The sequence below is a fragment of the Phreatobacter sp. genome (assembly GCF_030691135.1).
Classification (GTDB): Bacteria; Pseudomonadota; Alphaproteobacteria; order Rhizobiales; family Phreatobacteraceae; genus Phreatobacter.
The window spans coordinates 1-56132 of sequence record NZ_JAUYFA010000011.1; the positions used below are offsets into that span (position 1 = coordinate 1).

Here is a 56132-nt window from a genome sequence, read left to right on the forward strand (position 1 = left end):
GGAGCGGCCGGTGAGGAAGTCCGGCCAGTCCAGCGCGCCGCGCCAGAGCATGATGCCGTTCCAGGCCGGTGGGCCTTCGTTGGGGAAGAGCGAGCGGCGCACGGTGGAATGGATGCCGTCGGCGCCGATCAGGACGTCGCCGCGCGCAGTGCGGACATGCCGCCCCTCGCGGTCGAAGAACCAGGCGGTGACGCCGCTGTCGTCCTGTTTCCAGGCGCCGAGGCGGTGGCCGGTGAAGATGCGGCTCTCGCCGAGCCGCGCCCTGACCGCCTGGTAGATGACGGTCTGCAGGCGGCCGCGGTGGATGGAGAATTGCGGCACGTCGAAGCCGGCCTCGATCCCGCGCGGCTCGCGCCAGATCTCCTGGCCGAAGCGGTTGGTGTAGATGAGCTCGTGGGTGCGGATGGCGACGTCGTCGAGGCGCGGCAGCAGGCCGAGCCCGGCCAGTTCCTTGATCGCATGCGGCAGGGTATTGATGCCGACACCGAGCTCGCGGACCTCGGAGGCCTGTTCATAGACCTCGCAGCCGATGCCGCGCGCGGCGAGCATGAGGGCGGTGGTCAGTCCGCCAACACCGCCGCCGACAATGATGGCCTTCATGGAACACTCCCCGACGCGAAGGCGAAAAGACGAGCCGGGATCATGGCTTGGGCCGGTCGGCGAGGCAAGGCCGCAGGTCCGCGCGGAGGGCGCGCGGCGCCCCTGCGGCGATGCGACCTCGCGGTAAGGTTACGCCTGCGCCGCCGTCTGCCTTCCGCCGCGTCCCGGCCGCGTGTAGAGACGCGTCATGACCCGTTCAGACGCCCTCGCCGAAGCCGACGCCCTTTCGCAGGCCCCCGACCTGTGGCGTGACCACGAGGGGCGGCCGACCTTCCGCCATCGGCCGAAGCTGATCGGTCCGGAGATCAGCTTCACCATCGAGGAGCGCGATCTCGCCTGGTCCGACGGGCGATCGACGGGGCGATTGCCGCTGCACCAGATCGAGAGCGTGAGGATCGTCTTCCGCCCCGCCAATCTCTACACCCGGCGCTACCGGGTCGAGGTCCGCCAGCGACTGGGCAAGAAGAACTGGTTCTCCAACGTGTCCTGGCGCGGCATGGTCGAGATCGAAGCCCATGACGCGCCTTTCACCGCCTTCGTGCGGGCCCTCTGCGCCAGGATCGGCCAGACCTCGCCGAATGCCCGGTTCATCGCCGGCGAGCCGGCCTGGCGCTACATGATCATTGCGGCGACGACGGCCGGGCTCACCATCTCCCTCGCCTATCTGGCGTTCCAGGCGATCAGCGCCGTCAACTGGGGCCTGATGGGCCTCGTCGCCTTCATCGGCGGCTATACCGTCTGGCAGATGTCGCTGTGGCTGACCAAGAACCGGCCGGCCACCTTTGACCCGCTGGACCCGCCGGCCATCCTCCTCCCCGACGTCAAGCCGCCTCGGGCCTCAGCGCCATGACCGAGCAGGTCGCATGCCGCACCACATGGGCGGCGTTGGAGCCGAGCAGATAGGTCGCCAGCCGCGGCCGGTGCGAGGCCATGACGATGAGATCGGCATGGGAAGCCTGCGCCTCCTCCAGGATCTCGTGATAGGGGCGGCCGATGCGGACCTTGGTCCTGACGCGCTCCTTCGGCAGGCCCGATGCCGTGGCGATGTCCTCAAGCACCCGGCGGAATTCGCTCATCTGAGTCTTGTGGAAGTCGGCGGGCAGATACTCGGCCGCCATCACCGGCATGTCGGGCACGACGGCCAGCAGCGTGATGGACGCGCCGTTGGCCTCGGCCAGCAGCTTGGCGACGGACAGGGCCTTTTGCTCGAGCCCCGGCTCGGAGGTGTCGACGGGGCAGAGAATGGACTGGAACATGGCTGTTCTCCCGGTGATGCCGGGACAATGACAGCCGGGGCGGGCGTAGTCCTTGACGTCGGTCAAGCATCGGTCGCGCGCTGTTCCGGCTTACGGGTCGCCTCGCAGGCTGATCGCATCGCCGACGAGGTCGCGAACGTCCGGGCGCGGCGCGCCGATATAGGGCAGCGGCCGCGAGATCGCGATGGCAGTGATGCCGAGGCGCGCGGTGAGAAGCCCGTTCAACACCCCCTCCCCGAGCTTGGCGGAAAGCCTGGCTGCCAGGCCGTGGCCGACGATCTGGTCGAGGACCGTGTCGCCAGCCGCCATGCCGCCCGTCACGGCCATGTGGGCGAGGACGTGGCGGACCAGCTTGAACATGCCGAGCGTTCCGGGCCGGCCACCATAGACCTCGGCGATCCGCCGGATGAGCCGCACGGCGGTGGCGAAGACCATGGCGAGATCGACAGCCGCCCGCGGACTGACCGCCGTGACGACCGAGACCCGGCGCGCGGCTTCCGCCACCAGCCGGGTCGCCTCGCGGTCGAGCGGTTCGAGAAGCTCGCGCTCGACGATGCGCAGGCGCTGCGCGCCGTCGACGACGCCCTCCGCGAAGGCCGCCTGGACGGCGATGCGGCCGCGCGCCGTGCGGGCATTACCGGCCATGGCGGCGAGGAGATCGCCGGCGACGCGGGCGGCGGCGCGGTCGTCCTTGTCGAGAAGCGCCTGCACCGCGCGTTCGCGCAGGGTATCGAGCCGGGCGAGGCTGCGCAGGGCGAAGATCTCGCGCCCGAGCAGGGCGAGCCCCCCCACCAGGAACAGGACGAGCGCGGCGACGCCGGCCCAGCCGAGCCAGGCGGCGCGGGTGAAGAGGTCGTCGATGAGCGTCGAGACCGCGATGCCGAAGGCGAGCGAGACGAGGCCGCCGAGCCCCACCCAGAACAGCCGCGTCCACAGGCTCGCGCCCGCGGGCGGCGCCGCGGCTTCTGCGGCGATCACGGCTTCGGGGCGGCGGTCCTCGACCGGCGCGTCGCTCGGCGGAGCGATCTCCACCGCGTCGGAATCGAGCCGGAACACCTGCGGCTTCGGGGTCGGAGCCTTGCTCATGCCAGGCGGTCTCCGATGAGGAACTCGACTGCCCGGTCGAGGCGGATATGCGGCAGGGCCTGGCTGGGATCGGCCTTTGGTGGCAGGAAGCGCACGAAGCGGTAATCCTCACCGCGGAAGGCCTCGGGGCCGGCAAAAAGCCCCGTCGGATCGAGCGGCAACTCGCCGGGAAACACCGCCACCTCCCGCAACCCGTCGAAGATCTCGCCGCCGGCCTGTTCGCCGGGCATGGGCGTTCCGACGATGCAGGCGAGGCTCTGTCCGCGCTGGGTGACGGTGGTCTCGCGCGTCGCGCGCAAAGAGGCGAGCGCGATCGGCTCGACGCGCGCGCCGGCGAATTCGGCGCGGCGGATGGCCCGGTCTGTCAGGCGTCGGAGCAGCCCCTCAAGCCGGTCATGGCTCGTCTGGTGCAGGTGGTCGGCCTTTGTGGCGGCGAAGAGAATGCGGTCGATGCGCCGCGCCAGCAACGAGGACAAGATGGAATTGGCGCCGGGACGGAAGGCGGTCAGCACGTCGGAGAGCGCCAGTTCGAGGTCGGACAGCGCCGCCGGACCGGCATTCAGCGCGGCGAGAGCGTCGACCAGCACCACCTGGCGGTCGAGGGTGGCGAAATGGTTGGCGTAGAAGGGCATCACCACCAGGCGCTTGTAGCTCTCGAAGCGCTTGTCCATCAGCGCGGCGAGGCTGTCGCCGGCCGGCTCCCGGCTACCGAGGTCGAGGGGGGCGAAGGTGAGTGCGGGCGAGCCTTCCATTTCTCCCGGCAGCAGGAAGCGCCCCGGCGGCAGGGTGGACAAGGACACGCGCTCGTCCCGGCAGGATTTCAGGTAGCGCGTGAACTTGTCAGCGAGGCGCCGGGCTTCGGTCTCGTCGGCCTTGCCGAAGGGATCGATCTCCGCAGTCGCGGCGAGCCATTCCTGCGCCAGGGCCGCGCGCGGCGGCCGCCGCGCCGCCTCGACGCTGCGCCGAGACCATTCCGCATAGGACTGGGCGAGCAGCGGCAGGTCGAGCAGCCATTCGCCGGGATAGTCGACGATGTCGAGGGTCAGCGTCTTTTCGGTACCGCGCATGAAGCCTGTATTCGATGCGAAATCAATAGCTAGCCGGATTTCGCTAATGCGCTTTGTTCCCTCCGGCCAATCTCGCGGACCGGTCAGCGTCGCCAGGTGATCCTCATAGGGAAAGCGCGGAATGCCATCGTCGGGCTGCGGCTCGAGACGCACACGGGCGATCCGCCCCTGCGCCTGCGGCTCGAAGACCGGCCAGCGCGAGGCCGTCAGCAGGCCGTGGACGAGGGCGGTGATGAACACGGTCTTGCCCGAGCGCGACAGGCCGGTGACGCCGAGCCGCAGCGTCGGATTGACCCAGTCGGTCGCATAGGCCGCGATGGAGCGCGCCGCGAGCCGCGTCTCGTTGACCCAGCCTGTCCAGACCATCTACTCGGCCTCGCTGTCGAGGTCGCGGGGCACCGTGAACGAGACGAGCGTGCCGCAGCCGGGGCCGAGATCGCGCCAGTGATCGATGGCGCAGTCGATCACCGCGAGGCCTCCGGTCGGATATTTGCGCGACAGGCGGCGGCGCTGGTCCTCGGGGCCGTCGGCGACGAGGTCGTCGCAGAGGGTTTCGATACCGGGATTGTGGCCGACGAGAAGCAGCGTAGCGACGACGTCGGCGGTCTCGCGGATGACGTTGGCCAGCATGAAGGCCGGCGCCTCGTAGATGCGGCCGTCCCGTTCGCCCGGCAGCAGTTGCGCGAGACCGGCGCTCGCCAGCGCCCAGGTCTCGACCGTGCGCGCGGCCGGCGAGACGACCACGCGGTCGGGGACGAGCCCGCGTTCGACAATGAGGCGGCCTATCAGCGGGGCGGCGCGTCGCCCGCGCGCGGCGAGCGGGCGTTCGAAGTCGCGCATGCCCGCCGGCCAGTCCGACTTGGTGTGCCTGAACAGGATCAGCCGGCGCATCGCACCCCCCTCAACGCCTCCCATGTGCCCCCTCGCCGGTGCAGGGGCAAGGGCTCACCCTCAACCGGGGGACCGCGGCCGGCGTTCCGACCAGATGAGATAGAGGCCGCTGAAGACGATGATGGCGGCGCCGACGAAGACATGGGGGCCGGGCATGACCGAGAAGATGAACCAGCCGGCAGCGACCGACCAGAGGAGCTGGGTGTATTGCACCGGCGCCGAGACCGAGGCGGAAGCGAACCTGAAGGCCATCAGCATGAAAGACTGGGCGACAAGTTGAATGACCGCGTTGAGCCCGATCACCCCCAGCAGCCAGAGCGGGACGGGCTGCCAGCCCGGAATCGCGAAGACCAGCGCGATGAGACAGATGAAGAGGTTGAAGTAGAAGAGGATCGCCAGCGTGCCCTCGGTCTTGCCGAGCGCCCTGATGGCGACCATCGCGGCGCCCCATGTGGCGGCGGAGAGCACGGCGAGCAGGGCGGCGATGGACACGCCCTCGGGCCCGGGGCGGATGATCACCAGCGCCCCCAGGAAGCCGATCGCAACCGCGATCCAGCGGTTGAGGCCGACAGGTTCACGCAGAACGAGGCCGGAGAGCGCCACGACGAAAAACGGCGTGATGAAGAGGATGGCGGTGGCGACAGGCAGATCGAGTTCGCGCAGGGCCTCGAAATAGGCGAAGACCGACACGGCCGAGAGGCTCGCCCTGAACAGATGCGCCCCGGGACGGCGGGTGACGATGGTGCCGCGACCGCGCAGCATCTGCACGAGGATGATCGGGGTCAGGATGGCGAGGCCCGAGGCGCTGCGAATCGCCATGATCTGCCAGCTCGGCAGTTCGGACACGATGATCTTCAGGATCGTGTCGGCCACCGATATCAGCATGAAGCAGACGAACTGGGCGGCAATGGCGGCGAGCGGGCGCTCCGCCGGCTGAGGAGGCATGGCGCTTGTCTCCGCGCATCGGCCTGCCATCAAGCCGGATAGGGGCGTCTTGCCAAGGCGGATAGACACATGAGGCCCCTGCAGGGGCTAGCGTCCCTGCAGGCATGGCGGGATCGGGATAGGCGGAGCCCGGCCGGATCAGCCCTGGCGCTCGGGGGTGTGGATGATCAGCCCGTTCATGGCATCCGTGACCTTGATCTGGCATGACAGGCGCGACGTCGGCTTCACGTCGAAGGCGAAATCGAGCATGTCCTCCTCCATGTGGGAGGGCTCGCCGGTCGCCGCCTTCCAGGCATCGTCGACATAGACGTGGCAGGTGGCGCAGGCGCAGGCGCCGCCGCATTCGGCGACGATGCCGGGAATGCCGTTCTTGATGGCGGCTTCCATGACGGTGGCGCCGCTGGCGGCTTCAACCGGTCGCTTCTCGCCGCTGTGGTCGATGAAGATGATCTGAGGCATCGGCTCCCTGCCCTTCGCGTGACGTCAACGGGCGCCCGCAGGGCCCGACACGAAGAAACCGCCGCTTGACCACGCGGCGGTTCCCGTCGGGATTGACATAGCGAAAGGTGTGCCAGTTCGCCAGAGGCCGGCGGGCATGATCGCTGCCCGCACCGTCTTCGAGCCGCTCAGGCGGCGCGCAGCAGCGTCGAGATGAAGCCGTTGGCCTCGTTCACCGCGTTTTCGAGGCGCGCCAGATCGTCCCAGGCGCGGGAGGAGAGATGGTCGACCTGATCGCATTCGACCGCCTCGGCGGCCTGGGCCACTCCGAAGGCGCCGATGCCCAGCGCCGAGCCCTTCAGCGTATGGGCCGCTTCCGCCCAGGTCTTGGCGTTGGTGGCGTTGCGCAGCCGCTCCAGCATGGTGCGCGACTGGCGCTCGAAGAGCACCAGAACCTCGCGCTCCAGATCGTGGTCGCCGAATGTCTGCCGCGACAGATGAGTGAGATCGACGGGCAGGCTGCTGCCCAGAAATTCGTCCGACATGATACGTGCCATTGTCTTGGTGTCCCCTGCTTGACCGATCGCCCGTCCCGGGGCGTGTTTGTCGTTGGAGGAGGTTTGTCCTCCCGTCTTCCCTGCAGGAGCACCATGGCGGCGCGACGGCGAAAGCGGAGTTAAAGCGCGGCGGAAGCGGCACGCGTTCTGGCTTTGAGGTTGATCGGTGGTAAATCGATCCCGGACCGCATCGCACCGGAGAAGCACGGCATGGTGTTCGAACGATCACGTGGGATCGCCCTGCGCGCCACGCTCATCCGGCTGGCTGTCGAGCTGGCGCTATGCTCAACGGCAGCGCTGGCGATCGGCAGGGGCGGCTTCATCACGACGGTGGCGGCGCTGATGATGGTGATCTACGTCGCCCGTGCGGTGCTCTGGTTCATCACCGCGGCGTCCAACGCGCTCATCTGGCGCTGGGGGCGTCAAGAGCGGATCGACCGCTTCGCCGAGGCGCTGCAGGCCGTGCGGCTGCCGGTGGAGCCGGCGATGCGCGGATCCCGCGACGTATCGCAAAGCCTGGCCCGCGCCCTCCTGTCGCCCGATATCAGCCGCGAGGCCGCAGCCTTCGCCTATTCGACGCAGGGTTTCGTCGAGGCCGTCCACGTCCATACCGATCCGCTGACGGCGGCGATGATCGCGTACGACATGGCGCGCGGCATGGATCTTCACATCGACCGGATGAAAAGCGCCGGAGCGTCGCCGCTTTCCGATCCCGGATCGCGCTAAGGGCCGTCGGCACCCTGACCGACGACCCGCCGCCCCGCAGCCGTCAGCTTGCAGACGAGCCAGTCGGGCTTGACGGGATTGGCGAACCAGGGCTCGACCCAGCCGGCCGCGAGGCAGGCCCGGATCGTCGCGCGCGGCACTTCCCGCCCTTCGGCGTCGAAGAGGGGGAGTTTTCCACCGGGCTGAGCCGCGCCCCGCAGCAGCCAGCGGCGCTGCACCGGGGTGGGTTTCGGCGAGGCGGACGCGAGGGCACCCTGTCCCTTCCGCGCTTTCGCAAGATGCCCATCATCGGTCATGGTTACCCATCCGTTAACGATGAATCGGAAACTGCGGCTCCGACAGGTTTCAATCCTTAGGACCCCCCGGTAGATTACATGCTGCGGCGGACTGTTGTCTGCCATCCGTGTTCGATGCGGCCAAGAGGCACTTGGGGCGCATCGTTGCGGGTGGATGCAGGACGGTCGGCAGTCAAAGGATGCGGGCGACACCATGGCGAACACTCCCAAGAAGGCGCAGGATCCGGCCGAAGCGGCCCTTGCAGCCATCCAGGACGCACTGAATCTGGCCAGCGAGGACCAGACCAAGGCGTCGGTGCGGACGACTGGACGCGATGCGGGATCGCGCCAGTCGAGCGAGGCGATGCGGGTCGACGAGGATCTCTTCGCCGATACGCGCCGCTCCGACCAGGTGATCTCGCCCTCGCAGCCACCGGCCAACGACGACCGCCGCGATCTCGCCCAGATGCTCGAGCGCCTGTCGCGCCGCCCCTCGGCAGCCCCGCTGTGGACCGCCGCGCTGCTGTCCATCGGCTGGCTCGGCGCGGGCCTCGTCATCGCCTCGCGGCTCTACGACAACACCCTGCCGGATCCCTATTCCCCGCAGACGCTGACGCTCGCGGCGGTGCTGCTGCTCCCCGTCATGTTCTTCTTCGTCATGGGCGCCCTGATCCGCCGCTCCCAGGAAATGCGCATTGTCGCCCAGGGCATGAGCGAGGTCGCGCTGCGGCTCGCCGAGCCCGAGACGGTGGCGCGCGAGGCCGTGGTCTCGGTCGGCCAGGCCATCCGCCGCGAGGTCGCCGCCATGGGTGACGGCGTCGAGCGGGCGCTGGCGCGGGCCGGCGAGCTCGAGACGCTCGTCCACAATGAGGTCGCCTCGCTCGAGCGCGCCTACAGCGACAACGAACTGCGCGTGCGCTCGCTCATCGAGGAACTGGTCACCCAGCGCGAGGCCATCGTTTCCAATGCCGAGCGCGTGCGCGCCTCGATGACCGGCGTTCACGAGCAGGTCGCCAACCAGATCGCCGATGCCGGCGATCAGCTCGCGCGACGCATCGACGAATCCGGCATGCGCGTCACCTCCTCGCTCGGCGAGAAGGCCGAAGCCATCACCATGGCGCTCGGCCGGGCCGGCGACACCATGATCGACCAGATCCAGCTGCGCGGTTCCGACATCGTCGACCGCCTCGCCTCCACCAGCGACGAGGTCACCCGCGCCCTGTCGACGACCGGCGACCGCGTCACCTCGGTTCTGACCGATACCGGCAACATCGTCACCGTGACCATGGCCGAGACCGGCACCAGTATGGCGGCGAAGCTGTCCGAGACCGGCACGGCGATGACCCACCACCTGGCCCTGACCAGCACCGAGATCACCCAGGCCATCGCCTCGCGGTCGGACGACGTGTCGGCCCGCCTGAAGGAGACCGGCGAAAGCCTGGTGGCCGAGCTCACCGCCCGCACCGGCGAAGTGTCGGAGACGCTGCGCTCGACCGGCGAGACGCTGATCTCCGAACTCGCCGCCCGCAGCGGTGAGGTGTCCTCGACCCTGCGCGAGACGGGCGATGCGCTGATCGCCGAAATGTCGGACCGCGGCGGCTTCGTCACCTCGACTCTCAAGGAGACCGGCGAGAGCATCATCACGGAACTGTCGACGCGCGGCGACTATGTTGCCTCGACCCTGCGCGACACCGGCGAGAACCTCATCGTCGAGCTGTCGACCCGCGGTGGAGAGGTCACCACCACCCTGCGCGAGACCGGCGAGGCCTTCGTCTCCGAACTGACGCTGCGCGGCAACGAGGTCACCAGCCGCCTGAAGGATACCGGCGAGAGCCTCGTCTATGAACTGTCCAGCCGCGGCGGCGAGGTCAATTCGGTGCTGAAGTCGACGGCCGAGACCCTGGTCTACGAGCTGGCGACCCGCGGCGGCGAGGTCACCACCACCCTGCGCGAAACCGGCGAGGCGTTCGTCTCCGAACTGTCGCTTCGCGGCAACGAGGTCACGACGCGCCTGCGCGACACCGGCGAGCGCCTGGTCGGCGAACTCACCGAGCGCGGCTCGGAGGTCGTCAACAAGCTCGACTCCACCGGCAGCTACGTCGCCGAGACCATCACCGTGCGCGGCGGCGCCCTCGCCGACCGCATCGCCGAGACCGGCGACAAGCTCCACCAGACCGTCACCACCCATGGCGACGAGCTCGACAAGCGCCTGGCCGTTACCGGCCAGCTCATCGCCGAGGCCATCACCCAGCGCACCGCGGAAGCCAAGAACGCCATCGGCGACGTCGGCATCCAGGTCGTCGAAAGCCTCACCGAGAAGGCCCAGGACGTGCAGCTCGCCCTGCGTCGGGCGAGCGAGACCGTCACCACCGCCATTTCCGAGCGCACCGCCAGTCTGCGCGAGGAGATCGAGCTCGCCGGCACCGACGTGCTGTCGACCTTCGCCACCCAGGGCACAGACCTCACCCAGCGCATCGGCGACATCGGCGCGCAGGTCACCAACGCCCTCGCCGCCCGCGGCGACGAGGTCACCAGCCAGTTGCAGCGCGTCGCCGGAGAGATCACCGAGACCGCCACCGCGCACGGCGAGGCCGTGGTCACCCGTATCGCCCAGAACGTCGTGGCACTCGACGACGCCATCAACCGGCACACGTCCGGCTTCGAGACCAGCGTCGCCTCCCATGCGACGCATCTCGAGGACGCCATCGGCCGCTACACCAGCCACTTCGAGAGCCGCGTCGCCGCCCATACATCGGGCCTCGAGGACGCGTTCGGCCGCTATACCAACGGCTTCGAGACACGGATGGGCGAACAGGCCGCCCATCTCGAGGATGCGTTCATCCGCTACACCTCCGGCTTCGACACGCGCATCAACCAGCATGCCGTGAACCTGGAGGACGTCATCGTCCGCCACACCTCGCATTTCGAGGGCCGCGTCGGCCATTACGCGACGACGCTCGACGAGACGATGGGCCGCCACACCGCGCAGTTCGAGGGCCGCGTCGGCCATTACGCTACGACGCTCGACGAGACGATGGGCCGCCACACCGCGCAATTCGAGGGCCGCGTGTCACAGCACGCCAGCGGTCTCGACGAGGCCATATTGCGCCACACCGCCTCGTTCGAGGGCCGGGTCGCGCATTATGCGACGACGCTGGAAGATTCGGTCGGCCGCCATGCCGTCAATCTCGAGGATGCGGTGAGCCGCCTCACCGGCGATTTCGAGAGCCGCGTCGGCTCACATGCCTCGATGCTGACCGAGCAGGTCGCCAACCATACTGCCCTCCTCGACCACAAGCTGTCCGGCCACATTTCCGCTCTCGACGAGACGATCTCCGGCAAGGGTATCGCCCTCGCCGACCGGATCGCCGGAGATGCACGGGAATTCGCCGAGCGGGTGGCCCAGCAGTCGGGCCAGATCACCGACGCCCTCGACGGGCGCCTCGCCCGCATCGACCAGGCGCTCGACACCCGTGCCCAGGCGTTCAACGAGACGCTCGCCAGCCGCACGCTCGAACTCGCCAAGGTTCTCGGCGAGGGTGGCAAGGCGGTGACCGAAGCGCTGGAGAACAAGTCGGCGGAGATCACCTTCAACCTGACGTCGAAGTCGGACGAAATCACCCATACGCTGACCTCGAAGTCCGACGAGATCGCCTCGAACCTCACCTCCAAGTCGGACGAACTGGCCCGCCTCCTGAACGACAAGTCGGACCAGATCGTCTTCAACCTGACCTCGCGTTCCGAGGAGATGGCGCGCAACCTCGCCTCGACCTCCGAGGACATCGCACAGAACCTCGCGGCCCGCTCCGAGGACATCACCCGCATCCTCTCCGACAAGTCGGCGGACGTGACCTACACGCTCGCTTCGAAGTCGGGCGAGATCACGCGCCTCCTCACCGACAAGTCGGAGGAAGTGGCCTATTCGCTGACAGCCAAGTCCGAGGAGATCACCCGCCTCCTCAGCGAGAAGTCGGACGAGGTCACCTACACGCTCACCGCCAAGTCCGACCTCATCACCGCGACGCTGTCGGACAAGGTAGACCAGATCAACCGCACGCTCGGCGGTCGGGCGCTTGAAGTGGCCGAGACGCTCGACACCCGCGTCGCCCGCTTCGAGGAGGTCGTCGTCGGCCGGCTCGAATCGGTCTCGCAGACCCTCGATGCCCGCGGCTCGCACATCGCCGAAACGCTCACCGAGAAGGTCGAGACGGTCACCCAGACGCTGCGCACCAATGTCGACGATGTGGAGCGCACGCTGTCGACGATCTCGAACGACATCACTCAGGGCCTGTCCATACGCGTCGCCGAGATCAACGCCGTCCTCGGCGCCCGCTCGGCCGAGCTCGCCTCGCTCCTCGACGATCGCGGCAGCAATCTCATTACCCGCCTCGGCGACAACGGTATGCAGATCACCAACGAGGTCAGCCGCGTCGGCGACATCGTGGTGCGTGCGCTGGAGAACCGCGGCGGCGCCATCACCGAGGTCATCGGCCAGAAGGGTGCGGAGATCACCCGCGTCCTGTCGCAGACCGGTATCGACGTGACGCGCGGCATCTCCGATTCAAGCGAACAGGCTGCCCGCATCCTGTCGGAAAGCTCGGAACTGCTGCGCAACCGGATCGAAACGGACACCCGCGAATCGGTGCTCGCCCTTACCTCGACCAACGATCAGCTGAGGGGCGAGATCGCCTCGGTCCTCGCCCGCCTCGGCGAGACCAACGGCTCGATCCGGGACGTCGCGGCCCAGACCGAGCAGTCGCTGGCGGCGATCAACAATCAGCTCGGCGAACGGATCGGCCAGTTCGCATCCTCGGCCGAGACGGCGTCCACCGCGGCCGAAACCTCGACCCGGATGCTCAACGGCCAGATCGGCCAGCTGACCAATGTCGCCGGCACGGTGCTGCGCGACGTCTCGTCGCTGACCGAGCGCTTCGACAACCAGGCGCGGCTCCTCGGGGCGGCGGCGGAGCAGGTCGAGGAGATGCAGCAGCGTCTCGACGCCTCCTTCGATACGCGCCGCGAGGTCATCGAGGCGCTGGTCCACCACCTCGCCTCCAAGACCGAGGACATGGACAATCTGGTGAAGAGCTTCACCGGCCTTCTCGACGACAATCTCGGCGCCGCCGAGGGCCGCGCCCGCGAAATTGGCCGCGTCCTGGTCGAGTCGACCAACCAGACGACGCAGGCGATCGGCGAGCAGGCGGAGACGCTGCGCCTCGCCACGGGCAAGGAGCGCGAGCGCACCACCCACGCCATGCGCTCGGCCTACGAGCAGGCGACGCACGAAATGCACGCTCTGTTCCGCGAAGCCGCCGAGCGTTTCGAGACCCTGACCTCGGGCATGAAGGCGATGAGCAGCGAGATCCAGCGGGAACTCGCCGAAACGCGGGACCAGCTGTCGCGCGGCATGATCGAGATCCCGAAGGAGACGCAGGAAAACGCCGCCGCGATGCGGCGCGTCGTGGCCGACCAGATCAAGGCTCTGGCCGAACTGAACGACATCGTCGCCAAGTCCGGACGCGCCTTCGACGTCACCGAGCCCTCCCCGGCAGCGCCCCGTCGCGTCGTCCGCGAGGAAACACCGCTGCCGCTGCGTGGTGCCGTCGCCGACCTGCCGCGGCCGGAAGAGCGCCCTGAGCCGGTGCGCGAGGCCCCCAAGGCCCGCATCGCCGAGCCGCGGACGCCTGAGCCGCGCTCCGTCGAACCGCGACGCGAGGCCCCGGCCCGCGCCGAGGCGCCGAAGGCCGCCGACCGCTCCGGCGGCTGGCTGTCGGACCTTCTCGCCAGAGCCTCCACCGAGGACCAGGCCGGGCAGCCGATGCGTCCGGCGCAGCGCCGCACCCCTGCCCCGGCCGCACTCGACAATCTCGATGCGCTGTCGTCCGACATCGCGCGGATGGTGGATCATGATGCCGTCGCCGACCTCTGGGACCGCTGGCGCCGGGGCGAGAGGAACGTCTTCTCGCGCCGCCTCTACACGACCCAGGGCCAGCAAACCTTCGACGAGTTGCGTCGCCGCTATCGCCGCGACGCGGATTTCCGCGAGACCGTCGACCGCTATGTCGACGAGTTCCAGCGGCTCCTCGCCGACGTGGACCGCAACGACCGCGACGGGTCGCTGGCCAAGTCCTACCTGACCTCGGAGACCGGCAAGGTGTTCACCCTCCTCGCCCATGCGAGCGGCCGTTTCGACTGAGGCGGCTCACCCGGCAGACAAGGCAAAGGGCGCCGGGAGGCGCCCTTTTTCGTCGGTAGGAGGCAGGAGGCAGCCGCAGGGTTCGCGTCGGGGCCGATCTAGAGACGTCAGACCTGGCCGGTCGACCAGAGCACGATCTCGCGCAACAGGCTCTGCACGGCGCCGTTGAAGGCGGCGGAGACGCTGATCGCGTCGGTGCCGGCAGCCGGCGCGCGTGCCGAGAACACCCGGCCGGAAAGGATGCGTCCCGAGCGGTCGTTGACGATCTTTACGGACATCTCGACCACCACTTCGCTGGCGCCGGTGACGACGACTTCGAAGGCGCGGACTTCCGCCAGCAACTGCCAGTCGGATGCCAGCCGGTCGCCGGGGCGACCGACCGAACGCAGGCGGTTTGCGTTCTCGAAGGACTGGATGAGCCGCGCCTGCAGGAGCTTGGGCAGACGGTCGGCCCAGGCGCCGTCGGTCAGGTAGGAATAGGCGCCGCCGGGACCGCGCACCGCGATGCGCTCGGTGTCGAGGCTGGCGATGGCCTTGGGCTCGACGACGAGCAACTGGCCGCGGACGGCGCCGGCCAGTGTCGGGAAGGTCGACGGGGCGGAAATGTCGAAGCTGCGGGGAACGCTGGACGATGACGCACAACCGGCGAGGGCAAGGGCTACCGCCAAGGTCGCGGCAAGCGCCGCCGACCGCCCTGCCCGCCTCGATCCCGTCACGTCGTCGTTGTGCTGCACGCCCGAACCTTCAGTTTCGCCCTAGCGGCGATTGTATTCGGGCACGCCCGACCCGCCGAAGATGAACCGCTGCGGGTTGCGCTCCAGCGAGCGCAGGGTCCGTTCGAGTTCCGTCAGCGTCCGCCGACCATCGGTCGACAGAGATTGAATATCGCGGATCGTCCGATCCGTGAAGCCGGAGATCGACGTCGTCAGTTGCGCCGTCCGGGTATCGAGCCGTTCGGCGAGCGTGCGCACCGATCGCGCGGTCGCAGTGAATTCGGCGAACATATTGTTGGTTCCATCGCCGGCGAAGCTCTTCAGCAGCCCGTCGATCCGGTCGGCCATGGCGTTGAGCTTGCCGGAGACCTCGCCGGCATTTTTCAGGAGCAGGTCGACATTGGCGGAATTGTCGCCGAGCGTCTGGGTGAAGCGATCGATATTGGCCATGGCCCGGCCGATGCGTTCGCTGTCGAGGGACTCGATCACGCGATCGGCGCCGACGAGCGTACGGTTCAGGGCGCGCACGTCGAAGGTGGTCGCGACCTCGTTGACGGTTCCGAGCGTCTGGGTCAGCGAACTGGCGGCCTGGCGCGCGTCACGCAGGAGATCGGCGAAGCTCTGGCTCTGCGCGTTCAGGCCGGCGGTCAACTCGTCGACATTGCGCAGGATCGAGGTGATCCGGCCCGGCTGGGCGCCCTCCATCATGCCTTCGATCTGCGTCGTGACCCTGTCGAGCCGCTGGGCGAGGGCTGCGATCTGCCGGGCCGCCTCGCCGGTCTGGCTGAGGAAGTTGCGGACATTGTCGGTGTTGTCGCCGAGCGCCGCGGTGAACCTCTCGACATTCTCGAGGCTGCGCTGGAACGAACCCTGGCCGCTGGCGATGACGCCGTCGAGGCGGTTCACGAGCCCGTTCAGCGTGTTCATCGTCTGCTGGGCGCCGGACATGATGTCGGAGCCGCCCGGCACGTCGGGGCCGATCTGCGGCGGCGGCGCGCCCGCCGCGCGGGTCAGCGGCTGGGCGACGTCGGGTCCGTTAGCGAGGCCGACCGAGGCGATCCCCGACAGCAGCTGGACGTTGAGGGTGGCGCGGGTGGCCGAGGAGACCGGCGTCCCCGGCTGGAGGGCGACGACGGCGACCACCTTGCGCGGATCGTCACGGTCGATGTCGATGCGCCGGACCTCGCCCCTGCGGATGCCGTTGAAGAAGACCGCCGAACCGGTGCGCAGGCCGCCGACCGGCCCGGTGAAGACAATGCGGAAATCCTCGCGGTTGCTGCTGTCGCCGACGCGCAGGAACCACCACAGGAACAGGCCGAATGCCGCCAGCATGCCCAGCGTGAACAGGCCGATCAGCGTCGTGTTGGCCTTTGTTTCCATGCGCCTGGGCTCACATCCTTCACGCCTTGACCCGGGCGGCACGGGCGCGTTCGCCGCCGAAATACTTTTTCAGCCAGGGATGTGGATGGCGGAGCATGTCCTCCATCGTCCCCGTTGCGATGACCTTGCCGTCAGCGAGTGCCGCGATGCGATCGCAGATTCGCGCCAGACTATCGAGATCGTGCGTGACCATATACACCGTCAGGCCCAGAGTGTCGCGTAACGTCCTGATGAGCGTGTCGAATTCCTCGGCGCCGATCGGGTCGAGGCCGGAGGTCGGCTCGTCGAGGAAGACGATCTCCGGATCGAGGGCGAGCGCACGGGCCAGCGCGGCGCGCTTGATCATGCCGCCGGAGAGCTCGGAAGGGTATTTGTCGGCGGCATCGGCCCTGAGGCCGACCATGGCGATCTTCAGCCGCGCGATCTCGTCCATCAGCGGCTCGGACAGCTTCAGATATTCGCGCAGCGGCACCTGAATGTTCTGTTTCACCGTCAGCGAGGAGAACAGCGCGCCGTGCTGAAACAGCACGCCCCAGCGCCGTTCGATCGCCTTGTGCTCGGCGCGGGAGAGCGTGTCGAGGTCCTGATCGAAGACGGTGATCTTGCCGCGGCGCTTCGGCACGAGGCCGATGATGCAGCGGGTCAGGACCGACTTGCCGGTGCCCGAGCCGCCGACGACGCCCAGTACCTCGCCGGCATGGACGTCGAGGTCGAGGCCGTCGATGATCAGGCGCTCGCCGAAGCCTATGGCGACGTCGCGGACCGAGATGATGATGTCGCCGCTCGCATAATCTGCCACGTCAGCACCCTATCGTCAGTAGCCGAGACTGGCGAAGAAGATGGCGAAGAGACCGTCCAGGACGATCACCAGGAAGATCGCCTTCACCACGGAGGCGGTGGTCTGCTGGCCGAGGCTCTCCGCCGAGCCCTTGACCCGCATGCCCTCGATACAGGCGACCAGGCCGATGATCAGCGCCATGAACGGCGCCTTGATGAGCCCCACCCAGATATGGCGCTGGGACACCTCTTCCTGCATGCGCGTGAAGAAGATGTCGATCGGGATCTGGCCGTAGAACTGCGCCACCACGGCGCCGCCCATGATGGCCGAGAGGTTGCCGATGAAGGTGAGGATCGGCAAGCCGAGCACCAGGGCCATGAGGCGCGGCAGGACGAGCACCTCGACCGGATTCAGGCCCATGACCCTCAGCGCGTCGATTTCCTCGCGCATCTTCATCGAGCCAATCTCGGCAGTGAAGGCCGAGCCGGTGCGCCCCGCCACCATGATCGAGACGATCAACACGCCGATCTCGCGCAGGGTCAGGATGGCGACGAGGTCGACGACATAGGTGTCGGCGCCGAAATCGCGGAAGAAGAAGATGCCCTGCTGGGCGATGATCCCGCCGATCAGGAAGGTGATGAGTGCCATGATGGGCACCGCCCGGAACGCGACCCGGTCCAGCTGGTTGACCACGGCGGCAAGGCGGAAACGGCCGACACCGGTGAAGATCGACCCGACAGCGGCGACGACCTCGCCGAAGAAGGAGACCAGCGCCACGAGGTCGCGGCCAGCTTCGACCATCTGCTCACCGACCTTGTCGAGCCCCTGGACGATGACAGGCTTGGGCTTCGCCGGTGTCGGCGCCGGCTCGGCGAGGCCGTCGGCGATCTCGGCATAGATGGCGGCGCCGGCCTTCGACAGCCCTTCCCGCTGCACCGGGATTCCGCGCGCGCCGAAGGCCATCTCGATCCCTCGCACCAGCGTGCCGCCAAGGGTGTCGAGGCGCTGGACGGCGGTGAAGTCGAGCAACACGCTCTGCGGCGAACCGCCTTCCGCGATGAGGCTGGCGACCCTGGGCTCCATGTCGCCCGCGGTTTCGGCGGTCCAGGTGCCGCCGAGCGCAACCGTCAGGCGGCTGCCGTCAACTCTGCTCGCCAGTTGGGCTTCAGGCACGAGGCTCTTCCTGCTCACGGCCGCGATTTTCGATAAGTCGCATGCGCTGGTCCGGCTTGGCACACGCGCAAGGTCTCTGCATAAAGGAGCCGTCCGGCGCCGTCGAGGTCGCCGCCCCTCTCATTCTCCGCTGCAGGCCGCCTCATGGAACTCGCCAAGCCCTATCTCCTCTTCCTCGGGGACGTCCACGACCAGCTCGCCGCCAAGACGGCGCAGGGCATCGTCGACTGGCGCCGCGACTGGTGTGTCGGCCAGGTGCGGCTGGACGGCTGCAAGGCCGATACCGGCCTGACGGACCTGTCGATCGCCCAGGGCGCCAAGGCCGGCGCCAAGACGCTGGTCGTCGGCGTGGTCAATGCCGGCGGCGTGCTGCCCGACCACTGGATCGCCAGCATCGTCGAGGCGATCGAGGCGGGCATGGACATCGCCACCGGCCTGCACGCCAGGCTGTCCGACATTCCGAAGATCGCCGCGGCCGCCAAGAAGCACGGCCGCCGGCTTCACGACGTGCGCCATCCCAAGCAGACCTTTGCCACCGGCAAGGGCGGCCTGCGCTCGGGCAAGCGGCTGCTGACAGTCGGCACCGACTGTTCCGTTGGCAAGAAATACACGGCGCTGGCGATGGAGAAGGGCATGCGCGATCGCGGCTTCGACGCCGATTTCCGCGCCACGGGCCAGACCGGCATCTTCATCTCGGGTCGCGGCGTCGCCGTCGACGCGGTGGTCGCCGACTTCATCGCCGGTGCGGCCGAATGGCTGACGCCGGCTGCCGACCCCTTGCATTGGGACGTGGTCGAGGGCCAGGGATCGCTCTTCCACCCCTCCTTCGCCGGCGTGACGCTCGGCCTCCTGCACGGCGCCCAGGCGGACGCCTTTCTGGTCTGCCATGAGCCGACGCGCCGGACCATGCGCGGCGTCCAGACGCCGCTTCCCTCCATCGACGAGGTGATCGAGCAGACGGTCAATCTCGGCCGCCTGACCAACCCGGCGATTATCTGCACCGGCCTGTCGATCAACACCGAGCATCTCTCGGAGGAGCAGGCCTTCACCTATCTCGACCGGCTGTCGCGCGAGTACGAACTGCCGGCGACCGACCCGGTGCGTTTCGGCGTGGAGCCACTGGTGGACGCGCTCGCCGAACTCTATGGCGAGCCCGAGCCGAAGCCGAAGAAGGCCAAGGCGGCCGCCCGCAAGGCGAACTGAGGCCGGCAAGCATCATGGCATCGCGTGAACTGACCGTCCGCACCGAACGCTGGCCGATCGCCGGCACCTTCACCATCTCGCGCGGCTCGCGTACGGAGGCGGTGGTGGTCGTCTGCGAGATCCGCGAGGGGGCAGCCATCGGCCGTGCCGAGTGCGTGCCCTATCCGCGCTACGGCGAGACGGTCGACGGCGTCGCCGCCGACATCGAGGCGATGGTCGACGCCCTCGACGACGGCCTCGACCGTCAGGGCCTCCTCACCGCCATGAAGCCGGGCGCGGCGCGCAACGCCGTGGACTGCGCGCTGTGGGATCTGGAGGCCAAGCTGGCAGGCAAGCGCGCCTGGGACATCGCCGGACTGCCGGCGCCTAAGCCGCTGACGACCGTCTATACGATCTCGCTGTCGTCGCCGGAGGAAATGGCCGAGCAGGCGGCGCGGTGCGGTCGTCCGCACCTCAAGATCAAGCTCGGCGGCGAGAGCGACGCCGACCGCCTCGCCGCCATCAGGGCCGCGGTTCCCGACGCGACGCTGGTCATCGACGCCAATGAAGGGTGGACCCCGGCCAATCTGGAAGCCAACCTCGCAGTCTGCGAGCGCTTCCGCATCGCGCTGGTGGAACAGCCCCTGCCCGCCTCCGACGACGAGGCGCTGCGGCACGTGCGCCATCCCATCCCGATCTGCGCCGACGAGAGCGTCCATGATCGTCCCTCGCTGGCCAAGCTCGCCGGCAAATACGATGCGATCAACGTCAAGCTCGACAAGACCGGCGGTCTGACGGAGGCCTTCCTGCTCGTCACCGAGGCGGAGAAGCTCGGCTTGAAGATCATGACGGGATGCATGCTCGGCACGTCGCTGTCGATGGCGCCGGCCATGCTGATCGCCCAGAGGTCCTTCCTAGTCGATCTCGACGGCCCGCTGCTGCTGCGCGAAGACAGACCGGAGGGCCTGCGCTACGAGGGGGCCATCGTCTATCCGCCGACGCCGTCGCTCTGGGGCTGAACCGGGGCTGCCGGTCGCTGCACCGGCATGGCCCGGGCGATCAGCGTGACAACCAGACCGGCGGCGCAGAGCGCCCCCATGGCCAGATAGGCCGAGGCGCCGATGCGGGCATAGAGATAGCCGGCGATCAGCGTCGCCAGCGCCATGGCCCCGCCGATGGCGACCGAGACGGTGCCCTGCCCGCTGGCGCGCTGGTGGGCGGGAAGGCGGGCGGCAAGATAGGACATCGTGCCGAGGTGCACGAGGCCGAAGCCGGCGGCATGGAGGATCTGCAGCGGCCCGTTGATCCAGAGCGGCGGATCGAGCGCCATCAGGAGCCAGCGCAGCAGTCCCCCGGCGCCGCCGATCAGCAGGAAGGTCGTCGGCCGCCAGTCGCGGGTGAAGCGGGTCGCCACCCAGAACATGACGATTTCCGCGAGCACGGCGACGGCCCAGAGCACGCCGACGGTGAAGCCCGAATAGCCGAGCGACTTCCAGTGGATGGAGGCGAATGCGTAATAGACCGCGTGACTCGCCTGCAGCAGCGCCGCTGCGATCATGATCAGCACGAAGCGCCGGTTGAAGAAGCCCGGCCCGGACGGCGCCACCGAGCGGTCGCGGCGATCGTGCACCAGCATGACCGAGGAGATCACCAGCGGGATCAGGCTCGCCCAGATCATCCAGACGATCCATTCGGGCGCGACCAGGGTCAGGAGCAGGCCGCCGACGATGTTGGTGACCATGAAGGCGACGGAACCCCAGACGCGGATCCGACCGTAGTCGAGGGTGCGTTTGGCGACCCCGGCAAGGCCATAGGCGTCGACCAGCGGCACCAGCGGGCTCCAGACGAGACCGGTGATGACGACACCGATGAGGATCATGGTGAAGCTGTCGGCGAGGCCGACGCCGATGAAGGCCACGGCGGTGGCGCAGCAGCAGATGACGATGGCGTAGGACAAGACCCCCGCCTTGTCGGCGAGATAGGTCACCACCGGTGTCGCGAAGAGGCGGATGAGCTGCCCCCCGGCCAGCACCATGCCGATCTGCGCATCGGCGAGGCCCTTGGTCTTCAGCCAGATCGGAAAGAAGGGCTGGTGGAGGCCGAAGCCGATGAAAAGGGCGGCGTAGAAAAACGCGAGCCGCGACGCAAAACGCTTTGAATCATCCGATTTTGCGGAAAGGTCATGGACCATTAAGATTTCATCGGAGAATCGTTTGCCGGTCCCTGTTCTAGACCGGGACGTTCCATCCTGCGAGAGCGGACTGACGGATGACAGACAACATCACGCCCCCGTCACGGCTGGCGCCCGTGTCCCTCGCCGAGGCCGATTACCGGTCCATCGAAGAGGCCGTCATGGAGACGGCGCGCGGCCGCTGGTTCCTCGCCGAATATGCCCGGCGCAACCGTCACGCCGATACGCTCGCCGTGCTCGACGCGATCGGCAAGCTCGAGAGTGCCGTCGCCGTACCACGGGCGGCGCCCGACATTGACCGCGTCCGCATGGAGATCCGCGAGATGGCCCATGCCATCGCCCGCACCAAGGCCGAGATCGCGGCGATCAAGCCCGAGGGCGTCGATGCCGGAACCGGACATTTCGAGGATGCTTCCGTCGAACTCGACGCCATCGTGCAGGCGACCGCCACGGCGACCGGCGACATTCTCAGCGCCGCCGAGACGATCCAGGAGATCGCCTGGACATTGCGCGAGATGGGTGCAGAGGGCGAGGTCTGCGACCTCATCGACACCAAGACCACCGACATCTACACGGCATGCTCGTTCCAGGACATCACCGGACAGCGCACCCGCAAGGTGATCGGCGTCCTGCGCTTCCTCGAGGACCGTATCGATTCGATGATGGCGATCTGGGGTGAAGGCCGGGCGCCGACCGGGCCGGCGCCGCGCCCGGTCTCTTCGGAAGAGGCCTCGCTGCTCAACGGGCCGGCAAAGCCCGGCGAGGGCCTTATCCAGTCCGACGTCGACATGATGCTGGATGACGGGCTCTTCGCCGATGCCGCCGCAACAGCTCCGGCTCCGGCTCCTCCCGCTCAGGTCACCCGGCCTGCCGCGGCCCGCGCTTCCGCCGAAGACGTCCCGCCGACGGCCCGGGCGACGGCGGCGGCAGCGCTGTCCACATCGGATATGCCGCTGGCCGAGACCCCGCGAGCGCCGCGCGAGCCGGAAGCCCCGCTCGTGCCCGGCCTGCCGCGCATCGAGGACATCGAGAAGCTGAGCTTCATCGAGAAGGTGGCCCTGACGAGTTGAGGCGGCTGCCGCGCCGCCTTTTTCCCCGCCGGCTCAGGCGATGAGTTCGGCGAACAGTGTGGGATCGATGTTGCCGCCTGAGACGATCGCGGCGACGACCTGTCCCTTGACGTCGATCCTGCCGGCGAGGAGGGCTGCCAGCGGCACGGCCCCCGACGGCTCGATGACGAGCTTCAGTTCGCGGAAGGCGAAGGCGACGGCCCGCCTGACCTCGTCCTCGGAAACGACCAGGCCGCCGGCGACGCGCGCCTTGTTGACGGCGAAGGTGAGTTCTCCGGGGGTCGCGGCCAGCAGCCCGTCGCAGAGCGAACCGGTTCGCCTGACATTCGCCACCCGCTCGCCACCGGCGAAAGAACGGGCGTGATCGTCGAAGCCCTCCGGCTCCACCGAATAGATCTTCGCAACCGGTGCCTTCTCGCTGACCGCCAGCGCGATGCCGGCGAGGAGACCGCCGCCGGAGCAGCAGACGAGCACGGTGTCCGGCGAGAGGTTCGCGGCGCCAAGATCCTCCATGATCTCGCGCCCGACCGTGCCCTGGCCCGCCATGATGTGAAAATCGTCATAGGGCGGCACCACGATGGCGCCGCGGGCGCCGGCGATCTCACGCGCCATGGCCTCGCGGTCGTCCTTCTCGCGGTCGAAGAGCACGACCTCGGCGCCGGCCGCGGCGGTGCGCTCGCGCTTCAGGACCGGCGAATCCTTCGGCATCAGGATGGTGGCGCGGATGCCGAGCAGCTGGGCGGCGGTGGCGACGCCCTGGGCGTGGTTGCCGGAGGACATGGCAACGACGCCGATGGCCTTGCGGTCCTCGGGAATGCGCGCGAGGCGGTTGTAGGCGCCGCGGAACTTGAACGAGCCAGTCCGCTGCAGCGCCTCGACCTTCAGGAAGATGCGCCCGCCGGTGATCGCGTCGAGCTCGTGCGCGGTGACGAGCGGGGTGCGGCGGGCGACACCGGCAATCAAGCGGGCGGCATCGGCGACGTCGGCGGCGGTGGGCAGCACGGGCATGGCGGTTCCCTCGAAGTTCAGCGCCGCTTTATGCGGGAGGCTGCGGCCCCGGGGCAAGTCAGCCTTTGTCGGGCGATCGATAAAGCGTGGTGATGGGAGGTGATGCGGCGATCCATCCCGTCCGGCGGTCTCGCCTTCCAGCGGGACTGCCGCTAGACACGCAAACGGAGAGTTTCGCGTGACAGACGCCCCTGCCCGACTGATCCCGGCCGACGGCCCCGCCCACCGCCCGTTGCGCGTGCTCATCCTGATGAGCCGCACCGGCGGCGGCCACATCGCCAGTGCACGGGCGCTGGAGGCAGAGTTTCACGTCCAGCGGCCGGATTGCCGGGTCACCATCGTCGACCTTCTGACCGACCACGTCGTCTTTCCGTTCTCGCGCATGCCGGCGACCTATGATTCGGTCGTCAACCGCACGCCCCGCCTTTGGCACGCCATGTGGCGGCTGACGGCGGTGGCGCCGGTCGGGCGTTCGTCGGCCGCGGTTGTGCGTCGGCTGTCGCGCGCGCGGATCGAGGCGCTGTTGCGGACGAGCGAGCCCGACCTCGTGATCTCGGTCCACCCGCTGGTGAACCACCTGGTGCTCCCGGTGCTCGAGCGGGTGGCCCCGCGCATCCCATTCGTCACGGTGGTCACCGATCTCGGCGGCATCCATCCCCTTTGGCTGCATCCGCGGAACGCCGCCGTCTATCTTCCCACCGAACGTGCGGTGGAACTGGCCGTCGCACGAGGCCTTCAGCGCGCGCGCCTGCACGCGCATGGCCTGCCGATCCGCGCCGATTTTGCCAAAGCCGCCGCCGAACGCGGCGACATTCGCCGTGCCTTCGGGCTCGACCCCGACCTGCCGGTCATTCTCGTCATGGGTGGTGGTGGCGGCATCGGCCCGATGGAGGCGATCGTCGCGGCAACGGCCAAGGCTCTGTCAGCTGCCGGCTCCGGCAGTCCGCCCGCACAGATCGTCATCGTCTGTGCCAGCAACACGGCGCTGCAGTCGCGGCTCACGGAGGCGACCTGGCCGGTGCCGGTGACGGCTCTCGGCTATGTCGACCGCATGAGTGACCTGATGGAGGCCTCGGACCTCCTCGTCACCAAGGCGGGACCCGGCACCATCGCCGAGGCGAGCGTCCGCGGTCTGCCGATGATCCTCTACGGGTTCATTCCGGGCCAGGAGGGCGCCAATGTCGACCATGTCGTCGATGCCGGCGCCGGCCTGTTCGAGCCCAGGGTCGCGGCCCTGGCGGACAGGGCGGCGCAGCTCGTCACCACCAACCGGGACAGCCTCTCCTTGATGGCCGACCGGGCCAGGGCACTCGGGCGCGCCCGCGCCACCCACGACATCGTCGCCTCCATCCTCGGCGACGTCCTGGTGCACTGACCCTTCGGGCTGTTCCCCGCGATCCCGGCCTCGCGGCCCCGCGGGGGACGAAGCGCTTCGTCAGCCGCCGACACCCTCGATCTGGCCGCGGCGGCGGGCGATCTCCGTGCCGACGTGGTCCATGAAAACGCGCACCCGCGCCGTGGAACGCAGGTCCGGATGGGTCAGGATCCAGAGGGCACCCGGGATGTCCGGGATCGGACCCGACAGCGGCACGAGATTGGGAAAGGTCCGGGCGATGAAGCAGGGCAGCAGCCCGATCCCCGCCCCTTCGGCGACGGCCTCGGCGAGCCCGAGCACCGTGTTGATGCGCCAACCGATGCGGTCCTCGCCGACATGCTGCACCAGCCAGCGCCCGGGCTTGAGCGAGGCGAGGTTGTCGCCGAGCCCGATCCAGGCATGGGAGCGATAGTCGACGGGATCGAGCGTCGCGATCCCCAGGCTCTCGGCCGCGTAGATCGCCCAGGGAATCGCCGCGAGGCGGCGGCCGACCAGCGTTTCCGGCGGGTCGGCGGTGGCCCGGATGGCGACGTCGGCATCGCGCTTCGACAGGTTCAGGGACTGGTTGCCGACCACCACGTCGAGCGTGATTTCCGGATAGGCCTTGCGGAACGAGGCGAAGATCGGCGTCAGCAGGTGGACGACCAGCGTGTCGTTGGTGGTCACCCGCACCTCGCCCTGAGGCCGGAGATCCTGTCCGGTCAGGCGCCGCTCGAAGTCGATGATGTCCTCCGACATGCGCTCGGCGAGCCTGACCATCCCCTCGCCAGCGGCGGTGAGGGAATAGCCGGTGCGGCTGCGCTCGAAGAGCCGCGCGCCCAGCCGCTCCTCCATGGCACCGAGGCGGCGGAAGACGGTGGACTGGTTGACGGCGAGGAGTTCGGCGGCGCCCGCCAGCGAACGCGCCGACGAGACGGCGAGCACGGTGCGGTAGTCGTCCCAAGAGACCAGCGGCTGCGTCATGACTGTCAAGGCTCCTGCTGCTTGCACGTACGCAAGCATCTCATGGCAATAACGTCAATTTATTTGCGGCGTGTAACGGCTCATATGGGAGCAGGAGCAAGGGTGCTCCGTGCTCTTCGTTCCCGACGCAAGGACTTCCCCCCATGGCCAAAGTGCTGTTCATCGAAGCGAGCCCGCGCAAGGGTCGCTCCTATTCGACGCAGGCTGCCCGCGCCTTCCTCGACGCCTATCAGGCGGCGCATCCCGGCGACACGGTCGAGGTTCTCGACCTCTGGACCGCCGACCTGCCGGCCTTCGACGGCGCCACGCTGGATGCCAAATATGCGGTGATGGGGGGCAAGGACTTCACCGCGGACCAGGCCCAGGCCTGGGCGAAGGTCGTCGCCGCTGCCGAGCACTTCAAGGCCGCCGACAAGATCGTCATCTCCGCCCCGATGTGGAACTTCTCGGTTCCCTATGTGCTGAAGCACTATATCGACGTCATCGCCCAGCCCGGCCAGACCTTCGGCTGGTCGCCCGACCAGGGTTATTTCGGCCTGGTGAAGGGGAAGCCCGCCCTCGTCGTAACGGCATCGATGGGCGCCTACGGCCCCGGCACCGGCGCCGAGGCCATCGACTTCCAGAAGCCCTATGTGGAGTGGATGCTGAAGTTCTTCGGCTTCGAGACCATCCACTCGCTGCAGGTCGTCAATACCGGCATGCCGGATTCGGCCGAGGCTTCGCTTGCCGAGGCGAAGGTGAAGGCGACGGCGCTGGCGAAGGCGTTCTGAGCCGGAACGGTCCGAACTCCGCTGCTGCTTCCCCGCCATGCCCGGCACCGCGCCGGGCATGGTGCGTTTCACCGGCCGGCCGGACCGGTGCTGCCGCGCACCACCAGGGTCGGCGGGAGGATGATGCGGGCAGCCGGCAGCGCCGGGTTCACAGTGCGCACCAGCACACGCTCGCAAGCCCGGCGTCCCTGCTCGCTCGGATGGGTGGAGACCGTCGTGAGCCCCGGCGCCCACATCGCGGCCTCGCGCACGTCGTCGGCGCCGACAACCGAGAAATCGCGCCCCGCCTCCCGTCCGCGCTGGCGCAGGCCCATCATCACGCCGAAGGCGATGAGGTCGTTCATGCAGACGGCGGCGGTCGGCGGCTCGGCGAGGTCGAGCAGTGCCTGGATGCCGGCGAAGCCCGTGTCGCGTGTGCCGAGGCCGGTCACCATCAGTGCCGGATCGAAGGGTAGGCGCCTTTCGGTCAGCCATGCCCGGTAGGTGATGCGGCGGTTGCGGCCTGTCGACATGGTGTCGTTGCCGCCGACCACCGCGATGCGGCGGTGGCCGAGGTCGTGGAGATGGTCGAGCGCGAGGCGGGTGGCGACACCGTCGTCGGAAGCGACGACATCGAGGCCCACCCCTTCGATCTCACGGGTGATCTGGACGACCGGAATTCCCGCTGCGGCGATCGTCGTCAGGGCCTCACCGGTCGAGCCGTTAGCGGGACACAGGATCATGCCGTCCGGGCGGTATTCCTTCAGCGTCGCCAGCACGCGGTCCTGCTTGACCGGATCGTCGGAATAGGTACCGAGCAACACGGTATGGCCGGACCCGGCCAGCGTCTCCTCGATGGCGGCGAGGATTTCGCCGAAATAGGGGTTCACCACGTCGTTGACGCCGACGGCGATCATGTTCGTCCGCGCCGTGCGCAGGCTGGCGGCCGAGCGGTTGTAGACATAGCCGAGGCTGCGGGCGCGTTCCTGAACCTTCTCGCGTGTCGCCTCGGCGACGAGCGGGCTGGCGCGCAGGGCCAGCGAGACCGTGGCCGTCGAGACGCCGAGTCCCTCGGCGATCTGCAGCAGCGTGACGCGCCCCGGCCGTGCCGCGTCCTCGGTCATATCGTTCATGGTGCAGGTACCTCGACCTCATTTAAAATCCTATTTCAAGTTTGAAAGCAAATTTCAATCGTTTTACCCCTCGTCCCCCCGCCGCGGCGGCGCTAGGCTCGCCGCCAACAAGGTCGTGGGAGGAATACAATGACCAGGCAGAAAATCGGCTTCATCGGCGTCGGACTGATGGGCCACGGCATGGCCAAGAACATCGTCGAGAAGGGTTTTCCCCTGACGGTGATGGCCAATCGCAACCGCGAGGCGGTGGAGGATCTCGTCAAGCGCGGCGCGACCGAGGCGAAGAGCTCCAAGGCGGTGGCGGCGGCCAGCGACGTGGTCTTCATCTGCGTCACCGGCGCGCCGCAGGTGGAAGCCGTGGTCAACGGGCCCGAGGGCCTGCGGGCCGGCGCGCATCGGGGGCTGACCATCGTCGACTGCTCGACGTCGGAGCCGACGCTCACCCGCCGGCTCGCCGAGGACCTGGCGCCGCTCGGCGTCACCTTTCTCGATGCGCCGCTGTCCCGCACGCCGAAGGAGGCCTGGGAGGGCAAGCTCGACGTCATGACCGGCGGCGCCGAAGCCGACCTGGCGCGCGTTAACGACGCCATCGCCTGTTTCGCCGGCCGCATCGTCCATGTCGGTCCGGTCGGCGCCGGCCACACGATGAAGATCGTCAACAATTTCATCTCGATGGGCTATGCGGCGCTCTATGCCGAGGCGCTTGCCGTCGCCAAGGCCAACGGCGTCGCACCGAAGGCCATGAACGCCGTGCTTTCGGGTGGACGCATGGATTGCGGCTTCTACCAGACCTTCTTCAAGTACGTCATCGAACGTGATGAGAACGCTCACAAATTCACGCTCGCCAATGCCCACAAGGACATGCGCTACTGCGCCTCCATGGCCCAGGCTTCGGGGATCGCCAATCCGATGGGCAATGCGGTGAAGAACTATTTCGCCATGGCCGAGGCGCAGGGCAATGGCGGCAAATATGTGCCGATGCTCTCCGACGAGGTGGCCCGCTGGAACGGGGTGAACCTGCTGGAGTGAGACCTCCGGCCGAGCTGGCCCGGCATCCGCGGAAGGCCTGATCTTCGCGTCTTGCGCCGCCGGGCGATTTGCTTATGTTCCGCGCACATGTCCGACAGCGTTGTTCACAGGGATTTCGCCCGTGGTTTCCTATGTCGAGGCCGACATGGCGCAGATGCGCAAGAACGGCCAGATCAAGCTCTATGGCGAAGAGGCTTTCGCCGGCATGCGCAAGGCCGGGCGCCTCGTTGCCGCGTGCCTCGACATGCTCGTGGACGAGGTGAAGGAAGGCGTTCCCACCGACCGGATCGACGCGCTCGTATTCGCCTTCGGCATGGATCACGGCGCCTATCCCGCCACGCTGATGTATCGCGGCTATGAGTATTCCTGCTGCACGTCGCTGAACCACGTCGTCTGCCACGGCATGCCCAACGACAAGCCGTTCCGCGACGGCGACATCGTCAATATCGACGTCACCTTCCTGCTCGACGGTTGGCACGGCGACGCTTCGCGCATGTATGGGGTCGGCGAGCTTCCGCGCCGGGCGGAGCGGCTGATCGACGTGACTTACGAGTCGCTGCTGCGTGGCGTCGCGGCGGTGAAGCCCGGCAACACGGTCGGCGACATCGGCCATGCGATCCAGAGCTATGTCGAGCCGCAGCACATGAGCGTCGTCCGCGATTTCTGCGGACACGGCGTCGGCAAGCTGTTCCACGACGAGCCGAACATCGTCCATCTCGGCAAGCCGGGCGAAGGCAGCCTCCTGAAGCCGGGGATGATCTTCACCATCGAGCCGATGGTCAATCTCGGCCGTCCCCATGTGAAGGTGCTCTCGGACGGCTGGACGGCGGTGACGCGCGACCGCTCGCTCTCGGCGCAGTTCGAGCACACGGTCGGTGTGACCGCCGACGGCGTCGAGGTCTTCACCCTGTCGCCCAAGGGCCTCGACAAGCCGCCAGTTCGCCGCGCCAGCTGATTACAGCCGCCGTTCGGGGAGCGGATTGTCCTCGCTCTCGCGGATCATGCCGCGCAAGCGCCGCCAGATGCGCTCGGCGAGGCTGAGCGCACGATCGATCTCGGCATCGCTCGGCAGGTTCATCCCCTCGCCGCCCGGCTGGGCCGGACGGGCGGCCTGACCGCCGCTGCGCCTGAGCGTGTCGTTCTCCGCTTTCAGCCGCTCGATCTCCTGCTCGAGAGCCACCTTGTCGTCGGGTGCGAGACGGCATGTGAAGGCACCCGTCGCACGGGTACAGACCGAGATGACGCCGGTGCGTGTGTCCATGCGCAGCAGCCCGTCGGGCGTCTCGCGCAGGACGAAACGGCCGTTCTCGGATGCTGCCGGTGCGGAGACGGCGCCCGGCACCTGGGCGAAGGCGGGCAAAGACGCCATCACGAGGGTCGCAACAGCAAGACGGGCGCGCATGGCGGCCTCCTCTGGACGTGTAAGCCATCCTCGGCGCCTAAAATGTCGCGACGATGGCCGGGGGATGAACGCGGGCCGAACCGCCGGCCGCACTTTTCGCCGGAAGGCGTCAGGCGAACCGGGCGGAAATCACCTGTTCGACGAGGTCGCAGGGCTCGTCCGTGGTCAGGAAGGCAATATCGGCGGCATCGCGGCCATGGCAGATCCGGACCAGGCCGACGACGGGCGCCAGCCGGGTCAGGTCGACCATCCACCAGGCCCCCTCGATGAAGACCTCCATCACCGCGTGAAAGTCCGGCGGCGCCAGTTCGGCGGCATAGCAGGAGACGGCGCGGGCGGGGATGCCGAGGGCACGGCTCAGGGTGATGCCGAGATGGGCGAAGTCGCGGCAGACGCCGGCGCGCAGCGTGAAAGTATGGGCGGCGTCGCTTTCCGCCGTGCTGACGCCGGCGACATAGTCGACATGGGTGGCGATCCAGTCGGCCACCGCCATGACGCGGCCGACGCCGTCAGTGATGCCGCCAAATTCCCGGCAGGCGAAGCGAACGAAGAGGTCCGAAGGGCAGAAGCGGCTGGGCAGCAGGAAGGGCAGCACCGCCAGCGGCAGTTCGGAGCGGTGCCACTGGCGCCCTGCCCGCGGCAGGAGCTGCCGGGCGCCGTTGTCGATCTGCGCCTCGTAGACAAGGTCGAGGCGGGCCGCAGCCGCGCCGCGCAGCCAGCGTATGCCGTCGCCGTCCGTTTCCTCGCCCAGATGCATCGGTGGTGCGACCGTCAGGCGCTCGGAGATGATCTGCTGATCGGAGGACCGGGCGACCTGGACCACGGCCATGAGATGGGTGCCGGGCCGGCAGTCATAGACCAACCGGGTTGCAACAGTGATGATCATGAAAGCCGCCACCCTTTTTTCGCTGCTGCACAACGAGGCAGCAGGCGTCATGTTCCCACCAGGACGGCAGGAACGCTGACAAATTCGACTTTGTCGGATAAACCGACATCCATGGAACCCAACCGTTTCGAGAGACTGTCGCCGACGCCGACCTACCAGCGGGTGGCCGAGGCGATCGAGAACGAAATCCTCGGCGGCAAGTTGCAGCCCGGCGACAGGATCGGCACCGAGGCCGACCTCGTACGGCAGTTCGGTGTCAACCGTTCGACGGTGCGCGAGGGCATCCGCCTTCTCGAACAGGGCGGCCTGATCCGCCGCGACCAGAGCCGCCGTCTCTATGTCAGCCTGCCGCGCTACAACCGGCTCGCCACCCGCGTCAGCCGCGCCCTGGTCCTGCATCAGGTCACGTTCCGCGAGGTCTGGGAGGCGGCGATGACGCTGGAGGCCGCCACAGCGGAAGCCGCAGCCGCCCGCGCCACGGCCGAAGACGTCGCCGCGCTCGAGGCGAGCCTCGCACGGATGGCCGGGATCAGCGACCACCAGGCCTTCTGCGAGGCCGACAGTGATTTTCACGCCCTGCTCGCGCAGGTGTCGAAGAACCGAGTGCTGGAACTGGCGCGCGAACCGGTCAGTCTTCTGTTCACGCCGACGCTCAAGATGATCATGGACAAGGTGGAGACCGCCGGGCCGCGCAACCTCGAGGCTCATCGCCACCTCATCGAGGCCTGCCGCGCCCACGACGTCGTCACCGCCCGCGACTGGATGCGCCGCCATATCGCCGACTGGCGGCGCGGCTTCGAGATCGCCGGAAAGTCGCTGGACGACCCGATTGAACGGACATTCGCCACCCATCTGGCCCTGCCCGGCGCCTATCGCTGACGGCCCGCACTCCTTCCTTCGACGGATAGGGCCGCGCCGTCGCAGAGGCCGGGCGAGGCTTGACCTCGCTGCCCTTTGGCGGCCACTGTTCGATTGTCCGACAAAGTCGGCATGCTGCGGCATCTCAGGATGGCCTTGGCACCAAAGACGGCCAAAAGGCCGCGACCCTTCGAGGAAACCGTCACCGCCGCCGGCGGACCAGGGAGAAGATCCATGTCGTCACCCCCCGTGCCTTCCATCGGCCTGCGCCGTCTCGCCGGGCGCATGCTGGCCGCTGCAGCGGCCCTGACCATCGGCCTCGCAGCATCGTCTGCCCAGGCGCAGGAAACCTTCCGCGTCGGCATCGTCACCTTCCTGTCGGGGCCGGCGGCCGAGAGCTTCGGCGTGCCCGCCCGGCATGGCGCCGAATTCCTTATCGAACAGCTCAACAGGGGCGCGGCGCCCGCGCCCTACAACCAGGTCGGCTTCGGCGGCATGCGCATCGAGCCGATCATCGTCGACGAGAACGGCGGCGCCACCAAGCAGGTGCAGGAGCTTCGCAACCTCTACCAGCGCGAGAACGTCGACGCAGTGGTCGGCTACATCAGCTCGGGCGACTGCCTGGCCGTCGCCCCGGTCGCCGAAGAGCTGAAGAAGTTCCTCATCCTCTTCGACTGCGGCACGCCGCGGATTTTCGAGGATGCCAGCTACCGCTACGTGTTCCGGACCTCGGCCCACGCCACCCAGGACAATGTGGCGCTCGCCCGCTACATGCGCGCCCGCAATATCAACGCGGGCACTTTCAGCATGATCAACCAGGACTATGCCTGGGGCCAGGATTCGCGCAGCGACTTCGTCGCGGCCATGCAGCAGCTCTATCCCCAGGCGACCGCCAATGCCGACCTGCTGCCGAAATTCGGCGCCGGCCAGTACGGCACCGAGATCTCGGCGCTGGCGCGGGCGAATTCGAACGTCATCTATTCCTCGCTCTGGGGCGGTGATCTGCAGGCCTTCATCCTGCAGGGGGCGCCGCGCGGCGTCTTCCAGCGCTCCCAACTCGTCCTCAGCGCCGCCGACCACGTGCTCCAGCCGCTCGGCGAGCGCATGCCGAACGGCACCATCATCGGGGCCCGCGGCGCCTATGGCCTGATGTCGGCAGACACGCCGCTGAACCGCTGGTTCTTCGACGGCTACAGCCAGGCCCGCGGCGGCGTCTATCCGGTCCAGGCGGCCTATCGCGTCACCCAGGCCCTGCTCGGCCTGAAGGCTGCGGTGGAAAAGGCCATGGCGGCCAACGGCGGCAAGAAGCCGACGCCGGAGCAACTCGCCGATGCGCTGCGCGGCCTCGAGTGGGATAGCCCTGGCGGGCTCATCCAGATGAAGCTCGGCAACGGCCATCAGGCGATCCAGACCATGGCGATCGGCCGCACCCGCTGGGATGCCGCCCGTCGCCAGGTGGTGATCGAGGACATCCAGCGCTTCGCCGCCGAATGCGTCAATCCGCCCGCCAACATGCGTTCGCAGGACTGGATCAAGGCCGGCTTCCCCGGCGCGAAGTGCGACACGCCCGGCAATTGAGGCGACCCCCGGACGCCGCGACCCCGGACGGGTCGCGGCGCATCGCCTGACGCATTGCGGAGACCCCCGTGCAGCTTGCCCTCACCATCCTCATGGACGGCCTGATCTATGCGTCCTGGCTGTTCGTCGTGGCCCTCGGTCTGACGCTGGTCTTCGGGGTGCTGAAGATCCTCAACATCGCCCACGGCAGCCTCTATGCCATTGGCGCCTATGTAGCGGCGAGCATGGTGACGCTCTTCGCCTCCTGGGGGCTCGGCGGCCATTTCGCCCTGATCGCCATGCTGCTGGCGGCGATCGGCGTGGCGCTCGTCATGGGGCCGCTGATGGAGCGCTATCTCCTCCGGCTCTTCTACGGCCGCGACGAGGTCGTGCTGCTCCTGGTCACCTATGCGCTGTTCCTCATCCTCGAGGACGCGGTCAAGCTGATCTGGGGCGTCAATCCCTATTACGTCTCGGAGCCCTACCAGCTGTTCGGCAATGTCGCCTTCGCCTCGCTGTTCTATGTCGGCTACGACTTCGCTCTCATCGGGCTTGCCGTCGTCTGCGGCATCGCGGTGTGGTTCGCACTGAACCGCACGCGCTCCGGCAAGGTCGTGCTGGCGGTGATCTTCTCGCGCGAGATGAGCGCCTCGATGGGGGTCAATGTGGACAAGGTCCACATGATCGCCTTCACGCTCGGCATTTTCCTCGCGGCGCTGGGTGGGGCCTTCACCGCGCCGATGATCTCCGTCCAGCCCGGCATCTCCGTCTCGGTGATTATCGTCTCCTTCGCCGTGATCATCATCGGCGGCCTCGGCTCCATCGAGGGCGCGGCCATCGGCGCGGTCATCGTCGGGCTCGCCCGCGCCGCGGCAGTGCACCTCATGCCGGAGGCCGAGCTGTTCTCGATCTATCTCGTCATGGCGGCGGTGCTCATCTTCCGCCCCGAAGGCCTGTTCCAGCGCGCCGCGGCGAGGAAGATCTGATGTCGCGCACGGTTCTGGTTCTCGTCGCCGCCGGTCTGATGGCGGCCCTGCTGCTGATCGGCCTTGCCCTGCCGCGCTGGCTGCTCTTCCTCGTCACCCTCGCCGCCTCGCACGGCATCGTCTCGGTCGGCATCCTCGTCATCATGCGCGGCGGCCTCGTCTCCTTCGGCCAGGGCCTGGTCTTCGCCATCGGCGGCTATGCGGCGGCGCTCTCGTTCACCCAGCTCGGCATCACCGACGTCATCGTGCTGATCCTCATCGGCACGGCGGCGGCGGCTCTCGTCGGCGCCGCGGTCGGGCCGCTGCTCGCCCGCTATACCGGCATCTTCTTCGGCATGCTGACCCTCGCCCTGTCGATGGTGGCCTACGGCGTGCTGATCAAGTCGCCCGCCGTCGGCGGTTCCGACGGGTTCAACATCCCGCGCGGTACACTGTTCGGCGTCAGGCTGGAGGGCGCCGGCGGCGATTATGCGCTCTATGCGCTGGCGATCCTGGTCACCGGCATCGCCGCAACGGCGGTGGCGCTGCATACGCGCTCGGCCCGCGGGCTGATGACCCGCGCCATCCATGGCAACGGGCTGCGCGTCGAGTATCTGGGAACCTCCGTCCAGTCGGTCATGGCGATCAACTTCACCATCGCCGCCGCCCTGGGCGGCCTCGGCGGGGCCCTGACCATCGTCGCGCTCGGCCATATCGAACCGACCTTCGCCTTCTGGACCCAGTCCGGCGAATTCGTCTTCGTGGCCATCCTCGCCGGCTCCCACAGCGTCACGGCGGTCTTCATCGCCTCGCTGGCGCTGGAGCTCGTACGATCCTTCTCCAACCTCTACTTCCCCAACACCTGGCAGATGGCGCTCGGCCTCTTCCTGCTCGCCATCATCCTGTTCCTGCCGGCGGGCATCGGGTCGCTGTGGGCGGGCCGGCGCAAGGCATCGCCGTCGAGCGGGGGGGAGACACCGTGATGGCCGGCGATACACGTCCCGTTCTGTCGGCCCGAGGCCTCGCCAAGAGCTTCGGCGCAGTGGTGGCGGCCGCCGAGGTCACGATCGAGGTTCCGGCCGGCGAGAAGCTCTGCCTCATCGGCTCGAACGGCGCCGGCAAGACCACCTTCGTCAACATGGTCACCGGCTATCTGACGCCCGATGCCGGAACCATCGAGCTCGACGGCGAGACGATCACCGGCCTCGCCCCCCGCACCATCGCCCGCAAGGGCATCTGCCGATCGTTCCAGATCCCGCAGCTCTGTATCGAACTGACGGCAGAGGAAAACATGCTGGTGGCGATCGCGGCGGCCGAGCCTCGCGGCCTGTCGTTCTGGGCTGATCCGGCAGCGGGTGGACGCGACGCGCGGGCGCGCGAGCTCCTGGACCGGTTCGGCATCGCCGCCATGGCGGATCGGCCGGTGAGCGAAATGCCGGGCGGCATGCGCAAGCTCCTCGACATCGCCATGGCGCTCGCCCGCCGGCCGCGGTTGCTGCTGCTCGACGAGCCGACCTCGGGCGTCAGCGCCGAGGAGAAGTTTCCGGCGATGGACCGCGTCATGGAGGCCGTTTCGGGCCAGGCCTCGACCATCGTCTTCGTCGAGCACGACATGGACATCGTGCGCGGCTATGCCGACCGGGTCATCGCCTTCTATTCCGGCAGGGTCATCTCGGACGGCACGCCGGACCATGTGCTGAGCGACGCGGAAGTGAAGCGCTATGTCAGCGGAGGGGCGGCATGACGGTCGGCAACCTGCTCGAGGTGACAGACCTCTCCGTCTCCATCCAGTCGATGCAGGCCCTGCGCGGCTTCTCGCTGGAGGTACCGCAGGGCGCGATGATCGGACTCGTCGGGCGCAACGGCGCCGGCAAGACGACGCTGATGCGCAGCATCATGGGGCACCTGCCGCTGGTCTCCGGCCGTGTGACGTTCGAGGGCAAGGATCTCGCCGGCGTGCCGCGGCACGGCCGGGCGCCGCTCGGCATCGGCTACATGCCGGAGGACCGCCAGCTCGTGCCGGAGCTCACCGTGGAGGAGAACATCCTGCTGCCGATCTGGGTGTCGAAGACGCTGAAGGCCGAGGAACGCCTCGCCTTCGTCTACGGCATGCTGCCGGAAGTCGGGGCCATGAGGGACCGCAAGGCGCTGCTGCTGTCGGGTGGCCAGCAGAAGCTGGTGGCGCTCTGCCGGGCGCTGGCGGTGGGCACGCGGTTCCTGCTGCTGGACGAACCCTTCGAGGGCGTCGCACCGGCCCTGTCGCACCGGCTCTCCGAAGTCATTTCCGGGCTCAAGGGCACCGCCCTCTCCGTCCTCATCTCGCAGTCCGAGCTCAACCATTCGCAATCCCTGTTCGACCGGCAATATGTGATCGAGCGGGGCGCCAACCTGGCCGCGTCGCATGCCGCCTGACGGGTCAGACGCCGCCGGCCGCACCGTGCCGCGGTGGATCGAGCCGGGCGGGCCGGACCTGCGCCTCGAGGCCCATTTCGGCGACCGGGTCGTCGCCTGTTTCGCGGAACGTCCCGCCAGCCTGCATGCGCTGCTGGCCGATGCGGCGACGCGCCATCCCCTCGGCGAGGCGATCGTCTGCGAGGCGACGCGGCTGACCTATGCCGACCTCGCCGCAGCGGTGGACAGGCTTTCCGCGGCGCTTGCGGCGGAGGGCGTTCGGCCAAGCGACCGCGTCGCCATGCTGATCGGCAACCGGACCGAATTCGTCACCGTGCTCTTCGCCGTCACCCGTCTCGGCGCCATAGCCGTCCCGATGGGCCTCAGGCTGCAGACGCCCGAGATCGCCCATGTCCTGGCCGATTGCGGCGCGAGTCTGCTGATCCACGAGGCCGATCTCGTCGATCGCCTGCCTCAGCCGGTCGACATTCCCGCCCTCGCCCGCCGCTGGACGGTGGGCGGGAGCGCCGCCGGAACCGACGGCTTCGACGCGATACTCGCGCGCCATGCCGCCGCGCCCGTGCCGCCGGTGGTCCCGGTGGAGGAGGAGGACACGGCGGTGATCCTCTATACGTCGGGCACGACGGGGCGACCGAAGGGGGCGATGCTGACCCATCTCGGCCTCGTCCATTCCTCCCTCGTCTACGAGCATTGCATGGGGCTGACGAAGGCCGACCGGTCGCTCGCCGCGGTGCCGCTCAGCCACGTCACCGGCCTCGTCGCCAACGTCACCTGCACGGTGCGGGCGGCGGCGACCCTCGTCATCATGCCGGCCTTCAGGGCCGGCGATTTCCTCGTGCTCGCAGCCCGCGAGCGGATGACCCAGTCGGTGCTGGTGCCGGCCATGTACAATCTCTGCCTGCTCCAGCCGGACTTCGCTTCCCACGATCTCTCCGCCTGGCGCATCGGCGGCTATGGCGGCGCGCCGATGCCGACGCCGACCATCGAGAGGCTGGCGGACCACTGCCCCGGACTGATGCTGATGAACGCCTATGGCGCGACCGAGACGACCTCGCCGACGACCATCATGCCGCCGCGCTTCACCCCGACACATGGCCACAGCGTCGGCATCGCGGCGCCTGGCGTCGACATCGTCGTGGTCGACGACAGGGGGCGCGAGGTGCCGCCCGGTGCGGTCGGCGAGATCTGGATCCGCGGGCCGCACGTCGTCAGGGGCTACTGGAACAACCCGGCCGCGACGCAGGCGGGATTCACCGCCGGGTTCTGGCATTCCGGCGATATTGGCAGCATCGACGCCGACGGCTTCGTGCAGGTCCTCGACCGCAAGAAGGACATGATCAACCGCGGCGGCTACAAGATCTTCACCGCCGAGGTGGAAACGATCCTCATCGCCTGCCCGGGTGTCGTGGAATGCGCCGTGGTGGCCGTGCCCTGCCCGGTGCTGGGCGAAAGGGTCCATGCCTTCGTGGTCACCGATGGCAGCGACCCGCCGGCGGAGACCCTGCGCGCCTGGTGTGCGGCACGCCTCTCCGACTACAAGGTGCCGGAGACGATGACGATCCAGGCCGAGCCGCTGCCGCGCAACGCCAACGGCAAGGTGATGAAGCGCGTCCTGCGCGAAGGCCTGCCCCCGGCCGGCACGGCCTGAGACCAGAGGGCCTCTTCCCGCGTCGAACACGCGAACCGATATTCGGACTGATCGTGCAGGGGCACTGGCCGCCCGCCGCATCCACGATCGCTTCCGAAAGAGCGGAAAGCGTCATCCGGCCAACTGCTTTGCCTGTCGCAGTAGGCGAAACGCTTCTGCTTTCGGCTCAGTCGGACCGACGCAGGAACGCCCGAACGACCCGCTCGGTCTCGTCGATGGATTGTTCGGGCGGGACATGCCGGCACGAGTTGAAGATGCGCAACTCGGCACGGGGGAGTGTTCGCGACAGGCGCTGCCCGATCGCCAGCGGTACCGTCGGATCGTCGCGGCACCAGATGACCAAAGTTGGTTGGGTCAGGCGGGAGTAGCGCGCGATGAGGCCCTGGAAATCGACCGGTACGATGCCGCGGCCCGTCTCGATGAGCGCATGCAGCGCCCCTGGATCCCGCAGCGGCCGGGCATAGGCGTCGATATCAGGTTGCGGGATGCTGTTCCCATTGCCGGTATTGAGGATCGCGCGTGCTCCGAACTCGGGCGTCAGCGCCGGCAGCAGAACATAGGGAACGAGCGGGAGGCGCAGGACGCTGATGGCCCAGGAGGGGGGCTGCTCGAAGGCCGGGCTGTTCATGAGGATCAGCCGGGAAATCCGCCTGTCGCCCGCACGCTCCGCCTCGACCGCAAGCAACAGCGCGATGGCCCCGCCGAGGGAATGTCCCACCAGTGTGACATCATCGAGTTTGAGACGACGCAGGAGGGCAATGATGGACGCCGCATGATCTTCGATGCGATAGCCGCCATCGGCCGGCTTGTCCGAACGCCCGAAGCCTTTGAGGTCGACGGCTATGACGCGGTACTGTTTCGCCAGAACCGGCGCGAGATGGCGCCACATGTAGGAAGAGGCGCCGAGTCCATGCAGCAGGACGATTGGCCGGCCGACGCCCCAATCCTCGACATGAAGCGCAACGGACGAGCGGTTCGGCAGGGCGATCGTCGTCCGGTACGATTTCACCTCCTGCGCCGCGGCAGGTGCGCAGAGCGCGGAGAGCGCCAGACCGCACGCCGTGACGGCCCTGATCAATGCGCCGCCGATGGGCACGGCGCGCGGCGACGCGTGCATGTCCGGATCGGCAACCGCGGCACGCCGTGCGGCCCTCATGCCTTTGCCTCCGGTTGACAGACGACACCGAGGCCCTGCCCCAGAGAAACGCGTGAGCCTTGGGTTGCCGGAGCCCCGGGCGTTGCCGGGCCAAAGCGCCGAGGCCCAATGGCGATGTTCCCTTTAGCCAGGACGACGATGACCGGCGGCATGAAGGCGCTCGAGTTGACGTTGTCTACTTTTTATGGAATCGAAGTAGACAATGTCAACTGCCTGCAAGGGAGTCTGCCCCATGGCCACGTCGAACACCGCAAGCACACAATGGCGGGATCGCTATGGGCCATGGGCCGTCGTCACCGGTGCCTCCGACGGAATTGGACTCGAAATCGCCCGGGATCTGGCAGCGCGTGGTTTGAAACTGGTCCTAGTGGCGCGGCGCGCCGCGGTGCTGGAGCAGATCGCCGACGTTATCGAGCGCACGAACTCGGTGGAGACGCGCGTGATCGCAGCCGATCTCGGCAAATCAGACGACGTCGAGCGTGTGCTCCGCGAGTGCCAGGACCTCGATGTCGGACTGCTCGTCGCCAGCGCGGGGTTCGGAACGACCGGCAACTTTCTCGCAACCGATATACGCGACGAGGTCGACATGGTCGACGTCAATTGCCGCGCGGTGCTCGCCATGTCGAAGCACTTTTCCGCCCGCTTTGCGGCACGCAAAAAGGGCGGCTTGATTCTGTTCGGGTCGATCGTCGGATACCAGGGCGTCGGCAATGCCGCAAACTACGCGGCGACCAAAGCCTACGTTCAGACGCTCGCCGAAGGCCTGGCCGTCGACCTCGCACCGTCCGGGATCGACGTCTTGTCGTGTGCCCCCGGTCCGGTCGAGACTGGTTTTGCGGTGCGCTCCAACCTGTCGTCCGCCCAATCAGCCGATCCGAGGGCTGTCGCGCGCGAGACGGTCGCCGCCCTCGGGCGCATGACGACCGTCAAGCCGGGGATCATGTCCAAAATTCTGATAAACTCATTGGCGTTCTTGCCGCGTCGTGCGCGAACCAAGATCTTGAGCGGCATCATGGCCAGCAGAACGAAGCATCACCATGGCAGCGAAGCCCAAAGAACGCCCCAGCAACCTGCGTGAAGCCTGCATCGCCGAGGCGTTGCGGGTCATCGAGGACGCCGGCCTGGATGCATTGAGCCTGCGGGAAGTCGCGCGGCGCCTCGGTGTGTCGCATCAAGCGCCGTACAAACACTTCCCGAGCCGCGATCACATTCTGGCAGAGATTCTGACCCGCAGTTTCGACGAGTTCGCCGCCTTCCTGGACCAGCGACCAGCAGGCGCCGCACCACCGGACGATCTCAGAGGCATGGGCCAGCAGTACATGACCTATGCGCGCCTTCACCCGGTCAAGTACCGCCTGATGTTCAACACGCCGATGCCCGACCCCGACGCGCACCCGGAGATGATGAGGAACGCTCAGCGCGCCTTTGCGCTGCTGCGGGATCGACTTACCGTGATGAAACTGCGCCCCGTCGGTGGCCCCCACCGGGCGAACGCCAGTTTCGACGCCATGTTCGTCTGGTCGACGCTCCACGGTCTGGCGAGCATCCTGCAGTCGGACACCCTGCGGACCCTGCAGATGTCCGACCGCGACCTGCAGCAAGCGATTTCGCGATGTTTCGCGCGCCTGAGCCTTGCCCTCGACCCGGTGGACTGAGGCGCGGTGGAGCTTGACGTGGCCGGAGAGGTGACTGGCCCTCCCGGGCTGTTGTCAGGTGATGCGCCTGACGCTGGCGACGATCTCTTCGGGCTCGAACAGCCGCTTCCAGTCCGGCTTCAGGATCGTGTCCTTGCCGAAGACGATGGCCTTGTTGCAGGCGTCCGAGAAGACGCCGTCGATCTCGCGGAAGGTCACGGCGGCGAGGATGTTCATGTGGCCGAGCAGGAAGTCGCGCGCCGCCTCGCGCGGCACGCCGCGGCGGATGGCCTCTTCCATCGCCTCCCGCATGGCATCGAGCAGGGTGGCGCAGACGGTCTCCGACAGGCCAGGCTCGAGGATGGCCATCTGCTCGACGGTGACCCGATGTGAACGCATCACCGGCGCCCAGATCGCCCGCGCGACCTCTTCGCCCAGCGCATAATGCGTCTCCGGCCCCTGCATCAGCGCGCTGACGATGTGCTGCTTGGCGGCCACACCGCCGAAATGGTCGGCCTTCGCCGCCGGATCGGTCTCGTCATTGAAGATCGGCGGATGGCAGGGATGGGTGATGAAATAGGTGATGTCCGCGCGCTCCGGCAGGTGGCCGGCATGGGGCGAAGCGGCGTCGAGAATGATGACGATCGTGCCCGGGGCGAGTTTCGGCACGAGCGTCGCGGCGACGCTGCCGATGGCGGTGTCCGGCACGGCAAGGACGACCACGGGCGCGCCGTCGATGGCGGCATCCGCCTCCAGGCAGGCGATGCCATAGGCGTCGCGGAAGCGGTCCCGCCCTGCGGGACTGACCTCGACCGGCCGGGTCTCGAAGCGCGAGGCCATCAGGTTGCGGCCGATCCGCATCCCCATTTTTCCGCCCGCCCCGAACAATGCGACTGCCGTCATCGACCGAACTCCCAGCCTGCCCACCATGGGCTGGACTCGTTCCATGCCGAGGCCGTGATTGTCAATCTGGTATGATGACCTTATGAGTCATCGATCCTTCTCTCGCGAACAGGAACGGCGGACGTGGACACGGACCAGCGCATCGAGGCGGATTACTGGCTCGAAACATCGGGCGACCCGCGGCGGACGGCCGAAATCATGGCGGGCGAACAGTCCAGCGGCACCTTTGTCGCCGTGCCGGGCGAGACGCCGGAACTCACCGCAAGGGCCGCCGCTCGTATCGAGGCGCTGGAGTTGCTCGACATCGCGACTACTCCGTCCCTGCCCTCCGCCCGGGAGAGCGCGGCCGGATCGGGCCGCTATGCCCGGGCGCGGGTGACGCTGTCCTGGCCACTGGCGACCCTCGGGCCCTCGCTGCCGAACCTGACGGCCACGGTGGCCGGGAATCTCTACGAGCTGGCCCCTGTCACTGGCCTGCGCCTGCTCGACATCCGGCTGCCTCCAGCCTTCGCCGCCGCCTATCGCGGACCGCAGTTCGGGGTCGCCGGCACACGCCGCCTCGCGGGCGTCGACCAAGGCCCGCTGATCGGCACCATCGTCAAGCCGAGCGTCGGCTTCGGGCCGGCCGAGACGGCCGATCTGGTTGCGACACTGGCCGGCGCCGGCATCGATTTTATCAAGGACGACGAGTTGCAGTCCGACGGTCCGCTGTGCCCCTTCGAGGCCCGCGTCGACGCGGTCATGGCGGTCCTCGACGCCGAGGCGCAGCGCCTCGGCCGGAAGGTGATGTATGCCTTCAACCTCACCGGCGACCTCGACCAGATGCGCCGCCGGCACGATCATGTGCTGGCACGTGGCGGCACCTGCGTCATGGCGAGCGTCAACGCGGTCGGCCTCGTCGGCATGATCGAACTCGGCCGCCATTCACAATTGCCGATCCATGCCCACCGCAACGGCTGGGGCTACCTGTCGCGGTCGCCCGGACTCGGCTGGGACTACCGCGCCTGGCACAAGCTCTGGCGCCTGGCGGGAGCCGACCACATGCATGTGAATGGCCTGGCCAACAAGTTCAGCGAGAGCGACGAGAGCGTCATCGCCTCGGCCCGCGCCTGCGGGGAACCGCTCTTCGCCGAGCGGCCCGACGCCATCATGCCGGTTTTCTCGTCCGGGCAGACGGTCCGGCAGGCGCCGGGAACCTTCGCGGCGCTCGGCACCACCGATCTCATCTTCGCCGCGGGCGGCGGCATCATCGCCCATCCGGATGGCCCCGCCGCCGGTGTCGGCGCGCTGCGCGAGGCCTGGGAGGCGGCGGTTGCCGGCGAGGACCTCGACGTCGCCGCGCGGTCCCGGCCGGCGCTCGCCGCGGCGCTCCGGTACTTCGCATGAGCCCGTTGCCCCCGGGACCGCTGGTCGCCTTCTACGGGGATGATTTTACCGGATCGTCCGCGGTGATGGAGGTGATGGCCTTTGCCGGCCTCAGCGCGGTCATGTTCCTCAGCCCGCCGACGCCGGCGCGCCTCGCCGCCTTCGCCGACCGGCGCTGCATCGGGATCGCCGGGATCGCCCGCTCCCGCCCGCCGGACTGGATGGACGAACACCTACCGCCGCTCTACGCGGCGCTCGGCCGGATCGGCGCGCCCCTGGTCCACTACAAGGTGTGCTCGACCTTCGACTCGTCGCCGCAGATCGGGTCCATCGGCCGGGCGATCGATCTCGGCGCCCAGGCCTTCCCGGCACGCTGGATTCCGCTCGTCGTCGGCGCACCGGCGCTGGAGCGCTACCAGGTCTTCGGCCAGCTCTTCGCCGGCCTTAACGGCACGGCCCATCGCCTCGATCGCCATCCGGTCATGGCCCGTCATCCCGTGACACCGATGGACGAGGCCGATCTCATCCGCCATCTCGGGCGGCAGACCGGCCGCCGTATGGGCCTGATCGACTTTCCGTCCATCAAGCGCGGCGACGGCGACCGCAAGCGCCGGGCGCTGGCGGGAGATGACGCGCCGGTCATCGCCATCGACGTGCTCGACGACGAGACACTCGCGGCGGCGGGGGCGCTGATCTGGCAGGCCCGGTCCGAAGGCCGTTTCGTCGCCGGATCGCAGGGCGTCGAATATGCGCTCGTGGCGCATTGGCGCGAAGCCGGGCTGATCCCGTGCGACGCCCCGGTTCCGACGACGGCCCCAGCCGAGCGAATCGCCGTGGTCTCCGGGTCCTGCTCCCCCGTCACGGCCGGGCAGATCGCCCATGCCGAGGAGAACGGTTTCGCGTCGCTGCGGCTCGATGTCACCCAGGCGGTCGATGATGTGACATGGGACCGCGAGATCGGGCGGGTGCTGGAACAGGCCAAGTCCATCGCCGCGGCCGCGTCGCCGCTCATCTACACGGCGCGCGGGCCCGACGATCCGGCAATCGCCGCCCTGGCCGAGGCGTGCCGCAGCGCCGGCGCCGATCCCGCCCGCGTCAATGACCGGATCGGCGCCGGGCTCGGTCGGGTTCTGGAAGCCATGATCGCAGATGGCGGCCTGACCCGCGCGGCGATCGCCGGCGGCGATACGTCCGGACATGCCGCCCTGGCCCTCGGCATTGACGCGCTCGAAGCCATCGCCCCGCTGGCCGCCGGTTCGCCGCTGTGCCGGGCCCATGCCACCCGGCCGGGCCGCGACGGTCTCGAACTCGCCCTCAAGGGCGGCCAGATGGGTACGCCGGATTTCTTCAGCGCGGTTCGCGCCGGGAGACGTCTTGATGCCGCCTGAACCCCGCTCCCCGAGCCCGCCCCTGTCCCCCGAACCGATCCAGCGCCGCAAGCTCTTCCACGAGGTGATGGACCGCCTGCTGGCGAGGATCCGCGCCGGCGAGTTCGCGCCGGGATCGCAGTTGCCCTCGGAGCGCGAGTTGATGGACGCCTATGGGGTGGGACGGCCCGCCATCCGCGAGGCCTTCCAGCAGCTCGAGCGGTCGGGGATCGTCACGATCAGCCATGGCGAGCGCGCCCGGGTCGTGCTGCCGACACCCGCCGCCATGATGCACACCATCACCGATGCGGCGCGCTATCTGCTCGATGTCGAGCCACAGACGCTCGATCACCTCAAGGAAGCGCGGGCCTTCCTGGAGACGGGCCTGGCCCGCCTCGCGGCAGAACGGGCCGAGCCGGCCGGTCTCGCCCTGCTCCAGGCCCGCCTCGACGAGCAGCGGCAGGCGGGACTGGAGGACTTCCTGCGTTGCGACATCGCCTTCCATCGCCAGATCGCGGCCATGGCCGGCAACCCGATCTTCCCGGCCGTGGTCGAGGGGCTGCTGGCATGGCTCGGCGATCACTATACGGCGCTCGTCCGGGCGCCCGGCGTGGAGAACGTCACGCTGCAGGAGCACCAGTGCATCCTCGAGGCCATCGCCGCGCGGGACCCCGGGCGGGCGGCGACCGCGATGTCCGATCACCTCTACCGCGCCAGCGCCCTGTACCGTCACGGCTCCGCGGACAGGCGGGCCTAGACCTCGCTGGATGGGCTGCCGGCGTCCTCCGGATGGTCGCGGACTGCGGCGTCGGCGACGATATCGTCGCGACCACAGGTAGCGGATGGATCGAGACGGCGCCATGATGGCTTCTGCCGTGCCCGACCGCCGGCACCATGCCGGATGGCCGTCGCGGCGCCCGGTCGCGATGAACAAGGGGGACCTGCGGTGAAGAAGACCATCCTGATGGTCGTCGTCACAAACATCCTGATCATCGTCATCGCGGCGGTGTTCAGCCTGCTCTGGGATTTGATCGGCGCAGTCGTCGGCTATCGCAATTCGTGGTTTGTCGCGCCGATCGCCTGCTTCACCGCTTTCCTGATCGCCGGCCGGGTGGTCGGCGGCGCCGACCCCGATGGTGCCCTGCGCGCGCAACTGGCCGTGATCTGCCTGTTCTGCACCAGCGTCTTGCTGGCATCCCTGGTGGTCCACAATCTCGGCATTCCGGCATGGCGCGTCATGCTGACACTTGCCCTGGCCAGCGTCGCCACTTGGGCGGGCCATGCCGTGCTGGTCCGCACACGCTGAAGGGATGTGGTCGAGGTTGCGTTCCGATAGGATGGGAAGGCCCCGCGACCGCCGCAGAGGCGCCATGCCGGGTGCTTCGGGTGGGATGGTGGGGGAAGCAGGACTCGAACCTGCGAAGGCGTAGCCAGCGGATTTACAGTCCGCCCCCTTTGCCGCTCGGGACATTCCCCCGTCCCAGTCCCGTGCAGCCGTGGCCGCAGGGCGTGGCGGGCTTGATAGGGACGCCCCCCCTCCCTGTCAACCGGCAAAGCTTCATCGCGGCGCGAACCCATTGCGAAGGACCGCGCCACATGGGATGAGGGCGCATGACGACATCCCCTCCCAAGGGCCCGAAGAAGCCCTTCCGCCCCTTCTCCAAGCCCGGCAAACCGTTCAAGGGCCGCGGCGGCCGCGTGCTGCGCGAGCCTGCTCCGGAATTCGCTACCGGCACCGTCCTGCTCTACGGCTGGCACACCGTGTCGGAGGCGCTGCGCAACAAGGACCGCCGGATCAGGCTGCTGCTCGCCACCGAGAACGGCGCCAAGCGGCTCGACGAGGAGGGAATCGCCCACGAGGCGACCATCGTCCCGGTGCGTGACATCGACAGGCGCCTGGCGGCCACCCCGGATGCGGTGCATCAAGGGCTCTTCGCCGAGGCCGATGCGCTCGATCCGCCCTATCTCGAGACGATGCCGGCGGAGGGCGTGCTGCTGCTCCTCGACCAGATCACCGATCCGCACAATGTCGGCGCCATCGTCCGCTCGGCCGCCGCCTTCGGCGTGAAGGCCATCGTCACCACCAACCGCCACTCGCCGGAGGCCACCGGCGTTCTCGCCAAGAGCGCCTCGGGCGGTCTCGAACATGTGCCCTTCGTCACGGTGCAGAACCTCTCCCGCGCCATGACCGACCTCCGGAAGCGCGGCTTCCAGGTCATCGGCCTCGACAGCGAGGGCGAGACGGATCTCGACGCCGTCACGCTGCGCGAGCCCGTGGCACTCGTGCTCGGGGCCGAGGGCAAGGGCCTGCGGCAGCTGACACGCGATACCTGCGACACGCTGGCGCGCATCGACATGCCGGGCGCCATCAAGAGCCTCAACGTCTCGAACGCGGCGGCGCTGTCGCTCTATGCGGTGACGACGCGCCTCGGCCTCAGGCGCTGATCAGGGACGCGGCGAGCGCTGGCGCGGCTGCTGCAGAGCCGGACCGTCGAGGGTGATCACCCGGGCCTCGGAACCACTGGGATAGTAGGGCTGCCGCCGCTCCATGGCGGGGCGTGCGGGTGCGCCGGTCACGGCATAGGCGCCCGACCTCTGCCGGCCCGGGCGGACCGGCTGCACATGCGGCGGATGGGTGTAGATCGGCGGCTGATACATCGGCAGGGACTGCCGGTAATCGACGACGGGCGCGCGCTCACGCCAGACGCCGGCGCGGGCCCGGCGCACCGGACAGCCGGCACAGTCGTAGAGATGGCGGGTGACGATGTCGCCGCCCCTGCCCCGCTCGTCGGTGATGATGATGGTCCGCGTCTGGCCATAGGCCGACCCCGGAGCGAGAGCGAGCGCCAACGGCGCGGCGAGCAGGGCCAGCAGAACCAGGCGCCCCCCGGCCGATCGGCAAGACACCTGCGTCATTGTTAAGCGCTCCGCAACCATGCTCCCAGGATAGACGGCGCCGGCCGGCAGGGGAACGTCGGTGCCGGCGTCTGCCACCGTCATTTGCGGACATGATGAACAGCAACGACGCGGCTTGCCAGGTCAGCGACCGGCCAGGCCGGCGACCACCGCCCCGCACAGCAGGACGACGGCCAGCAAGGCGGCCGTACGGGCGAAGTGATAGAAGGCCTCGGCGCGCGCATGGGCGATGGCGGTCTGGGCGAAGGCGCGGGCGGGCCGGTGCTGCTCTTCGAGAAGAAGCCAGACTTCGGTATCGCGGAACGGGCGCTGGGGTGCGCGTCTCGCCTTGAGGACGAGAATCAGAGCGGCGATGAGAAAACAGGTCCCCCCGATCCTGAGCGACAGCGAGGGCTGGTACACGAAGCCGATCATCAGCGTCACGATACCGAGGGCGACAAAGCCGCATCCGCGTATCGTCGAGATATAGGCGGCCTGGCGGACTTCCGGCGACATGTGCAGAACCCGGGCGACGTGGCGACTTGTCGCATGACGATAACAGATGCGGCAGCGGAGAGGAGGCGGTGCCCCCCTCGCTCACGCGCTGTTGAACATCCCGCGCCTCGCAGCGGGCGCGCGAACCGTCACCCCACCGCAGGCCGTCGCATCACAGGGCGTTGAGGGCGCGCAGCACGGCCGGAACGGAAATGACCGAGAGGACGGAGACCCAGATCCAGAGTGACATCGTGTTGGTGGGTCCACGGTGGACGAACCGCTCGTAGAGCGCAGCCGGCACACCGGCGATCATGATCGCCATGGTGGAGGTGATCAGGCTGGCGAACAGCATGATGAAGGGTGCCGAGACCGGCAGGAACGTCGACGGGTACCAGAACTGGTGCACCAGGAACACGAAACCGGTGACGGGCGAGAAGATGCCGTTGAGCATCCCCAGCCCGAGGATTCCGAACAGGTAAGGTTCTGCGAGGACCACTTCAGGTCCGGCTTCACCCGGCGGCGGATTGCTTGTCTGCTTGGCCATCGCGCTCACCCGCCCAACCGAGGGGCAAGGCCCCATCGCGCCATTTCGAAGAACAGCAGCACACGAATGGCCAGCAGCCAGAGGACTGCAAAGAGGATGACCACCGGAGCGGGAACCGCCGCCGGCGTGATGGCGCTGACCGGCCGGACGGCGAGGTCCGAGGTCCAGACGAATCCGCGCCAGATGTAATTGTCCCAGGTCGCGGGGACGAACAGTCCGAGGAGGAACCGCCCGAGGCAGGCGTACATGATCACCGCCAGCACGTAATTCGGGACGTGATAGTACCAGTGCTGAAAAAACGACGAGGCGGCGTCCAAGCGGAGTCTCCGGGGTTTCGACCGAGGGCGCGAGCGCCTCTCAATCAGAATGCCGTGCGGCGGGCAAGTCATACCACGCCGCGAATGGAAACGGGGGCCCGCGGGCCCCCGTCCCTCTTGTCGATGATGCGTCAATCAGTGGCTGATTGCGCCGGATTCCTTCTCCTGCATCACGACGCCACCCCTCGGACGGCGGATCTCGTCGATGAAGTTCTGCATCTCCTGCGAGGGTTCCTTGGTGAACTTTGACACCACGATGATCACCAGGAAGCCGAGCGGCAACCCGAAGACACCCGACGAGATGCCGCGAACGCCCCACCAGTTGGCGACAACCTGCGCCGTCCGGTCGAGAACAGCCCAGTTGGCTGGCGTCGCCGCCGCCGCATAGGCCGCCTTGGCCGCCTCATAGGCCTGCAACTGCGCGGTGGTCGCGATCGAGAGACCCTTCCAGGTCTCGTAGAAGGCGGGCGCGAAGTAGCGGGTGGCAGCGAGGTAGTAGAGGGTGATGCCGAAGCCGGCGAGCAGGCCCCAGATCGCGCCCTGCGTCGTCGCCTTCTTCCACCAGACGCCGAGGATCAGCGCGGGGAAGAAGCCTGCGGCCGCCAGCGAGAAGGCCCAGGCGACCATGGCGACGATGTCGGCTGGTCGGAACGAGGCGACATAGGCTGCCGCGATGGCCACCACGATGAGCAGCACGCGGGCGACCACCAGGCGCTTCTCGGTCGAGGCGTTCTGGTCGATCATCTTGTAGTAGACGTCATGCGACAGGGCGTTCGCCATGGCGAGCAGCAGACCGTCGGCGGTCGAGAGCGCCGCCGCCAGGCCACCGGCAGCCACCAGGCCGGCGATGACATAGGGCAGGCCCGCGATCTCGGGAGTCGAGATCACGATGGCGTCCGCCTGGATGCCGAAGTGCCGGAGCTGGATCACCGGGTTGAACGAGGCGACGTCCCCGGTGTGCTGCATCACGCGGGCGCAGGCCGTGCGGACCGCCTCCAGCGTGGTGGCGTCGACACCGCAGATCTGGATGAGACCCACGCGACCGTAGGAGCGGATCCAGCTGAGGTTGTCGGCCGTGAACAGTGCCGTCAGGTTCTGGCCGACGACGTTGTTGTACACCTCCATCTTGGCGAAGGCGGCATAGGCCGGCGCCGTGAAATACAGGATGAAGATGAACAGCAGCGACCAGCCGACCGACTTGCGGGCTTCACGCACCGAGGGGGTGGTGAAGAAGCGCATGAGGACGTGCGGCAGCGACGCCGTGCCGACCATGAGGCAGAGGATCAGGCCGAAATAGTTGACATATTCGACCCAGAGGGCGGCGCCGGAGAGCGCCGGGTTGCCGAAGGTGGGGTTGATGTAGCCGACCGCCGGAACGACCACGTCGCCCGCGGCGCGGAGCAGGGCTTCCTTTGCGGCGATCTGCGAGAGAACGTCGCCATAGGTCAGCTGCGGGATCGGGATGCCGTATTTCTGCGCCGACAGGATCACCACCGGGATGAGGTAGGCGATGATCAGCACGATGTACTGGGCGACCTGCGTCCAGGTCACCGCACGCATGCCACCGAGCATCGAGCATGCGAGGATGCCGACGAGGCCGACATAGACGGCGACGACGTAGTCCATGTTCAGGAGTCGGGCACCGATCAGGCCGGTGCCGACGATCTGCGCCACCACATAGGTGAACGAGCAGCTCATGAGCACCATGATCGCCAGGCCGCGCGCGAACTTGCCGCCATAACGGAAGGCGAAGAAGTCCGGGATCGTATAGGCGCCGAACTTGCGGAGGAACGGCGCGATCAGCGTCGCCACCAGCACGAAACCGCCGGTCCAGCCGAGAATGAAGGCGAGACCGTTATAGCCGAGCAGGTAGAGCGAGCCCGCCATGCCGATGAACGAGGCGGCAGACATCCAGTCGGCGGCCGTGGCCATGCCGTTATACATGGCCGGAACCTTGCGGCCGGCAACGTAATATTCGGACACTTCGGCGGTGCGGGTGATGATGCCGATCGCCGCATAGACGCCGATCGTCAAGGCCACGAAAGCGTAGCCGATCCAGGCCGGCGGCAAGCCCAACTGCTCCAGAACTCCGAGTACAACCACGAAGCCAAGGAATGAAAGCGTATAAATCTTGTAGATGCGGCCCAGATTCGAGACGAAATCGCCGCCACCAGTTGCTTGAGTCGTCATATGTGATCCCCCCGGTTCAGTCTTCGTCGACGCCGAAATCGCGATCGATCTGTTCCTGCTTGTTGCAGAACCAGAAGATCAGGACGACGAAGACGATCAGCGATCCCTGCGCAGCCATGTAGTAGCCAAGCGGGAACTTGAGGATCGGAATGGAAATGCCATTCAAGGCCGGCGCGAAAAAGTGAATGAAGAACGAGAAAAATGCCCAGATGCCGACGGCCGTGAACGTCAGTTTCTGAGTGGCTTTCCAATAGCCCGCATCATCCGGCTTTTGCACCCTGTCGTCCGGTTTGTTTTGAGACATCGCGTAACCTCCCTTTGCCCCTTGGCGAAATCGGCCGGCGCGTCGCGCCCGACCCCCCCGCCGGCCCTTGCTCGAGCGCCGCGCTTCGTTGATGAGCGCAACGCGTTTTTGATGCCAATTCTCTGGTTTGCCGGCTCATCCGAGACGCCATCAAACGAGGGCAGGACAAACCGGTTGAACAGACACTTTATGCTGCAGTGCAATCGCTGCAATGCAACACAATACTTGGCTTTTACCGTCGCAACGCTAAAGAGACACCTCCACGCTACAATTCTACCATAGTCTAATGACCATGCGACCAATCGCAGCAACCCCTGTCGGTCGACCTGGAAAGCACTTGAAAAACGGGCGCGACCACAGCAGGGCGGACAGAAGTGCCACTCCGCTACGGTATGGATGTCGCGCGGGACTGGCCGTCGCGGGCGAAACAGGCCCCTCACCGATTTGCCGGAAACTCCCGGCTGGTGTTATGTCCACCGACAATTTTGGAGTGACGCATGGGCCTGCTCGACACCATTATGGGCCGCAAGAAGGTCGTCTCCACCTGGAATCAGGTCGATGACTTCGTGGCAGACCACGCCGCCTTCGTCGTGAACCGCTCGATGTATGAATACAGCCGGGCGCGGTCGGGCATCCTCGCCGAGAAGCTGTTTCGCGAGAAGTCGTTCAAGGAAGCCATGGACCACGGGCGCTGGAAGGCCTTTCCCCTCGGCGTCGCGAATATCGTCGAGCTCGTCGATGGCCATCTGCGCGTCGCAGCCCAGGGGCGGGAGCCGGTGCTCCTTGAGACGCTCGTCGCGAGCGGGCAGCGCGTTTTGCGGCGCCATCCCAATCCGCCCGGCATCTCGGCGGAATGGTGGGCGGAAGCCGCACAGGACATGGAGAACCGCGTCAGGCTGGCGGCGATGGCCGCGCCGAAGCCGGCCCAGGACATTCCAAAATCGACCTTCGACGAGATGTTCGCACTCGTCCCGATCCATCCCGACCTGATGAAGCTCGACCACGAAGTGGTGCTCAACCATGTCCGGGGCATGATGGTCAATATCGCCGCGACCCTGGCCGATGCCATCGATCCGCGCGCGCTCGTCGCGGCGCTGCCGTCCGCGAAGGCCTGACATCGGCCGGGTCCTGAGCGCTTCACCCGATTCGCGATCGGGTCATGTGCGGCGGTGCTCCCCGACCAGGCCGGGAGCGAGAAACGCGATCCCATGATCGGCCGGATGCGGCCTTTGGCTGCCGCACAATAGGCGACGGCGCCAGAGTGACCTCTGGCGCCGCCGGTTGTCGGCAGGAACGTGCGCGTCCTACTTGTTGTCGTAGGTGAAGATGTCGCGATCCTTGGTTTCCGGCAGGAACACCAGTCCGATGACGAAGGTCATCAGCGCGATCACGATCGGGTACCAGAGGCCGTAGTAGATGTCGCCGGTGGCGGCCACCATGGCGAAGGAGGTGGCCGGCAGCAGGCCGCCGAACCAGCCGTTGCCGATATGGTACGGCAGCGACATGGCGGTGTAGCGGATGCGGGTCGGGAAAAGTTCGACCAGCGCGGCGGCGATCGGGCCGTAGACCATCGTCACGTAGATGACGAGGATCGTCAGGATGCCGATGATCCACAGGGCCGTGCCGCTGAAGAGCGCGGAGAAGAAGCCGTTGACCTTGATGATTTCGGCATTGCCGGCGGCCGGGTAGCCCGCCGTCTGGGTGGCGGTCGCGAGGTTGCGGGCAAAGGCCGCGTCGATCGGGATCGCCGTGCCGTTGACGGTCAGCGTCGCCCCCGAGCCAGCGGGTCCGCTCACCGTGTCATACTTGATCGCCTGGTTGGCGAGGGCAACACGGGACACGTCGCAGGGTGCCGTGAAGACACGCGTCCCCACCGGGTTGAACACGTTGCCACAGCCGGCCGGATCAGCGGTCAGCACCACCTTGACCTGCTCGTGGGCGCGGTGGAGGGCCGGATTGGCGGCCTTCGTCAGGGCCCCGAACAGCGGGAAGAAGGTCGCCGCGGCGATGAGGCAGCCGGCCAGAATGATCGGCTTGCGGCCGATCCGGTCCGACAGGGCACCGAAGACGATGAAGAAGCCGGTGCCGAGGACGAGCGACCAGGCGATCAGCACGTTCGCAGTGAAGAGGTCGACCTTGAGGATATTCTGCAGGAAGAACAGGGCGTAGAACTGGCCGGTGTACCAGACCACGGCCTGGCCGGCGGTGAGGCCGAAAAGGGCGAGCAGGCCGATCTTGGCGTTCTTCCACTCGCCGAAGGCCTCGGAGAGCGGCGCCTTCGAGCCGGTGCCCTCTTCCTTCATCTTCTGGAAGGCCGGGCTCTCGTTCATCTGCAGGCGGATCCAGACGGAGATGCCGAGCAGGAAGACCGAGAGCAGGAACGGGATGCGCCAGCCCCAGGCCGCGAAAGCCGCCTCGCCGAGATACATGCGGATGGTCAGGATGACCACGAGGGAGAGGAGAAGGCCGACGGTCGCCGTCGTCTGGATCCAGGAGGTGTAGAAACCACGCCGACCGACAGGCGCATGTTCGGCGACATAGACGGCGGCGCCACCATATTCACCGCCGAGGGCGAGGCCCTGAAGCATGCGCAGCATGATCAGGATCACCGGAGCGGCCCAGCCGATCGTCTCGTAGGACGGCAGCAGGCCGACCAGGAAGGTCGACACGCCCATGATCACAATCGTGACCAGAAATGTGTATTTACGCCCGACCATGTCGCCAAGGCGACCGAAGACCAGAGCGCCGAAGGGGCGAACAAGAAAACCCGCGGCAAAGGCCAGAAGCGCGAAAATGGCACGGGTATTGGCGTCGAATGGTGCGAAGAATTGGGCGCCGATCATTACGGCAAGTGAGCCGTAGAGATAGAAATCGTACCACTCGAAGATGGTTCCCAGCGACGAGGCCAGGATGACCTTGCGCTCTTCCTTCGTCATGGGGCGCGGCGTAACCGGCGGCGCGACGGCGGTGGCCATCGTCATGGGCTGTTCCTTCCTGATGGTGCGAGCATGTTGGCGGAGTAACCGCGCCGATGCATTGTCTTCGTTTGGTGGGGTGCGGCAACACGTCACCGTTCGTTTGGTGAAGTGCGGCAACACGCCACAGGCATAGGGCTAGACCCGCCTGCCGTGATTGTCGCTTGGACATTGGTCGATGCGACCTTGGTCGATAAGCAATTGGGCTTACGACGCATGGATCCGGCGCGGTAATTGTAGGCAAAACATTAGATAATGTGGCATTTTCGACATGGTTTTCTGATCGGCCGTAACAGCGATCGCCCAATGACTTACATATTACTACGTATGCCTGGGCGGGCTGATGGGGCCGTCCGGAACCACCCGAGCGATCAGGTTGTCACCGTGCGGCCGGTGAGCCGATAGTGCGTCCGGGAGCCGCCCTGGCGCGGTTCGAGGGAGGACGCCGCGATGCAGACCCACACGCTGGACGATCTGGCCCGGATGGTGCCGGACGGCGCCAAACTGGCCCTGCCGGTCGACTATGCCGGCGTCTCCATGGTGATGACGCGACCCCTGATCGCCCGCGGCCTGACCGGGCTCCACGTCGTCTGCCTGCCGACGGGGGGGATGCAGCCGGACATGTTGATCGGCGCCGGCTGTGTCGCGACGATCGAGACCAGCGCCATGACGCTCGGCGAAGCGGGCGGCGCCCCTTGTTTCTCCCGCGCCGTGCGCGAAGGCTCGATCCGGGTGATGGACGCCACCTGCCCCGCGGTTCACGCGGGCTTCCTGGCGGCCCAGAAGGGCGTGCCCTTCGCCACCCTGCGCGGCATGATCGGCACCGACGTCCTCGCCAACCGGCCGGACTGGAAGGTGATCCAGAACCCCTTCTCCCAGGACCCCGACCCGATCGTCGCCATTCCCGCGATCCGCCCGGACGTGACGATCTTTCACTGCCCGATGGCCGACCGCGACGGCAATGTCTGGATCGGTCGCCGGCGGGAACTGGCGAGCCTCGCCTATGCCTCCGAGCGCACGCTGGTCACCGTCGAGCGCATCGTCGACACGAGCCTGCTGGCCGACGAGGTCATGGCCGCCGGCGTGCTGCCGGCGCTCTATGTCGAGGCGGTGGCGGTGGCACCGCGCGGCGCGGCACCCATCGGCCTGTGGGGCGAATATCCCGCCGACATGGCCGAGATCGGCCGCTATGCCCGCGAGGCGCGCACGCCGGAGGGCTTCCGTGCCTGGCTCGACGGCGCCGACCGCGCGCTCGAGGCCGTGTCGTGAGCGCCGTGCTGCCACGGGAGCGGCTGATCGTCACCATCGCGCGGCTGCTCGAGGGCGTGCGCCACGTGGCGGTGGGCGCCTCCTCGCCCATTCCGGCGGCGGGCGCCATGCTGCTCCGGGCGCTCGCCGAGAGACAGGGCAAGCCGCGGGTGCGCATCTCCATTCTCGGCTCGCGTGAGCACAACTTCTTCACCAACGGCTCGGCGGAG

At 67.7% G+C, this 56132-nt stretch carries 55 protein-coding genes and 1 tRNA gene (1 of these 56 running past the window's edge); 27 read left to right on the plus strand and 29 right to left on the minus strand.

The genetic code is table 11. The annotated features are described in order from the left end of the window. Window positions 1-600, minus strand: a 600-nt coding sequence (locus Q8O26_RS01290; RefSeq protein WP_305572703.1) for an FAD-dependent monooxygenase, incomplete at its 3' end; no start/stop codon positions are given. Between the two features lie 187 nt (window positions 601-787). Between Q8O26_RS01290 and Q8O26_RS01295 the strand changes: the two genes are divergently transcribed. Next, the gene (locus tag Q8O26_RS01295; protein WP_305572705.1) at window positions 788-1450 is read left to right on the plus strand and encodes a hypothetical protein; all 663 of its coding nucleotides are present in this window, start codon (window positions 788-790) and stop codon (window positions 1448-1450) included. Here the strand turns inward: Q8O26_RS01295 and Q8O26_RS01300 are convergent. The 7 genes from Q8O26_RS01300 to Q8O26_RS01330 form a co-directional block, all read right to left on the minus strand. After that, complete coding sequence (locus Q8O26_RS01300; RefSeq protein WP_305572707.1) at window positions 1422-1856, minus strand: universal stress protein; 435 nt, start codon at window positions 1854-1856, stop codon at window positions 1422-1424. The two genes, Q8O26_RS01295 and Q8O26_RS01300, sit on opposite strands and share 29 nt — an antisense overlap. Window positions 1857-1946: 90 nt before the next feature. Continuing rightward, the gene (locus Q8O26_RS01305) at window positions 1947-2942 is read right to left on the minus strand and encodes a YcjF family protein (RefSeq protein WP_305572709.1); all 996 of its coding nucleotides are present in this window, start codon (window positions 2940-2942) and stop codon (window positions 1947-1949) included. Then, a complete protein-coding gene (locus tag Q8O26_RS01310; protein ID WP_305572711.1) occupies window positions 2939-4375 on the minus strand; it encodes a YcjX family protein in 1437 nt (478 codons plus the stop codon). Before Q8O26_RS01310 ends, Q8O26_RS01305 begins: the two co-directional genes overlap by 4 nt. Next, entirely contained in the window at window positions 4376-4900 is a 525-nt protein-coding gene (locus Q8O26_RS01315) for a histidine phosphatase family protein (RefSeq protein ID WP_305572713.1), read from the minus strand. A gap of 60 nt (window positions 4901-4960) precedes the next feature. Next, window positions 4961-5845, minus strand: a complete 885-nt coding sequence (locus Q8O26_RS01320) for a DMT family transporter (protein WP_305572715.1) — start codon at window positions 5843-5845, stop codon at window positions 4961-4963. Between the two features lie 138 nt (window positions 5846-5983). Next, window positions 5984-6304, minus strand: coding sequence for a 2Fe-2S iron-sulfur cluster-binding protein (locus Q8O26_RS01325; RefSeq protein WP_305572717.1), 321 nt, complete (start codon window positions 6302-6304; stop codon window positions 5984-5986). Window positions 6305-6471: 167 nt separating this feature from the next. After that, complete coding sequence (locus tag Q8O26_RS01330; protein WP_305572719.1) at window positions 6472-6840, minus strand: Hpt domain-containing protein; 369 nt, start codon at window positions 6838-6840, stop codon at window positions 6472-6474. Window positions 6841-7050: 210 nt separating this feature from the next. Here Q8O26_RS01330 and Q8O26_RS01335 point away from each other — a divergent pair, with 210 nt between their 5' ends. Beyond that, the gene (locus Q8O26_RS01335; RefSeq protein WP_305572721.1) at window positions 7051-7566 is read left to right on the plus strand and encodes a hypothetical protein; all 516 of its coding nucleotides are present in this window, start codon (window positions 7051-7053) and stop codon (window positions 7564-7566) included. Here Q8O26_RS01335 and Q8O26_RS01340 read toward each other — a convergent pair. Then, complete coding sequence (locus tag Q8O26_RS01340; protein ID WP_305572723.1) at window positions 7563-7862, minus strand: hypothetical protein; 300 nt, start codon at window positions 7860-7862, stop codon at window positions 7563-7565. The genes Q8O26_RS01335 and Q8O26_RS01340 overlap by 4 nt on opposite strands. Window positions 7863-8055: 193 nt before the next feature. On the opposite strand from Q8O26_RS01340, the gene Q8O26_RS01345 reads away from it, so the two are divergent. Beyond that, a complete protein-coding gene (locus tag Q8O26_RS01345) occupies window positions 8056-14037 on the plus strand; it encodes a hypothetical protein (protein WP_305572725.1) in 5982 nt (1993 codons plus the stop codon). Window positions 14038-14144: 107 nt separating this feature from the next. Here the strand turns inward: Q8O26_RS01345 and Q8O26_RS01350 are convergent, their stop codons facing one another. From Q8O26_RS01350 to Q8O26_RS01365, 4 genes are read right to left on the minus strand one after another with little or no spacing between them, the layout of a single operon-like run. Further along, window positions 14145-14771 (minus strand): ABC-type transport auxiliary lipoprotein family protein, encoded by a 627-nt coding sequence (locus tag Q8O26_RS01350; RefSeq protein WP_305572727.1) that lies wholly within the window; start codon window positions 14769-14771, stop codon window positions 14145-14147. 21 nt (window positions 14772-14792) lie between these two features. After that, on the minus strand, window positions 14793-16130 hold the full coding sequence (locus Q8O26_RS01355; protein ID WP_305572729.1) for an MlaD family protein: 1338 nt from the start codon (window positions 16128-16130) through the stop codon (window positions 14793-14795). A 19-nt stretch (window positions 16131-16149) separates the two neighbouring features. Beyond that, on the minus strand, window positions 16150-16929 hold the full coding sequence (locus tag Q8O26_RS01360; RefSeq protein ID WP_305572731.1) for an ABC transporter ATP-binding protein: 780 nt from the start codon (window positions 16927-16929) through the stop codon (window positions 16150-16152). Between the two features lie 15 nt (window positions 16930-16944). Further along, window positions 16945-18081, minus strand: a complete 1137-nt coding sequence (locus tag Q8O26_RS01365) for an ABC transporter permease (protein WP_305572733.1) — start codon at window positions 18079-18081, stop codon at window positions 16945-16947. Window positions 18082-18225: 144 nt separating this feature from the next. On the opposite strand from Q8O26_RS01365, the gene dgcN reads away from it, so the two are divergent. Next, entirely contained in the window at window positions 18226-19284 is a 1059-nt protein-coding gene (dgcN, locus tag Q8O26_RS01370) for an N-acetyltransferase DgcN (protein WP_305572734.1), read from the plus strand. A gap of 14 nt (window positions 19285-19298) precedes the next feature. Next, window positions 19299-20282: an N-acetyl-D-Glu racemase DgcA gene (gene dgcA, locus Q8O26_RS01375; protein WP_305572736.1), complete on the plus strand. Its 984-nt coding sequence runs from the start codon at window positions 19299-19301 to the stop codon at window positions 20280-20282. Here dgcA and Q8O26_RS01380 read toward each other — a convergent pair. Continuing rightward, complete coding sequence (locus Q8O26_RS01380; RefSeq protein ID WP_305572738.1) at window positions 20252-21454, minus strand: MFS transporter; 1203 nt, start codon at window positions 21452-21454, stop codon at window positions 20252-20254. The genes dgcA and Q8O26_RS01380 overlap by 31 nt on opposite strands. Window positions 21455-21531: 77 nt before the next feature. Between Q8O26_RS01380 and Q8O26_RS01385 the strand changes: the two genes are divergently transcribed. After that, on the plus strand, window positions 21532-22524 hold the full coding sequence (locus tag Q8O26_RS01385; protein ID WP_305572740.1) for a hypothetical protein: 993 nt from the start codon (window positions 21532-21534) through the stop codon (window positions 22522-22524). 33 nt (window positions 22525-22557) lie between these two features. Here the strand turns inward: Q8O26_RS01385 and Q8O26_RS01390 are convergent, their stop codons facing one another. Further along, window positions 22558-23532, minus strand: a complete 975-nt coding sequence (locus Q8O26_RS01390) for a threonine/serine dehydratase (RefSeq protein ID WP_305572742.1) — start codon at window positions 23530-23532, stop codon at window positions 22558-22560. Window positions 23533-23710: 178 nt separating this feature from the next. On the opposite strand from Q8O26_RS01390, the gene Q8O26_RS01395 reads away from it, so the two are divergent. Further along, complete coding sequence (locus Q8O26_RS01395; protein ID WP_305572744.1) at window positions 23711-24907, plus strand: glycosyltransferase; 1197 nt, start codon at window positions 23711-23713, stop codon at window positions 24905-24907. A 60-nt stretch (window positions 24908-24967) separates the two neighbouring features. Here the strand turns inward: Q8O26_RS01395 and Q8O26_RS01400 are convergent, their stop codons facing one another. Beyond that, on the minus strand, window positions 24968-25870 hold the full coding sequence (locus Q8O26_RS01400; protein WP_305572746.1) for a LysR family transcriptional regulator: 903 nt from the start codon (window positions 25868-25870) through the stop codon (window positions 24968-24970). 143 nt (window positions 25871-26013) lie between these two features. Between Q8O26_RS01400 and Q8O26_RS01405 the strand changes: the two genes are divergently transcribed. After that, window positions 26014-26640: an FMN-dependent NADH-azoreductase gene (locus Q8O26_RS01405; RefSeq protein WP_305572747.1), complete on the plus strand. Its 627-nt coding sequence runs from the start codon at window positions 26014-26016 to the stop codon at window positions 26638-26640. 68 nt (window positions 26641-26708) lie between these two features. On the opposite strand, the gene Q8O26_RS01410 is transcribed toward Q8O26_RS01405, so the two are convergent. Then, the gene (locus Q8O26_RS01410) at window positions 26709-27752 is read right to left on the minus strand and encodes a LacI family DNA-binding transcriptional regulator (protein ID WP_305572749.1); all 1044 of its coding nucleotides are present in this window, start codon (window positions 27750-27752) and stop codon (window positions 26709-26711) included. A 129-nt stretch (window positions 27753-27881) separates the two neighbouring features. Between Q8O26_RS01410 and Q8O26_RS01415 the strand changes: the two genes are divergently transcribed. Continuing rightward, window positions 27882-28781, plus strand: coding sequence for an NAD(P)-dependent oxidoreductase (locus Q8O26_RS01415; protein WP_305572751.1), 900 nt, complete (start codon window positions 27882-27884; stop codon window positions 28779-28781). A 145-nt stretch (window positions 28782-28926) separates the two neighbouring features. Next, window positions 28927-29736 (plus strand): type I methionyl aminopeptidase, encoded by an 810-nt coding sequence (gene map, locus Q8O26_RS01420; protein WP_305573053.1) that lies wholly within the window; start codon window positions 28927-28929, stop codon window positions 29734-29736. On the opposite strand, the gene Q8O26_RS01425 is transcribed toward map, so the two are convergent. Together Q8O26_RS01425 and Q8O26_RS01430 are read right to left on the minus strand one after the other, a co-directional pair. Further along, window positions 29737-30183: a hypothetical protein gene (locus Q8O26_RS01425; RefSeq protein WP_305572753.1), complete on the minus strand. Its 447-nt coding sequence runs from the start codon at window positions 30181-30183 to the stop codon at window positions 29737-29739. 109 nt (window positions 30184-30292) lie between these two features. After that, window positions 30293-31069 carry a transglutaminase family protein gene (locus Q8O26_RS01430; protein WP_305572755.1) on the minus strand — a complete coding sequence of 259 codons (777 nt, stop codon included), beginning with the start codon at window positions 31067-31069 and terminating at the stop codon, window positions 30293-30295. Window positions 31070-31180: 111 nt separating this feature from the next. On the opposite strand from Q8O26_RS01430, the gene Q8O26_RS01435 reads away from it, so the two are divergent. From Q8O26_RS01435 to Q8O26_RS01465, 7 genes are all read left to right on the plus strand, one after another. Then, on the plus strand, window positions 31181-31948 hold the full coding sequence (locus tag Q8O26_RS01435; protein WP_305572757.1) for a FadR/GntR family transcriptional regulator: 768 nt from the start codon (window positions 31181-31183) through the stop codon (window positions 31946-31948). Window positions 31949-32161: 213 nt separating this feature from the next. Further along, complete coding sequence (locus Q8O26_RS01440) at window positions 32162-33505, plus strand: ABC transporter substrate-binding protein (RefSeq protein WP_305572759.1); 1344 nt, start codon at window positions 32162-32164, stop codon at window positions 33503-33505. Window positions 33506-33573: 68 nt separating this feature from the next. Next, window positions 33574-34470: a branched-chain amino acid ABC transporter permease gene (locus Q8O26_RS01445; RefSeq protein ID WP_305572761.1), complete on the plus strand. Its 897-nt coding sequence runs from the start codon at window positions 33574-33576 to the stop codon at window positions 34468-34470. After that, complete coding sequence (locus Q8O26_RS01450; protein ID WP_305572763.1) at window positions 34470-35432, plus strand: branched-chain amino acid ABC transporter permease; 963 nt, start codon at window positions 34470-34472, stop codon at window positions 35430-35432. The genes Q8O26_RS01445 and Q8O26_RS01450 overlap by 1 nt, the downstream gene beginning before the upstream one ends. Continuing rightward, window positions 35432-36193, plus strand: a complete 762-nt coding sequence (locus Q8O26_RS01455; protein ID WP_305572765.1) for an ABC transporter ATP-binding protein — start codon at window positions 35432-35434, stop codon at window positions 36191-36193. Before Q8O26_RS01450 ends, Q8O26_RS01455 begins: the two co-directional genes overlap by 1 nt. Continuing rightward, window positions 36190-36861, plus strand: a complete 672-nt coding sequence (locus Q8O26_RS01460) for an ATP-binding cassette domain-containing protein (RefSeq protein ID WP_305572767.1) — start codon at window positions 36190-36192, stop codon at window positions 36859-36861. Before Q8O26_RS01455 ends, Q8O26_RS01460 begins: the two co-directional genes overlap by 4 nt. Next, complete coding sequence (locus Q8O26_RS01465; RefSeq protein WP_305572769.1) at window positions 36851-38509, plus strand: class I adenylate-forming enzyme family protein; 1659 nt, start codon at window positions 36851-36853, stop codon at window positions 38507-38509. The genes Q8O26_RS01460 and Q8O26_RS01465 overlap by 11 nt, the downstream gene beginning before the upstream one ends. A gap of 166 nt (window positions 38510-38675) precedes the next feature. Here the strand turns inward: Q8O26_RS01465 and Q8O26_RS01470 are convergent, their stop codons facing one another. Further along, window positions 38676-39605, minus strand: coding sequence for an alpha/beta fold hydrolase (locus tag Q8O26_RS01470; protein WP_305572771.1), 930 nt, complete (start codon window positions 39603-39605; stop codon window positions 38676-38678). Between the two features lie 292 nt (window positions 39606-39897). On the opposite strand from Q8O26_RS01470, the gene Q8O26_RS01475 reads away from it, so the two are divergent. Further along, window positions 39898-40743, plus strand: a complete 846-nt coding sequence (locus Q8O26_RS01475; RefSeq protein ID WP_305572773.1) for an SDR family oxidoreductase — start codon at window positions 39898-39900, stop codon at window positions 40741-40743. Then, the gene (locus Q8O26_RS01480; RefSeq protein WP_305572775.1) at window positions 40703-41320 is read left to right on the plus strand and encodes a TetR/AcrR family transcriptional regulator; all 618 of its coding nucleotides are present in this window, start codon (window positions 40703-40705) and stop codon (window positions 41318-41320) included. The genes Q8O26_RS01475 and Q8O26_RS01480 overlap by 41 nt, the downstream gene beginning before the upstream one ends. A gap of 54 nt (window positions 41321-41374) precedes the next feature. Here the strand turns inward: Q8O26_RS01480 and Q8O26_RS01485 are convergent, their stop codons facing one another. After that, window positions 41375-42202, minus strand: coding sequence for a phosphogluconate dehydrogenase C-terminal domain-containing protein (locus Q8O26_RS01485; RefSeq protein WP_305572777.1), 828 nt, complete (start codon window positions 42200-42202; stop codon window positions 41375-41377). 123 nt (window positions 42203-42325) lie between these two features. Here Q8O26_RS01485 and Q8O26_RS01490 point away from each other — a divergent pair, with 123 nt between their 5' ends. From Q8O26_RS01490 to Q8O26_RS01505, 4 genes are all read left to right on the plus strand, one after another. Next, a complete protein-coding gene (locus tag Q8O26_RS01490) occupies window positions 42326-43588 on the plus strand; it encodes a ribulose-bisphosphate carboxylase large subunit family protein (RefSeq protein WP_305572779.1) in 1263 nt (420 codons plus the stop codon). After that, a complete protein-coding gene (locus Q8O26_RS01495) occupies window positions 43585-44955 on the plus strand; it encodes a four-carbon acid sugar kinase family protein (RefSeq protein WP_305572781.1) in 1371 nt (456 codons plus the stop codon). The genes Q8O26_RS01490 and Q8O26_RS01495 overlap by 4 nt, the downstream gene beginning before the upstream one ends. Next, window positions 44945-45691 carry a transcriptional regulator NanR gene (gene nanR, locus Q8O26_RS01500; RefSeq protein WP_305572783.1) on the plus strand — a complete coding sequence of 249 codons (747 nt, stop codon included), beginning with the start codon at window positions 44945-44947 and terminating at the stop codon, window positions 45689-45691. Before Q8O26_RS01495 ends, nanR begins: the two co-directional genes overlap by 11 nt. A 189-nt stretch (window positions 45692-45880) precedes the next feature. Beyond that, complete coding sequence (locus tag Q8O26_RS01505) at window positions 45881-46240, plus strand: hypothetical protein (protein WP_305572785.1); 360 nt, start codon at window positions 45881-45883, stop codon at window positions 46238-46240. A gap of 86 nt (window positions 46241-46326) precedes the next feature. Here the strand turns inward: Q8O26_RS01505 and Q8O26_RS01510 are convergent. Continuing rightward, window positions 46327-46411: transfer RNA gene (locus tag Q8O26_RS01510), tRNA-Tyr, on the minus strand. A gap of 134 nt (window positions 46412-46545) precedes the next feature. Between Q8O26_RS01510 and rlmB the strand changes: the two genes are divergently transcribed. Further along, on the plus strand, window positions 46546-47379 hold the full coding sequence (gene rlmB, locus Q8O26_RS01515; protein WP_305572787.1) for a 23S rRNA (guanosine(2251)-2'-O)-methyltransferase RlmB: 834 nt from the start codon (window positions 46546-46548) through the stop codon (window positions 47377-47379). Here the strand turns inward: rlmB and Q8O26_RS01520 are convergent, their stop codons facing one another. From Q8O26_RS01520 to Q8O26_RS01545, 6 genes are all read right to left on the minus strand, one after another. Further along, on the minus strand, window positions 47380-47850 hold the full coding sequence (locus tag Q8O26_RS01520; protein ID WP_305572789.1) for a hypothetical protein: 471 nt from the start codon (window positions 47848-47850) through the stop codon (window positions 47380-47382). Between the two features lie 123 nt (window positions 47851-47973). Further along, window positions 47974-48345 carry a hypothetical protein gene (locus tag Q8O26_RS01525; RefSeq protein ID WP_305572791.1) on the minus strand — a complete coding sequence of 124 codons (372 nt, stop codon included), beginning with the start codon at window positions 48343-48345 and terminating at the stop codon, window positions 47974-47976. A 151-nt stretch (window positions 48346-48496) separates the two neighbouring features. Next, window positions 48497-48868: a hypothetical protein gene (locus Q8O26_RS01530; RefSeq protein ID WP_305572793.1), complete on the minus strand. Its 372-nt coding sequence runs from the start codon at window positions 48866-48868 to the stop codon at window positions 48497-48499. 5 nt (window positions 48869-48873) lie between these two features. After that, window positions 48874-49185 (minus strand): hypothetical protein, encoded by a 312-nt coding sequence (locus Q8O26_RS01535; RefSeq protein WP_305572795.1) that lies wholly within the window; start codon window positions 49183-49185, stop codon window positions 48874-48876. Window positions 49186-49320: 135 nt separating this feature from the next. Continuing rightward, complete coding sequence (locus Q8O26_RS01540) at window positions 49321-51375, minus strand: sodium:solute symporter family protein (RefSeq protein WP_305572797.1); 2055 nt, start codon at window positions 51373-51375, stop codon at window positions 49321-49323. 16 nt (window positions 51376-51391) lie between these two features. Then, complete coding sequence (locus Q8O26_RS01545; protein WP_305572799.1) at window positions 51392-51679, minus strand: DUF4212 domain-containing protein; 288 nt, start codon at window positions 51677-51679, stop codon at window positions 51392-51394. Window positions 51680-52176: 497 nt separating this feature from the next. Here Q8O26_RS01545 and Q8O26_RS01550 point away from each other — a divergent pair, with 497 nt between their 5' ends. Beyond that, window positions 52177-52794 carry a hypothetical protein gene (locus Q8O26_RS01550; RefSeq protein ID WP_305572801.1) on the plus strand — a complete coding sequence of 206 codons (618 nt, stop codon included), beginning with the start codon at window positions 52177-52179 and terminating at the stop codon, window positions 52792-52794. Between the two features lie 189 nt (window positions 52795-52983). On the opposite strand, the gene Q8O26_RS01555 is transcribed toward Q8O26_RS01550, so the two are convergent. After that, window positions 52984-54660, minus strand: a complete 1677-nt coding sequence (locus tag Q8O26_RS01555; RefSeq protein WP_305572802.1) for an MFS transporter — start codon at window positions 54658-54660, stop codon at window positions 52984-52986. Between the two features lie 444 nt (window positions 54661-55104). Here Q8O26_RS01555 and Q8O26_RS01560 point away from each other — a divergent pair, with 444 nt between their 5' ends. Together Q8O26_RS01560 and Q8O26_RS01565 are read left to right on the plus strand one after the other, a co-directional pair. Beyond that, window positions 55105-55923 (plus strand): CoA transferase subunit A, encoded by an 819-nt coding sequence (locus Q8O26_RS01560; protein WP_305572805.1) that lies wholly within the window; start codon window positions 55105-55107, stop codon window positions 55921-55923. Beyond that, window positions 55920-56132 carry the start of a CoA transferase gene (locus Q8O26_RS01565; RefSeq protein ID WP_305572807.1) on the plus strand. 558 nt of this gene lie beyond the right edge of the window, so 213 of the gene's 771 nt are visible here — the first part of the coding sequence; it begins with the start codon at window positions 55920-55922; its stop codon lies beyond the right edge, outside the window. The genes Q8O26_RS01560 and Q8O26_RS01565 overlap by 4 nt, the downstream gene beginning before the upstream one ends.

Excerpts from the sequence above, each read along its gene's own strand:
- Q8O26_RS01340 (WP_305572723.1), bottom strand. The coding sequence starts at position 7,862 with ATGACCGATGATGGGCATCTTGCGAAAGCGCGGAAGGGACAGGGTGCC.
- Q8O26_RS01475 (WP_305572773.1), top strand. The coding sequence starts at position 39,898 with ATGGCCACGTCGAACACCGCAAGCACACAATGGCGGGATCGCTATGGG.
- Q8O26_RS01440 (WP_305572759.1), top strand. The coding sequence starts at position 32,162 with ATGTCGTCACCCCCCGTGCCTTCCATCGGCCTGCGCCGTCTCGCCGGG.
- Q8O26_RS01345 (WP_305572725.1), top strand. The coding sequence starts at position 8,056 with ATGGCGAACACTCCCAAGAAGGCGCAGGATCCGGCCGAAGCGGCCCTT.
- Q8O26_RS01450 (WP_305572763.1), top strand. The coding sequence starts at position 34,470 with ATGTCGCGCACGGTTCTGGTTCTCGTCGCCGCCGGTCTGATGGCGGCC.
- Q8O26_RS01485 (WP_305572777.1), bottom strand. The coding sequence starts at position 42,202 with ATGACGGCAGTCGCATTGTTCGGGGCGGGCGGAAAAATGGGGATGCGG.
- Q8O26_RS01430 (WP_305572755.1), bottom strand. The coding sequence starts at position 31,069 with ATGATCATCACTGTTGCAACCCGGTTGGTCTATGACTGCCGGCCCGGC.
- map (WP_305573053.1), top strand. The coding sequence starts at position 28,927 with ATGGCGCAGATGCGCAAGAACGGCCAGATCAAGCTCTATGGCGAAGAG.
- Q8O26_RS01310 (WP_305572711.1), bottom strand. The coding sequence starts at position 4,375 with ATGGTCTGGACAGGCTGGGTCAACGAGACGCGGCTCGCGGCGCGCTCC.
- Q8O26_RS01435 (WP_305572757.1), top strand. The coding sequence starts at position 31,181 with ATGGAACCCAACCGTTTCGAGAGACTGTCGCCGACGCCGACCTACCAG.
- nanR (WP_305572783.1), top strand. The coding sequence starts at position 44,945 with ATGCCGCCTGAACCCCGCTCCCCGAGCCCGCCCCTGTCCCCCGAACCG.
- Q8O26_RS01480 (WP_305572775.1), top strand. The coding sequence starts at position 40,703 with ATGGCAGCGAAGCCCAAAGAACGCCCCAGCAACCTGCGTGAAGCCTGC.
- Q8O26_RS01355 (WP_305572729.1), bottom strand. The coding sequence starts at position 16,130 with ATGGAAACAAAGGCCAACACGACGCTGATCGGCCTGTTCACGCTGGGC.
- Q8O26_RS01540 (WP_305572797.1), bottom strand. The coding sequence starts at position 51,375 with ATGACGACTCAAGCAACTGGTGGCGGCGATTTCGTCTCGAATCTGGGC.
- Q8O26_RS01390 (WP_305572742.1), bottom strand. The coding sequence starts at position 23,532 with ATGCCCGTGCTGCCCACCGCCGCCGACGTCGCCGATGCCGCCCGCTTG.
- Q8O26_RS01495 (WP_305572781.1), top strand. The coding sequence starts at position 43,585 with ATGAGCCCGTTGCCCCCGGGACCGCTGGTCGCCTTCTACGGGGATGAT.
- Q8O26_RS01405 (WP_305572747.1), top strand. The coding sequence starts at position 26,014 with ATGGCCAAAGTGCTGTTCATCGAAGCGAGCCCGCGCAAGGGTCGCTCC.
- Q8O26_RS01315 (WP_305572713.1), bottom strand. The coding sequence starts at position 4,900 with ATGCGCCGGCTGATCCTGTTCAGGCACACCAAGTCGGACTGGCCGGCG.
- Q8O26_RS01415 (WP_305572751.1), top strand. The coding sequence starts at position 27,882 with ATGACCAGGCAGAAAATCGGCTTCATCGGCGTCGGACTGATGGGCCAC.
- Q8O26_RS01550 (WP_305572801.1), top strand. The coding sequence starts at position 52,177 with ATGGGCCTGCTCGACACCATTATGGGCCGCAAGAAGGTCGTCTCCACC.
- Q8O26_RS01380 (WP_305572738.1), bottom strand. The coding sequence starts at position 21,454 with ATGGTCCATGACCTTTCCGCAAAATCGGATGATTCAAAGCGTTTTGCG.
- Q8O26_RS01335 (WP_305572721.1), top strand. The coding sequence starts at position 7,051 with ATGGTGTTCGAACGATCACGTGGGATCGCCCTGCGCGCCACGCTCATC.
- Q8O26_RS01400 (WP_305572746.1), bottom strand. The coding sequence starts at position 25,870 with ATGACGCAGCCGCTGGTCTCTTGGGACGACTACCGCACCGTGCTCGCC.
- Q8O26_RS01425 (WP_305572753.1), bottom strand. The coding sequence starts at position 30,183 with ATGCGCGCCCGTCTTGCTGTTGCGACCCTCGTGATGGCGTCTTTGCCC.
- dgcN (WP_305572734.1), top strand. The coding sequence starts at position 18,226 with ATGGAACTCGCCAAGCCCTATCTCCTCTTCCTCGGGGACGTCCACGAC.
- Q8O26_RS01295 (WP_305572705.1), top strand. The coding sequence starts at position 788 with ATGACCCGTTCAGACGCCCTCGCCGAAGCCGACGCCCTTTCGCAGGCC.
- Q8O26_RS01385 (WP_305572740.1), top strand. The coding sequence starts at position 21,532 with ATGACAGACAACATCACGCCCCCGTCACGGCTGGCGCCCGTGTCCCTC.
- Q8O26_RS01455 (WP_305572765.1), top strand. The coding sequence starts at position 35,432 with ATGGCCGGCGATACACGTCCCGTTCTGTCGGCCCGAGGCCTCGCCAAG.
- Q8O26_RS01460 (WP_305572767.1), top strand. The coding sequence starts at position 36,190 with ATGACGGTCGGCAACCTGCTCGAGGTGACAGACCTCTCCGTCTCCATC.
- Q8O26_RS01560 (WP_305572805.1), top strand. The coding sequence starts at position 55,105 with ATGCAGACCCACACGCTGGACGATCTGGCCCGGATGGTGCCGGACGGC.
- Q8O26_RS01465 (WP_305572769.1), top strand. The coding sequence starts at position 36,851 with ATGCCGCCTGACGGGTCAGACGCCGCCGGCCGCACCGTGCCGCGGTGG.
- Q8O26_RS01530 (WP_305572793.1), bottom strand. The coding sequence starts at position 48,868 with ATGGCCAAGCAGACAAGCAATCCGCCGCCGGGTGAAGCCGGACCTGAA.
- Q8O26_RS01305 (WP_305572709.1), bottom strand. The coding sequence starts at position 2,942 with ATGAGCAAGGCTCCGACCCCGAAGCCGCAGGTGTTCCGGCTCGATTCC.
- Q8O26_RS01545 (WP_305572799.1), bottom strand. The coding sequence starts at position 51,679 with ATGTCTCAAAACAAACCGGACGACAGGGTGCAAAAGCCGGATGATGCG.
- Q8O26_RS01320 (WP_305572715.1), bottom strand. The coding sequence starts at position 5,845 with ATGCCTCCTCAGCCGGCGGAGCGCCCGCTCGCCGCCATTGCCGCCCAG.
- rlmB (WP_305572787.1), top strand. The coding sequence starts at position 46,546 with ATGACGACATCCCCTCCCAAGGGCCCGAAGAAGCCCTTCCGCCCCTTC.
- Q8O26_RS01300 (WP_305572707.1), bottom strand. The coding sequence starts at position 1,856 with ATGTTCCAGTCCATTCTCTGCCCCGTCGACACCTCCGAGCCGGGGCTC.
- Q8O26_RS01555 (WP_305572802.1), bottom strand. The coding sequence starts at position 54,660 with ATGACGATGGCCACCGCCGTCGCGCCGCCGGTTACGCCGCGCCCCATG.
- Q8O26_RS01410 (WP_305572749.1), bottom strand. The coding sequence starts at position 27,752 with ATGAACGATATGACCGAGGACGCGGCACGGCCGGGGCGCGTCACGCTG.
- Q8O26_RS01330 (WP_305572719.1), bottom strand. The coding sequence starts at position 6,840 with ATGGCACGTATCATGTCGGACGAATTTCTGGGCAGCAGCCTGCCCGTC.
- Q8O26_RS01325 (WP_305572717.1), bottom strand. The coding sequence starts at position 6,304 with ATGCCTCAGATCATCTTCATCGACCACAGCGGCGAGAAGCGACCGGTT.
- Q8O26_RS01520 (WP_305572789.1), bottom strand. The coding sequence starts at position 47,850 with ATGACGCAGGTGTCTTGCCGATCGGCCGGGGGGCGCCTGGTTCTGCTG.
- Q8O26_RS01525 (WP_305572791.1), bottom strand. The coding sequence starts at position 48,345 with ATGTCGCCGGAAGTCCGCCAGGCCGCCTATATCTCGACGATACGCGGA.
- dgcA (WP_305572736.1), top strand. The coding sequence starts at position 19,299 with ATGGCATCGCGTGAACTGACCGTCCGCACCGAACGCTGGCCGATCGCC.